At 69.5% G+C, this 53,712-nt stretch carries 60 protein-coding genes and 1 tRNA gene (1 of these 61 only partly in view); 30 read left to right on the top strand and 31 right to left on the bottom strand.

Translation table 11 applies throughout. The features are described 5' to 3' along the window. Window positions 1-28 precede the first annotated feature (28 nt). From ACZ1DY_RS02335 to ACZ1DY_RS02325, 3 genes are all read left to right on the top strand, one after another. Window positions 29-1,237, top strand: a complete 1,209-nt coding sequence (locus tag ACZ1DY_RS02335) for an amidohydrolase family protein (RefSeq protein WP_465483491.1) — start codon at window positions 29-31, stop codon at window positions 1,235-1,237. 169 nt (window positions 1,238-1,406) lie between these two features. After that, window positions 1,407-2,132, top strand: coding sequence for a dienelactone hydrolase family protein (locus tag ACZ1DY_RS02330; RefSeq protein WP_465483490.1), 726 nt, complete (start codon window positions 1,407-1,409; stop codon window positions 2,130-2,132). A gap of 94 nt (window positions 2,133-2,226) precedes the next feature. Beyond that, complete coding sequence (locus tag ACZ1DY_RS02325) at window positions 2,227-3,060, top strand: SCO6745 family protein (protein WP_465483489.1); 834 nt, start codon at window positions 2,227-2,229, stop codon at window positions 3,058-3,060. Here ACZ1DY_RS02325 and ACZ1DY_RS02320 read toward each other — a convergent pair whose 3' ends face one another. Then, complete coding sequence (locus ACZ1DY_RS02320; RefSeq protein WP_465483488.1) at window positions 3,061-3,615, bottom strand: dihydrofolate reductase family protein; 555 nt, start codon at window positions 3,613-3,615, stop codon at window positions 3,061-3,063. Window positions 3,616-3,734: 119 nt separating this feature from the next. Then, window positions 3,735-4,067 carry a MerR family transcriptional regulator gene (locus ACZ1DY_RS02315; protein ID WP_126732331.1) on the bottom strand — a complete coding sequence of 111 codons (333 nt, stop codon included), beginning with the start codon at window positions 4,065-4,067 and terminating at the stop codon, window positions 3,735-3,737. 721 nt (window positions 4,068-4,788) lie between these two features. Between ACZ1DY_RS02315 and ACZ1DY_RS02310 the strand changes: the two genes are divergently transcribed. From ACZ1DY_RS02310 to ACZ1DY_RS02300, 3 genes are all read left to right on the top strand, one after another. Then, window positions 4,789-5,049 carry a hypothetical protein gene (locus ACZ1DY_RS02310; RefSeq protein WP_465483487.1) on the top strand — a complete coding sequence of 87 codons (261 nt, stop codon included), beginning with the start codon at window positions 4,789-4,791 and terminating at the stop codon, window positions 5,047-5,049. 102 nt (window positions 5,050-5,151) lie between these two features. Continuing rightward, window positions 5,152-5,643: a carboxymuconolactone decarboxylase family protein gene (locus ACZ1DY_RS02305; RefSeq protein ID WP_465483486.1), complete on the top strand. Its 492-nt coding sequence runs from the start codon at window positions 5,152-5,154 to the stop codon at window positions 5,641-5,643. A gap of 22 nt (window positions 5,644-5,665) precedes the next feature. Then, the gene (locus tag ACZ1DY_RS02300; RefSeq protein ID WP_465483485.1) at window positions 5,666-6,415 is read left to right on the top strand and encodes an SDR family oxidoreductase; all 750 of its coding nucleotides are present in this window, start codon (window positions 5,666-5,668) and stop codon (window positions 6,413-6,415) included. A gap of 165 nt (window positions 6,416-6,580) precedes the next feature. Here the strand turns inward: ACZ1DY_RS02300 and ACZ1DY_RS02295 are convergent, their stop codons facing one another. Beyond that, window positions 6,581-7,168, bottom strand: a complete 588-nt coding sequence (locus ACZ1DY_RS02295) for a response regulator transcription factor (RefSeq protein WP_465483484.1) — start codon at window positions 7,166-7,168, stop codon at window positions 6,581-6,583. Window positions 7,169-7,596: 428 nt separating this feature from the next. Here ACZ1DY_RS02295 and ACZ1DY_RS02290 point away from each other — a divergent pair, with 428 nt between their 5' ends. Both ACZ1DY_RS02290 and ACZ1DY_RS02285 read left to right on the top strand, forming a co-directional pair. Further along, on the top strand, window positions 7,597-8,589 hold the full coding sequence (locus ACZ1DY_RS02290) for a hypothetical protein (protein ID WP_465483483.1): 993 nt from the start codon (window positions 7,597-7,599) through the stop codon (window positions 8,587-8,589). A gap of 393 nt (window positions 8,590-8,982) precedes the next feature. Beyond that, entirely contained in the window at window positions 8,983-11,607 is a 2,625-nt protein-coding gene (locus ACZ1DY_RS02285) for a COG1361 family protein (protein WP_465483482.1), read from the top strand. Here ACZ1DY_RS02285 and ACZ1DY_RS02280 read toward each other — a convergent pair. Beyond that, complete coding sequence (locus ACZ1DY_RS02280; RefSeq protein WP_257489469.1) at window positions 11,585-12,193, bottom strand: hypothetical protein; 609 nt, start codon at window positions 12,191-12,193, stop codon at window positions 11,585-11,587. The two genes, ACZ1DY_RS02285 and ACZ1DY_RS02280, sit on opposite strands and share 23 nt — an antisense overlap. 22 nt (window positions 12,194-12,215) lie before the next feature. Here ACZ1DY_RS02280 and ACZ1DY_RS02275 point away from each other — a divergent pair, with 22 nt between their 5' ends. Further along, on the top strand, window positions 12,216-12,986 hold the full coding sequence (locus tag ACZ1DY_RS02275; RefSeq protein ID WP_465483481.1) for a hypothetical protein: 771 nt from the start codon (window positions 12,216-12,218) through the stop codon (window positions 12,984-12,986). Window positions 12,987-13,055: 69 nt separating this feature from the next. Beyond that, window positions 13,056-13,952: a class F sortase gene (locus ACZ1DY_RS02270; protein WP_465483480.1), complete on the top strand. Its 897-nt coding sequence runs from the start codon at window positions 13,056-13,058 to the stop codon at window positions 13,950-13,952. 60 nt (window positions 13,953-14,012) lie between these two features. On the opposite strand, the gene ACZ1DY_RS02265 is transcribed toward ACZ1DY_RS02270, so the two are convergent. Next, window positions 14,013-14,085, bottom strand: a tRNA-Lys gene (locus ACZ1DY_RS02265). Window positions 14,086-14,184: 99 nt separating this feature from the next. On the opposite strand from ACZ1DY_RS02265, the gene ACZ1DY_RS02260 reads away from it, so the two are divergent. The 3 genes from ACZ1DY_RS02260 (at window position 14,185) to ACZ1DY_RS02250 (ending at window position 17,189) form a co-directional block, all read left to right on the top strand. Further along, window positions 14,185-14,724, top strand: coding sequence for a DinB family protein (locus ACZ1DY_RS02260; protein ID WP_465483479.1), 540 nt, complete (start codon window positions 14,185-14,187; stop codon window positions 14,722-14,724). A 25-nt stretch (window positions 14,725-14,749) separates the two neighbouring features. After that, window positions 14,750-16,123 (top strand): nitrosuccinate lyase, encoded by a 1,374-nt coding sequence (locus tag ACZ1DY_RS02255; protein WP_465483478.1) that lies wholly within the window; start codon window positions 14,750-14,752, stop codon window positions 16,121-16,123. 82 nt (window positions 16,124-16,205) lie between these two features. Beyond that, window positions 16,206-17,189 (top strand): SCO0930 family lipoprotein, encoded by a 984-nt coding sequence (locus ACZ1DY_RS02250; protein WP_465483477.1) that lies wholly within the window; start codon window positions 16,206-16,208, stop codon window positions 17,187-17,189. A 3-nt stretch (window positions 17,190-17,192) separates the two neighbouring features. Here the strand turns inward: ACZ1DY_RS02250 and ACZ1DY_RS02245 are convergent, their stop codons facing one another. Next, window positions 17,193-17,789 (bottom strand): DUF4383 domain-containing protein, encoded by a 597-nt coding sequence (locus ACZ1DY_RS02245; protein WP_257483784.1) that lies wholly within the window; start codon window positions 17,787-17,789, stop codon window positions 17,193-17,195. 132 nt (window positions 17,790-17,921) lie between these two features. On the opposite strand from ACZ1DY_RS02245, the gene ACZ1DY_RS02240 reads away from it, so the two are divergent. Both ACZ1DY_RS02240 and ACZ1DY_RS02235 read left to right on the top strand, forming a co-directional pair. Continuing rightward, a complete protein-coding gene (locus ACZ1DY_RS02240) occupies window positions 17,922-18,821 on the top strand; it encodes a serine hydrolase (protein WP_465483476.1) in 900 nt (299 codons plus the stop codon). Between the two features lie 45 nt (window positions 18,822-18,866). Then, window positions 18,867-19,706: an oxygenase MpaB family protein gene (locus tag ACZ1DY_RS02235; RefSeq protein ID WP_465483475.1), complete on the top strand. Its 840-nt coding sequence runs from the start codon at window positions 18,867-18,869 to the stop codon at window positions 19,704-19,706. Here ACZ1DY_RS02235 and ACZ1DY_RS02230 read toward each other — a convergent pair whose 3' ends face one another. Together ACZ1DY_RS02230 and ACZ1DY_RS02225 are read right to left on the bottom strand one after the other, a co-directional pair. Next, window positions 19,707-20,924, bottom strand: a complete 1,218-nt coding sequence (locus tag ACZ1DY_RS02230; protein WP_465483474.1) for an alpha/beta hydrolase — start codon at window positions 20,922-20,924, stop codon at window positions 19,707-19,709. It lies immediately after the preceding gene. 119 nt (window positions 20,925-21,043) lie between these two features. Next, complete coding sequence (locus tag ACZ1DY_RS02225; protein ID WP_126732345.1) at window positions 21,044-21,991, bottom strand: alpha/beta hydrolase; 948 nt, start codon at window positions 21,989-21,991, stop codon at window positions 21,044-21,046. A gap of 145 nt (window positions 21,992-22,136) precedes the next feature. Between ACZ1DY_RS02225 and ACZ1DY_RS02220 the strand changes: the two genes are divergently transcribed. The 5 genes from ACZ1DY_RS02220 to ACZ1DY_RS02200 all read left to right on the top strand — a co-directional run bounded on the left by ACZ1DY_RS02220 (window position 22,137) and on the right by ACZ1DY_RS02200 (window position 27,158). After that, the gene (locus ACZ1DY_RS02220) at window positions 22,137-22,604 is read left to right on the top strand and encodes a MarR family winged helix-turn-helix transcriptional regulator (RefSeq protein ID WP_257483780.1); all 468 of its coding nucleotides are present in this window, start codon (window positions 22,137-22,139) and stop codon (window positions 22,602-22,604) included. Between the two features lie 27 nt (window positions 22,605-22,631). Next, entirely contained in the window at window positions 22,632-23,480 is an 849-nt protein-coding gene (locus ACZ1DY_RS02215; RefSeq protein WP_185927055.1) for an SAM-dependent methyltransferase, read from the top strand. Between the two features lie 112 nt (window positions 23,481-23,592). Beyond that, complete coding sequence (locus tag ACZ1DY_RS02210) at window positions 23,593-24,129, top strand: PadR family transcriptional regulator (RefSeq protein WP_257483779.1); 537 nt, start codon at window positions 23,593-23,595, stop codon at window positions 24,127-24,129. A 9-nt stretch (window positions 24,130-24,138) separates the two neighbouring features. Then, the gene (locus ACZ1DY_RS02205) at window positions 24,139-26,157 is read left to right on the top strand and encodes an oxidoreductase (protein ID WP_465483473.1); all 2,019 of its coding nucleotides are present in this window, start codon (window positions 24,139-24,141) and stop codon (window positions 26,155-26,157) included. Between the two features lie 23 nt (window positions 26,158-26,180). Next, a complete protein-coding gene (locus ACZ1DY_RS02200) occupies window positions 26,181-27,158 on the top strand; it encodes a prephenate dehydrogenase (protein WP_465483472.1) in 978 nt (325 codons plus the stop codon). Window positions 27,159-27,227: 69 nt separating this feature from the next. Here the strand turns inward: ACZ1DY_RS02200 and ACZ1DY_RS02195 are convergent, their stop codons facing one another. The 4 genes from ACZ1DY_RS02195 to ACZ1DY_RS02180 all read right to left on the bottom strand — a co-directional run bounded on the left by ACZ1DY_RS02195 (window position 27,228) and on the right by ACZ1DY_RS02180 (window position 31,028). Further along, window positions 27,228-27,452 carry an antitoxin gene (locus tag ACZ1DY_RS02195; protein ID WP_465483471.1) on the bottom strand — a complete coding sequence of 75 codons (225 nt, stop codon included), beginning with the start codon at window positions 27,450-27,452 and terminating at the stop codon, window positions 27,228-27,230. 61 nt (window positions 27,453-27,513) lie between these two features. After that, window positions 27,514-28,446, bottom strand: coding sequence for a TauD/TfdA dioxygenase family protein (locus tag ACZ1DY_RS02190; protein ID WP_465483470.1), 933 nt, complete (start codon window positions 28,444-28,446; stop codon window positions 27,514-27,516). Between the two features lie 202 nt (window positions 28,447-28,648). Then, window positions 28,649-28,987: a hypothetical protein gene (locus ACZ1DY_RS02185; RefSeq protein WP_192747584.1), complete on the bottom strand. Its 339-nt coding sequence runs from the start codon at window positions 28,985-28,987 to the stop codon at window positions 28,649-28,651. Between the two features lie 76 nt (window positions 28,988-29,063). Then, the gene (locus ACZ1DY_RS02180) at window positions 29,064-31,028 is read right to left on the bottom strand and encodes an FUSC family protein (RefSeq protein ID WP_257483775.1); all 1,965 of its coding nucleotides are present in this window, start codon (window positions 31,026-31,028) and stop codon (window positions 29,064-29,066) included. A gap of 218 nt (window positions 31,029-31,246) precedes the next feature. Here ACZ1DY_RS02180 and ACZ1DY_RS02175 point away from each other — a divergent pair, with 218 nt between their 5' ends. Continuing rightward, window positions 31,247-31,687 carry an SRPBCC family protein gene (locus ACZ1DY_RS02175; RefSeq protein WP_126732352.1) on the top strand — a complete coding sequence of 147 codons (441 nt, stop codon included), beginning with the start codon at window positions 31,247-31,249 and terminating at the stop codon, window positions 31,685-31,687. A 316-nt stretch (window positions 31,688-32,003) separates the two neighbouring features. On the opposite strand, the gene ACZ1DY_RS02170 is transcribed toward ACZ1DY_RS02175, so the two are convergent. The 6 genes from ACZ1DY_RS02170 to ACZ1DY_RS02145 form a co-directional block, all read right to left on the bottom strand. Beyond that, window positions 32,004-34,604: a CHAT domain-containing protein gene (locus tag ACZ1DY_RS02170; RefSeq protein WP_465483469.1), complete on the bottom strand. Its 2,601-nt coding sequence runs from the start codon at window positions 34,602-34,604 to the stop codon at window positions 32,004-32,006. Window positions 34,605-34,646: 42 nt separating this feature from the next. Further along, complete coding sequence (locus tag ACZ1DY_RS02165; RefSeq protein WP_007030725.1) at window positions 34,647-35,126, bottom strand: hypothetical protein; 480 nt, start codon at window positions 35,124-35,126, stop codon at window positions 34,647-34,649. Continuing rightward, window positions 35,123-35,728, bottom strand: a complete 606-nt coding sequence (locus ACZ1DY_RS02160) for an RNA polymerase sigma factor (protein WP_007030724.1) — start codon at window positions 35,726-35,728, stop codon at window positions 35,123-35,125. The genes ACZ1DY_RS02165 and ACZ1DY_RS02160 overlap by 4 nt, the downstream gene beginning before the upstream one ends. Before the next feature lie 331 nt (window positions 35,729-36,059). Beyond that, entirely contained in the window at window positions 36,060-36,230 is a 171-nt protein-coding gene (locus ACZ1DY_RS02155; protein WP_185927056.1) for a hypothetical protein, read from the bottom strand. Between the two features lie 116 nt (window positions 36,231-36,346). Next, the gene (locus ACZ1DY_RS02150; protein ID WP_465483468.1) at window positions 36,347-37,072 is read right to left on the bottom strand and encodes an SGNH/GDSL hydrolase family protein; all 726 of its coding nucleotides are present in this window, start codon (window positions 37,070-37,072) and stop codon (window positions 36,347-36,349) included. Between the two features lie 88 nt (window positions 37,073-37,160). Beyond that, window positions 37,161-37,793, bottom strand: a complete 633-nt coding sequence (locus ACZ1DY_RS02145; protein ID WP_192747579.1) for an NAD(P)-dependent oxidoreductase — start codon at window positions 37,791-37,793, stop codon at window positions 37,161-37,163. Window positions 37,794-37,889: 96 nt separating this feature from the next. Here ACZ1DY_RS02145 and ACZ1DY_RS02140 point away from each other — a divergent pair, with 96 nt between their 5' ends. After that, the gene (locus tag ACZ1DY_RS02140) at window positions 37,890-38,528 is read left to right on the top strand and encodes a TetR/AcrR family transcriptional regulator (RefSeq protein ID WP_257483771.1); all 639 of its coding nucleotides are present in this window, start codon (window positions 37,890-37,892) and stop codon (window positions 38,526-38,528) included. A gap of 324 nt (window positions 38,529-38,852) precedes the next feature. On the opposite strand, the gene ACZ1DY_RS02135 is transcribed toward ACZ1DY_RS02140, so the two are convergent. Beyond that, window positions 38,853-39,356, bottom strand: coding sequence for a GbsR/MarR family transcriptional regulator (locus ACZ1DY_RS02135; protein WP_126732357.1), 504 nt, complete (start codon window positions 39,354-39,356; stop codon window positions 38,853-38,855). Between the two features lie 94 nt (window positions 39,357-39,450). On the opposite strand from ACZ1DY_RS02135, the gene ACZ1DY_RS02130 reads away from it, so the two are divergent. Then, entirely contained in the window at window positions 39,451-40,347 is an 897-nt protein-coding gene (locus ACZ1DY_RS02130; protein ID WP_257483770.1) for an ABC transporter ATP-binding protein, read from the top strand. Next, the gene (locus ACZ1DY_RS02125) at window positions 40,344-41,978 is read left to right on the top strand and encodes an ABC transporter permease (RefSeq protein WP_465483467.1); all 1,635 of its coding nucleotides are present in this window, start codon (window positions 40,344-40,346) and stop codon (window positions 41,976-41,978) included. The genes ACZ1DY_RS02130 and ACZ1DY_RS02125 overlap by 4 nt, the downstream gene beginning before the upstream one ends. Before the next feature lie 44 nt (window positions 41,979-42,022). Here the strand turns inward: ACZ1DY_RS02125 and ACZ1DY_RS02120 are convergent, their stop codons facing one another. The 6 genes from ACZ1DY_RS02120 to ACZ1DY_RS02095 all read right to left on the bottom strand — a co-directional run bounded on the left by ACZ1DY_RS02120 (window position 42,023) and on the right by ACZ1DY_RS02095 (window position 45,146). Then, entirely contained in the window at window positions 42,023-42,403 is a 381-nt protein-coding gene (locus ACZ1DY_RS02120) for a hypothetical protein (protein WP_465483466.1), read from the bottom strand. Between the two features lie 37 nt (window positions 42,404-42,440). After that, window positions 42,441-42,755 (bottom strand): superantigen-like protein SSL4, encoded by a 315-nt coding sequence (locus tag ACZ1DY_RS02115; RefSeq protein ID WP_257483767.1) that lies wholly within the window; start codon window positions 42,753-42,755, stop codon window positions 42,441-42,443. 53 nt (window positions 42,756-42,808) lie between these two features. After that, window positions 42,809-43,366 carry a TetR/AcrR family transcriptional regulator gene (locus ACZ1DY_RS02110; RefSeq protein WP_465483465.1) on the bottom strand — a complete coding sequence of 186 codons (558 nt, stop codon included), beginning with the start codon at window positions 43,364-43,366 and terminating at the stop codon, window positions 42,809-42,811. A gap of 63 nt (window positions 43,367-43,429) precedes the next feature. Next, window positions 43,430-44,215: a metal-dependent hydrolase gene (locus ACZ1DY_RS02105; RefSeq protein ID WP_465485810.1), complete on the bottom strand. Its 786-nt coding sequence runs from the start codon at window positions 44,213-44,215 to the stop codon at window positions 43,430-43,432. A 54-nt stretch (window positions 44,216-44,269) separates the two neighbouring features. Further along, entirely contained in the window at window positions 44,270-44,623 is a 354-nt protein-coding gene (locus tag ACZ1DY_RS02100) for an STAS domain-containing protein (RefSeq protein ID WP_126732363.1), read from the bottom strand. A 214-nt stretch (window positions 44,624-44,837) separates the two neighbouring features. Beyond that, the gene (locus tag ACZ1DY_RS02095; protein WP_037315146.1) at window positions 44,838-45,146 is read right to left on the bottom strand and encodes a WhiB family transcriptional regulator; all 309 of its coding nucleotides are present in this window, start codon (window positions 45,144-45,146) and stop codon (window positions 44,838-44,840) included. 136 nt (window positions 45,147-45,282) lie between these two features. Here ACZ1DY_RS02095 and ACZ1DY_RS02090 point away from each other — a divergent pair, with 136 nt between their 5' ends. The 3 genes from ACZ1DY_RS02090 to ACZ1DY_RS02080 all read left to right on the top strand — a co-directional run bounded on the left by ACZ1DY_RS02090 (window position 45,283) and on the right by ACZ1DY_RS02080 (window position 46,972). Continuing rightward, window positions 45,283-45,699: an ATP-binding protein gene (locus ACZ1DY_RS02090; RefSeq protein WP_016330768.1), complete on the top strand. Its 417-nt coding sequence runs from the start codon at window positions 45,283-45,285 to the stop codon at window positions 45,697-45,699. Beyond that, a complete protein-coding gene (locus ACZ1DY_RS02085; RefSeq protein ID WP_306855993.1) occupies window positions 45,696-46,469 on the top strand; it encodes a SigB/SigF/SigG family RNA polymerase sigma factor in 774 nt (257 codons plus the stop codon). Before ACZ1DY_RS02090 ends, ACZ1DY_RS02085 begins: the two co-directional genes overlap by 4 nt. Before the next feature lie 77 nt (window positions 46,470-46,546). Continuing rightward, window positions 46,547-46,972 carry an ATP-binding protein gene (locus tag ACZ1DY_RS02080; protein ID WP_257483765.1) on the top strand — a complete coding sequence of 142 codons (426 nt, stop codon included), beginning with the start codon at window positions 46,547-46,549 and terminating at the stop codon, window positions 46,970-46,972. Here the strand turns inward: ACZ1DY_RS02080 and ACZ1DY_RS02075 are convergent. Beyond that, window positions 46,941-47,417 carry a MarR family transcriptional regulator gene (locus ACZ1DY_RS02075; RefSeq protein WP_257489860.1) on the bottom strand — a complete coding sequence of 159 codons (477 nt, stop codon included), beginning with the start codon at window positions 47,415-47,417 and terminating at the stop codon, window positions 46,941-46,943. The genes ACZ1DY_RS02080 and ACZ1DY_RS02075 overlap by 32 nt on opposite strands. 55 nt (window positions 47,418-47,472) lie before the next feature. On the opposite strand from ACZ1DY_RS02075, the gene ACZ1DY_RS02070 reads away from it, so the two are divergent. Then, window positions 47,473-48,108, top strand: coding sequence for a nitroreductase family protein (locus ACZ1DY_RS02070; RefSeq protein WP_257483764.1), 636 nt, complete (start codon window positions 47,473-47,475; stop codon window positions 48,106-48,108). On the opposite strand, the gene ACZ1DY_RS02065 is transcribed toward ACZ1DY_RS02070, so the two are convergent. Beyond that, on the bottom strand, window positions 48,086-48,742 hold the full coding sequence (locus ACZ1DY_RS02065; protein WP_465483464.1) for an alpha/beta fold hydrolase: 657 nt from the start codon (window positions 48,740-48,742) through the stop codon (window positions 48,086-48,088). The two genes, ACZ1DY_RS02070 and ACZ1DY_RS02065, sit on opposite strands and share 23 nt — an antisense overlap. A 28-nt stretch (window positions 48,743-48,770) precedes the next feature. Next, the gene (locus ACZ1DY_RS02060; protein ID WP_038507695.1) at window positions 48,771-49,439 is read right to left on the bottom strand and encodes an HNH endonuclease family protein; all 669 of its coding nucleotides are present in this window, start codon (window positions 49,437-49,439) and stop codon (window positions 48,771-48,773) included. Window positions 49,440-49,598: 159 nt separating this feature from the next. Between ACZ1DY_RS02060 and ACZ1DY_RS02055 the strand changes: the two genes are divergently transcribed. Next, a complete protein-coding gene (locus ACZ1DY_RS02055; RefSeq protein ID WP_465483463.1) occupies window positions 49,599-50,591 on the top strand; it encodes a tetratricopeptide repeat protein in 993 nt (330 codons plus the stop codon). Here the strand turns inward: ACZ1DY_RS02055 and ACZ1DY_RS02050 are convergent. Together ACZ1DY_RS02050 and ACZ1DY_RS02045 are read right to left on the bottom strand one after the other, a co-directional pair. After that, window positions 50,588-51,481 (bottom strand): SWIM zinc finger family protein, encoded by an 894-nt coding sequence (locus ACZ1DY_RS02050; protein WP_465483462.1) that lies wholly within the window; start codon window positions 51,479-51,481, stop codon window positions 50,588-50,590. The genes ACZ1DY_RS02055 and ACZ1DY_RS02050 overlap by 4 nt on opposite strands. A 4-nt stretch (window positions 51,482-51,485) precedes the next feature. After that, window positions 51,486-52,154 (bottom strand): SDR family oxidoreductase, encoded by a 669-nt coding sequence (locus ACZ1DY_RS02045; protein WP_465483461.1) that lies wholly within the window; start codon window positions 52,152-52,154, stop codon window positions 51,486-51,488. Between the two features lie 47 nt (window positions 52,155-52,201). Here ACZ1DY_RS02045 and ACZ1DY_RS02040 point away from each other — a divergent pair, with 47 nt between their 5' ends. After that, window positions 52,202-52,768, top strand: coding sequence for a TetR/AcrR family transcriptional regulator (locus ACZ1DY_RS02040; protein ID WP_465483460.1), 567 nt, complete (start codon window positions 52,202-52,204; stop codon window positions 52,766-52,768). Here ACZ1DY_RS02040 and ACZ1DY_RS02035 read toward each other — a convergent pair. Beyond that, window positions 52,765-53,712: the 3' portion of a hypothetical protein gene (locus ACZ1DY_RS02035; protein ID WP_465483459.1), read on the bottom strand. Its footprint extends 252 nt past the window's final position; the window shows 948 of its 1,200 coding nt (coding positions 253-1,200); its start codon lies beyond the right edge, outside the window — the gene reads right to left on this strand; its stop codon occupies window positions 52,765-52,767. The genes ACZ1DY_RS02040 and ACZ1DY_RS02035 overlap by 4 nt on opposite strands.

Raw genomic sequence — 53,712 nt, 5'->3', positions numbered from 1 at the left:
AAGGGAGTCCGGCGAGAAAGGTGTCCTCGTGTTGATCCGTGACGTCCGCCCCTGGGGTGGACAGCGCAGCGACGTCGAGGTGGCCGACGGCCGGATCACCGCGGTGCGGCCGCACGATCCCGCCGCCGCGCCGTCGCCGGACACGGTCGAAGGGCGCGGGCGGCTGCTGTTCCCGTCGTTCAGCGACGTGCACGTCCACCTGGACTCGACACGGATCGGGCTGCCGTTCCGGCCGCACACCGGCGCGCCAGGTGTCTGGGCGATGATGCTGAACGACCGCGAGAACTGGCGGAACGCCGAGGTCCCGCTGCCCGAACGCGTCGCCGGGACGCTGGAGCGCATGATCGCGAACGGCACCACCCGCGTGCGCACGTACGCGCAGGTGGACGTCGACTGCCGGCTCGAAAAGCTCGAAGCCGTCCTCGCCGCGAAGGAACGCTTCGCCAAGCACGCGGACGTCGAGATCATGGCGTTCCCGCAGGCCGGGATCCTGCGCGAGCCCGGCACCGTGGACGTGCTGGAGGCTTCGCTGCGCTCGGGCGCCACGGTCGTCGGCGGGATCGACCCGTGCTCGCTGGACAAGGACCCCAAGGGACATCTCGACGTCGTGTTCGGGCTCGCCGAGAAGTACGGCGTCGAGGTGGACATCCACCTGCACGAGCCCGGCCACCTCGGCGTGTTCTCGACCGACCTGGTGATCGAGCGGGTCCGGGCGCTGGACATGCGCGGCAAGGTGACCATGTCGCACGCGTACGAACTGGGCTCGATCTCGGAATCGGTGAGCCGCCGCCTGATCGACACGTTCGCCGAGCTGGACATCGCGATGGCGACCGTCGCGCCGTCCACCGACGGGCAGCTGTCGCTCGCGGACCTCACGACCGCCGGAGTGCGCGTCGGCCTCGGCGAGGACGGCCAGCGGGACTACTGGAGCCCGTACGGCAACTGCGACCTGCTCGACCGCACCTGGCAGCTGGCCTTCACCAACGGCTTCCGCCGCGACGACCTGATCGAGATGGCGCTGGCCGTCGCGACGATGGGCGGCGCGTCGATCATGAGCCACGACGTCCCGCGGCTGGCGGGTATCGGCGACCGGCCGGGCGTGGCCGTCGGCGACCGCGCCGACCTGGTGCTGGTCGACGGTGAGACCCCGACGAGCGCGGTGATGGACCGCGGCAAGGACCGCACGGTGCTGCACGACGGCGTCGTCGTGGCGGACGGGCTTTCGGTGCTGGGGTAAAACCGTTGGCGCGCGATCGCGGCCGCTGTTACCTTGCCGGAGGCCGTGCGAGCGAACGAGGAGGTGGTACCCGTGAACATTGCGACATGGGTGCTCCCCTCAGGGGTCACGGTCGGGCGATAGGTCGTCCGGGAGCGCCGTTTCACGAGCACTCCCGAAAGGCACGACCATGGATTTCACTTCCGAACGACGCCTCGAAGACGCCTTCGAGCGCGAATTCACCCTCGGCGACATCCCCGGAATCCTGTGGACGCCCGAATCGGCGGCACCGGTCCGGCTGATCCTGATGGGGCACCCCGGCGGACTCGGCAGGATGTATCCCCGGCTCGCGGCCAGGGCCCTGGCCTGCACGGCGACGGGCTACGCCGCGGCCACCATCGAACTCCCGGGAGCCGGCGACCGGCCCCGTTTCCCCGCCGTCGACGAAGCCCGCGCCGACCTGCTGAGCGCACTGAAGGCCAGGGAGCCCGTCAGCGACGACATCGTCGACCGGCTCGTTCTCCCGCTGGTCGACGCGGCGGTCCCGGAATGGCGGGCCACCTTGGACGCGCTCCTCGCGCTGCCCGGGATCGGCGGTCCGGTCGGGTTCTCGGGCGGGGTGATCGCCATCGCCACCCGGCTGGCGAGGGTCGAACCCCGGATCGCGGCCGCCGTCCTGTTCGCCGGGAGCTACGTGCCGCGAAGCATCCTCGAAGAGGCCCGGCAGGTCACCATCCCGCTGCTGGTCCTGCTGCAGTGGGACGACGAAGGGAACGACCGGCAGCAGGCGCTGGATCTGTTCGACGCCTTCGGTTCGCGGGAGAAGACGCTGCACGCCAACATGGGCGGGCACACCGGCGTCCCGCACTTCGAGGGAGACTCGGCGGGCCGGTTCATCGCCCGGCACCTGAAATAGGTCGCGGAGCCGATGTCGATTTCCGGGTGCGGCGTTCGTGGCCTGGTCGAGAGGGTCGCCACGAGGGCGCCCCGCCACGACCACAGGAGACGAGATGTCGCACCCGGAACCCGTCGCCCGCCGCATGTACGACCTGGTCGAGCCCATCGGCCTGATCCCCTACTTCGCCGACGAGTCGGACGAGGCGCTGATCGCGCTCGGCCTGCGCAACCAGTGGGACGCCTACTTCGCCGGACGGGCCGCGCCGTTCGGCCGGTCGGTGCCCGCCGAGGTGATCCACGCGATCTTCTACAACTTCGCCCCGGGCGAGGTGGCACGGCATCTCCCGAAGGTCTGGGAGCTGACCACGCCCGAAGCGGCGCTGGCCGCCCGCGAACGGGGCTGCGTCGCGGGGATGCGGCGGATCCTCGGTGACCTCGCCGACGACCCCGGCGTCACCCGCGCCGGCGAACTCCTGCTGAAAGCGGCGACCAGCGCACCCGTCGAGGGACGGGCCCTTTTCGCCGCCGTCCGGACGCTCCCGGTCCCGGAGGAACCCGTGGCGCGGCTGTGGCACGCGGCCACCCTGTTGCGTGAGCACCGCGGCGACGGCCACACCGTCGCGCTGGTGGCCGAGGGTGTCGGCGGGACGGAATGCCACGTGCTCCACGCCCTGTCCGTCGGCATCCCCGCGAACGAGTTCGGCCGGGTCTGGCATCTCCCCGCCGCGCAGCTGGCCGCGGTCGTGGACGGGATGCGCGACCGCGGCCTGATCGGGTCCGACGACCGGCTCACCGACTCGGGCCGGGCCACGAAGGAGCGCGTCGAGGCGATGACCGACCGGCTCGCGGAGGCGCCTTACAACGCCCTGAGCCCCGGCGAACTCGATCGCCTCGTGGCCGACCTCGAACCGATCTCGTCCGTCATCCGGGCCACCATCCCGTGGTAGTCACCGGACGCGATAACGCAGGTGGGTGGCGGCGCCCGCGACAGGTTCACCCAGGGGGACGAGCTCGCCAAGACGCCCGCCGAACACTGAGGTCCCCCGGCCCAGCACCACGGGGGCGAGGTGGAGGTGGACCTCGTCGAGCAGGCCCGCGGCCAGCAGTTGCCCGGCGACGTCGGCCCCGAGCACGAGGACGTCCTTCTCCCCTGCCGCGTCCTTGGCACGCCGGACCGAGGCCTCCAGCCCGTCGAAGGCGAACGTGCCGCCGTTGTCGCCGAGGAGGTCTTCCCTGGTCCGGTGGGTGATCACGAAGCTGGGGACACCGGGCCACGGCGTCCCGCCCCACGGCCGAAGACCGAGGTCGAAGGTGCGCCTGCCGATGACGGCCGCCCCGACCCTCGCGTTCACCTCCTCGAAAACGCGGGCGTCGGGGCCCTCCCCGGCCATCCACTCGTGCAGCCGTTCCCCGCCGTCGCCCATGGGCTCTTCAGCCCGGACATTCGGCCCGGCGGTGAAACCGTCCAGCGACATCGACACGTCCAGCACCACTTTGCTCATCGCGAGACCTCCTTCGCTCCGGTGTTCCGGAAGGGGGTCGGAGCGGGCTCGGCCGTCTCGACATCCACGCACGAACGCCCTTGCCCGATCCGGACAAGGGCGTTCACAGGGCGGGGATTTCAGTCGTCGGCGCGGAGTTCGGCGTTGAGGCGCTGGGCTTCGTGGAGCTGGTCTTCGAGGGTGACGATGCGGCAGGCGGCCTCGACGGCGGTGCCCTGATCGACCAGTTCCCGCACCCGGGCGGCCAGGCGGAGCTGGTGCCGGGAGTAGCGGCGATGGCCGCCGGCGGAACGCTGCGGGGTGATCAGCCCGGCCTCGTCGAGGCTGCGCAGGAAGCCTTGGGTGGCGCCGAGCATGTCGGCGGCCCGGCCCATCGTGTAGGCGGGGTAGTGCTCGTCATCGAATTTGTCGGCCCCGTCGGGCGAGGCCGGTCCGTTCTGGGCAGGGATCATTCCACCTCCACATCACAAAGGACCCCGGGTGCCAGCACGGCACCCGGGGTCCTCAGGGTTGGGTTTCACCATTGTCAACCGACGTGACCGCCGGCCTCTTGCACCCGCGTCCGCTGGGAAGCCGGACCTCGCGGGGATCGCTCATTCGTGACCGCGAACCACCTCCGAACTCGATGGAACTACGGCACCCGCGCGGCGCTACCTTGCCGCTGCGGGCGATCCAATGATGTTGCCGTTCCCTTCTTTCCTGTGTTTTCCACTTACTGGGTACTGCTACTTCACCTGCTACGGACGACACCGGCGGGAACCCTTCCACTGATCGGTCCCAGCACGCTGACGCCGCTGGTCACTGCCCGGAGCCCCGTCACTGATCGGCTCCGGCCACCTGACCGGTCCTGCAACTGCATTGACTGACTACAACTACGCGTTCTTCACGGGCGCACGTGCTCCGCCCGCTTCGTGCACTTCCGCCAGGGCCGGCACTACCTGGTCGAACCTTCTTCACAACCCGGCCCTGAGATCTTGCTCCCGGCCAAGCACCCGCCTGGCCGGCTCATCTCACATCTCGCGGGTAGTTACGTCATCTCCCGCGCCTGCTTGACGTTGTCTTTCTCGGTACAAGGAGAACATTACACACACCCGCCGTTGAATGTCTACCCCAGCCACCATAGATTTTCTGCAGCGCGCCGGTTGGACGACAGCAGAAGGAGCACCCAGGGCCATGAGTGACGACCTCGCGGGAGATTCGCTCGACGAGCGGTACGGCCTGGCAGAGGTGCGTGACCTGGACGAGTACGCCGAAGCTCTCACCCGCCTGGCCGAGCAGGGGCTGCGAGACGAGCGCGCGACGTTGCTCTCGGAAGCCGAGGCCTACGCGGTGGCGGAGCTGCTCGGCCGGTTCGCGCTCAGCGAGCCCTGGAGCCCGTTGAACCAGCTGGCCGCTTCCCTGGCCAGCCGGATCTACAACCGCCTGGGCGCCTGAACGCGGAAACCCAGTGGCCTGCGTCACAAGGCCGTTCTGTCACGGGAATCGGGTCGCCGGGATCTCTTGGGCACGACGCCAAGAGAAAGGAAACCCATCCCCATGTCGACGACGGCGGGCCCGCGTTCGCGCATGCCCAACCCGATCCCTTTCGTCCCCGAGATGGCTGAGGTCGCGGGCGGTCTGCACAAGGTCCTCAAGAACGGCGCGATTCCCCCGACGACCATCGCGCTGCTGCAGTTGCGCGCCGGGCAACTGCTCGGAAGCACGTACTTCACGATCCGCGAAACCGGCGCTCTCCGGCAGGCCGGGGAGCCTGAAGAACGCATCACCGCGGTGGCGACCTGGCAGGACGCCACCTGCTTCACCGACCCCGAACGGATCGCGCTGGAACTCGTCGAGGCGGTCCTCACCCCGAACCCGTCCGGCGAGCGGGTGCCCGATTCGTTGTACGCCAAGGCATCCGCTTGCTACGACGCCAAGGCGCTCTGGACGCTCGTCATGGCGATCGCGCATATCGGCTTCTTCGCCCCCGCCGCGCTCATCGCCAAGCCGATTCCCGGCATGCCGCCCGGCCGGAACTACACCGACTGACTTTCCCAGAAAGGTTCGAAACATGAGCAAGTTCGCAGTGGCCGGAGCGACCGGCAGGCTGGGACGGCACGTCGTCGACGTCCTCACCGAACGAGGCCACCACGTCGTGCCGATGTCCCGGGCCACCGGCGTGGACATCGGCACCGGCGAAGGACTCGACGAAGCACTCGCCGGAGCCGAAGGCATCATCGACGTCGCCTCGTGGCACGGCTCCGAACAGGAGGCGGCGACGGAATTCTTCCGTGTATCGGCCCGCAATCTGCACGAAGCCGGCCGTCAGGCGGGCGTCGCCCGGATCACCGCGGCGTCGATCATCGGCGCAGACAAGGCCACCGCCGGTTTCCTCGCCGCCAAGAAGGTGCACGAGGAACTCCTCCTGGCGGGCCCTCTCCCCGTTCGCCTCCTGCGGGCCGCGCAGTTCCACGAGTTCGTCGGCCAGCTCCTGGACTGGCAGCAGGGTGACGTCGTCCACCTGCCCGCCCTGCCCACTCAGCTCGTGGCCTGCCGCACCGTCGCGGAGGAACTGGTCGACCTCGCCGTCGCCCAGCAGGACCCGGGACCGCCGATCCCCGAAATCGCGGGGCCCCGCAAGGAAATCATGGCGGACGCGGCCCGTCTCCTCGCTGCCCGCCGAGGCATCGAGGTCGTCGGCGTCGATGGCTCCGGCATGCCCGACGCCGAAATCGCGGCGGCCGGCGCTTTCCTGCCGGGTCCGCACGCCAAGCTCGCGGGCCCCACGTTCGCCGAGTGGCTCGACGCCCAGAAAGGCTGAAAATGACCGAAGCAATGCCGCTTCATATGCGAAGGAACGGGCTCGTCCCGGTCGCGGAGGCGGCCGGACGGGCCTCGTGTTCGCCGGATCGACGTCGTCGGCCTAGGCCAGGGTCGGCGACTCCGCGCCGGATAGCCCCGCAAGCTTGATCCACCGCACACGGCGTCAGGAGAGGAAACCGGCACGAAAGCCCGCAGCGACCGCTTCGGCGCGGTCGTGGACACCCAATTTGCGGAAGATCCGCTTGCAATGAGTTTTGACGCTGTCCTCGGAGAGGGCGAGATCGGCGCCGATATCGAGGTTCCGCTTGCCTTGGGCCATACCCCAGAGGATCTGAAGCTCGCGTTCGGACAGATGTGGACGTTCGACGGCGGGCGGTGCGATGTCATGGGGCGCGACAGCGATGGCCAGCTCGGGGTACAGGCCGTCGTGATTCTGGAGGAATCCGCCGACACCAGGCACCAGGACGCTGCTCGCCGCGGCGACCGTGCCGGGCGAGCCGAACATGATCACCGCGGCATCGGGCGCGACCGACAGCAAGGTCGCCGCGGCCGCGGGACCGGACGGCTCGCCCGGCCGGACGGCGACGAACACCACGTCGGCAGGCGACCGGACGTACCTGCTGACGAGTTCGTCGCCGGTCGCCGCGCATTCGACGCGCCCGATTCCCGGCGCGCCCTGCAGCGATCGCGCGACCCCATGACGCGTATTCAGCCGGTCGGCGTAGACCAGGATCTCCACCGCGGCGGCCATTTCCGAAGGTTCTTCGCGAACGCGCTCGTTTCGGGGATTGAACACGGCCTCCATGTCCCGGGAACGTCGGTCCGTCCATTCCCTTACGCGGGATGGGCAAAACGTTATGAAGTCGATCACGGCGCCGGTTCCGCCGCTGCTACCAGTCATAACGATGTGCCGTTATCGAATCGTGACGATCGATCCAATGTGCCACGAAGTCCAGATCGCGACAAGCGGTTGATCAACGATTTTCCGATTCACCCGATCGTGCACTTTGGGTCGGGCGCCCGCATTTCGACACCGACGGAAAGTGGTTCATGCGGGAGCCGCCGACTGTATGGAGTGGCGACGGCGGGTCCCGTAAGTGGCAATTCCCTATCGCCTGACGGGTCCTTACTGTCGTCTGTTGGGGCAACCTTCGAGCAAACCGGAAATGGTGGAGTGCGATGGTGTGGCTGCGAACGACTCGGGGTGAAACGGGCGCGTCGCCCGTTTCGCACGGTCGTCGCGGGCGCGCCTTGCTCCGTTTCGGCACGCTGGGCGGACTGGCGATCGCCGGCTTCGCCGGTGCCGCCGTCCTGGCGGGTTCGGCCACCGCGGAGGAGGTTTCCCCTCTCCCGGTCGCCGCTGATTCACCGGCCGAAGACTCTCCGGAATACCCGCCGCGATCCGTCCCGGTTCCGCCGCCGACGAACGTGGGAGACCTGGTGCGGACGACGGTCCGCGAGGTCACCTCGGACGCCGTCGCGGCGACACACCAGGTGCTCGGCACGGCGAACACCGCGGCCGCCGTCGTCGGCACCGCCGGCGAGGCGGTCACCGCCTTGACCGAGCCGGTGCTGGAGACGACGACGCGGACCGTCCGCTCGGTGACCGACACGGGTTCGGCTCTGGTCGCGCCCGCGGTCCAGACGGTTTCCGAGGTGGCCGCACCGTTGACCGTGACGGAGTCGGCGGCGCAACGGACGGTCGGCTGGGTCACGGTGACGGTCACCTCGGTGATCTCACCGAAGACACCCGACCCCGAGGCCACGTCGTTCGTCCCGGCGATGCCGGACATCGCTCCGGTCGCGGCGCCGGAACCGGCCGCTGACGCGCCGGTGCCCACGGCCGACTTCGCGGCCGCGGCCGTCAGCGTGACCGACGCGGCGCCGCTTTCGCCGGCTCCGGCGGCCGATCACGCACTGCCTCGCTTGACCAACCCCGCCACCCCATCGCCGCTGTCGCCGCTGTCGCCGATCGTCCCGATCTCGCCGGCGGTGCTGCCCGGTAGCGCCCCCTCGTCGGGCACGTCGGCCGCACAGGGTGGTTCATCGACTTCCGCCGCGATCTTCGACGGCGGACCGATCGGCTCGCGGTTCACGATCGGCGAGCCGGTCTCGGATCACCATCTCCCGCTCCGTATGCGTGCGGATGATCCTTCGGTGTCGCCGGACTGACGTGTCGGCTGCCAACGCGATTCACGCGAAAGCGATCGCGAAGCAAATCCATTGATCGGTAGCGACAGCAGGACCGTCGAGGTGCAACTCGGCGGCCGGCTCGCGAACTCAGGGCTGAAATCGCAAGTCGGTGGTTCCCGCTGCCACTACCTCCATCAACGGCTGGTGTCCAAGGGCTGTCGGCAAAGAACAACACCCGTTTCACAGCAGACACGTCAACCGCCGCGCCGATGTTATCGGCAGGCGCTCATCAACTGGAGCGTTGAAATGAAATTCACACGTCGGACTCGGCGCCATCGCGCCGATGTCCCCAGCGGAAGGGCCCCCATCGGCCTTTCCCTCGCGAATCCATGTTCCCGCCGGTCGAGTCGCACGCTGCGCAACGCGGCCGCGATGTCGGTCACCGCGACCTTCGCGCTGATCGGTTTGACCGCCAACGCCGCTGCCGCCTCCTTGCCGGGCCTGGATGGCCTTGGCCTTTCCGGAACGGACACCACCTCACTGTTCGCGAGCTCTCAGCCCAGCTCGCCGGTGAGTGCTTCCGGGACGAGCGGCACCACCAGCGGCCAGCCCTCTACGACGTCGGCCACCGGGGACCTCCCGACCGCGCAGATCCCGACCGTGGGCAAGTTCCTCAGCGGCGACGTGCTCAGCGGTGGCATTTTCACCGGTGGCCTGTTCGGAGGCGAGACCAAGCAGACGTCCGTCGACCCGAACCAGTCCGGCGCCGGCCACTCGACCGGGGACACCTCCCACGAGGGCGGCGGCGACGCGTGCGACTTCTTCCTGCAGCACATGTGGAAGAACGAGGACGGGATTCCGTTGCTCGGCAGCAACTCGCACGCCCTGACCTACCACACGGACCCGGCGTACAAGAACCTGATCCTGTCGATGGCCAGTGGCGCGATCGGGAACTCGCACATGCCGGTCGTCGACGCCTACGGCGGACCGCTGGGCTGGATCCCGATCTTCAACCCCTCGCACGTGCGGGGCCACGGGACCGACTATCTGACGATGGCGACCGGGTGCGGCGGCATGGGCCTGCCCATCGACACCAAGACCATGGCCGTCGACATGTCCCGGCTGCCGACGCCGGACAAGGTGGCCGCCTTCGTCCAGAAGGGGATGCCGAGCATTCCCGACCCGGCGAAGGTCCTGGCACCGGACTACCTCTACAACACCCTCCAGGTCGCCGAGATCATGAACCGGCTCGGTCCGGACACGGTGTTCACCCCGGACGAGTACCTGTCCTTCGCGGGCAACAACTTCGACGCGATGCGCCTGCTGTGGCAGACCGCGTTCGACAAGATGAGCAGCGGCGACCCGGCCGCGATGCTGGATGTCCTGAAGATCACCGACAACATCAAGACGCTCCAGTCGCTCGGCCTTCCTGGCCTGCCCGGCTCGAGCGGCGAGACCCTCACCGGCGGCCTCCCGACCGGCGGCCTGCCGATCGTCGGGGGCGCGCTCGGCGGTTCGCCTGCCGGCTCGACGCCGATGCAACCGGGCGTCCCGGCCATCGGCGGCAAGCCGATCTCGGGCGAGGGTCCGGCCATCCCGGCCGGCTCGCCGGTCTCGGGTTCGGTCACCTTCACCAACAAGGGCACCGAGCCGCTCACCAACCTGAGCGGTTCGTTCCCCGGCGGCACCGTCACCCCGTCCGCGACCTCGGTCGCGCCGGGCGGCACCGTCACCTACACGTTCACGGCCCCGGCGAAGCCGGGCTCGCAGAGCGCGAAGCTGACGATCACCGGTACCAAGCCGAACGGCTCGACCATCAGCTCGGAGACGACGATCCGCTACGTCGGCACGCCTGCTCCCGGCACGCCGGGCGCACCCCTTCCGGGTCTGCCGAGCCTGCCGCTTCCGGGTCTTCCCGGCGCCGGCCAGCCGGGTGAGTCTCCGCTTCCGGGTCTGCCGGGTATCGGCGGGATCCTCTCGCCGGTGACCGGTCTGCTCGGCAACGTGGTGCCGGGGACGACCCCGCAGCCGGTTCCGCAACCGACCCCGGTTCCTGTCCCGCAACCGACCCCGGCCCCGCAGCCGGCTCCGCACCCGGTCCCGGTTCCGCACCCGACGCCGCAGCCGACGCCGGTCCCGGTTCCGGTTCCGCAGCCACAGCCGCAGCCGCAGCCGCAGCCGTCGGCGAGCATCTCCGTCGGCACTCCGCTGGTGAACGGGAAGGCCGCGGGCACCGCTCCCGGCCCGAACGTTCCGTCGGGTAGCACGGTCACCATCACAGTTCCGGTGACCAACAACGGCACCGTCCCGGTGTCCGGGCTGGGTGGCGACACCTCGCTCGGCAAATTGAACTGTGGCTCGGGCCAGCTGGCACCGGGCAGCACCACCCGCTGCACCGTCACCACGACGGCGCGGCCGGGCTCGAACACCGCGCAGTTCAACTTCACCGTGTCGGGTCCGAACGGCACCCAGCAGAGCAAGGCCTGCCGGGTCTTCTACACCGGTACGCCCGCGGGCGCCGGCAAGCTGACCATCACCGGCAACCCCACGGTCAACGGCGCCGTGATCGGCTCGAACTCGACCGCGACCGTGCCCGCCGGCAGCAAGTCCACCATCAAGGTGCAGATGACCAACACCGGCACCGCGCCGATCACCGACCTGCGGGGCACCTCGCAGAACGGCCGGGTCACCTGTGGCAGCACGACGCTCGCCCCGGGTGCCAGCACCCAGTGCACGATCGGGTTCACCGCCGGTACCGGCGCCAAGACGGTGAAGGCCACCTTCACCGGTAAGGACGCCGCCGGCAACACCTCGACCGTCGGGTTCTCGCAGCGCTACACCACCACCGGTGTGTGCACGTGCGACCCGGCCAACTCGACCACCACGGCCGCCTCAGCCGACTCGACCACGTCGACCAAGTCGGCTGTGTCGGCCAAGTCGGTCGCGTCGACCACCTCGACCGGATCGGCCGCGTCGACCACGTCGACCGGCTCGACCACGTCGCCGCTGTCCGCCGCGTCGCCGCTGTCCGCGCTCACCGGCGCGAGCACGCACTGACGGATATCGGCTGACGACGGCCGGACACCGCCGAGATCACTGATCGGCCCCAGCAGAGCTTGGAAAGGTTTCTCATGCGTACCTGGGTAAAACGGTCCATCCAGACCGGGTTACTCGCAGGTGGCTTGATGCTCCTCGGTGTGGGTGTGGCCCACGCCGAGGAGGCCACCGAGCCACCGCGAACAAGTAACCAGACGACCGCGGGCACCAGTCCGCTGAACACCGTGACGTCGCTGGTGTCGGGACTCGTGCAGCCGCAGACGGCGGCATCGACCAGCACGACCTCGGCATCCGCGACGACGACCGGCGCCCATTCGACCAGCTCGACCACGTCGGCGGGCAGCGGATCGGCGACTCGATCGGACACCTCCGTGACACGAGTCCTCGAGCCGGTCAGCTCCGCACGATCGGGCTTGTCCAGCCCGGTGACCGCCGCTACCTCGGCGATCACCGGAGGGCTCGCGCCAAGCGGAGCCACCAGCGTCGCCAAGACAATGCCGGCGACCTCCGCCAGCGGTACCGGCACAGGTGACAGCACCGCCAGTGCGACGACCACCGGCCCGGAGACGTCGGCACCGGCCGACACCGGGTGTTCGTGTCACCTGACCATGGGCACGCCCACGGTCAACGGCACCAACGCCGGAGCACCGGACAACGCCGTACCGGTCGCCGCCGGCCAACCGGCGACGGTGACCGTGCCGGTGACCAACACCGGCACCAGCACCGTCGGCAACGTCTCCGGCGCCACTTCCAATGGTGCGATGACCTGTGCTGACAGCACGCTGGCCGCCAAGGAAAGCACCCTGTGCACCGGAACGGTCACACCGGCCGCGGACACCACCGCGGCACCCGTCACGGTCACCGGCACCACGGCGAACGGAGAGCAGGCCAGCGCCACTGGCACCGCCTACCTCGCCCCCGCCGGCCCGGCACCGGTACCGGCACCGGCACCTGGCACCGGTGACCCGCACGGTGGCTCCGGGAACCTGCCAGGAACCCACCCGGGTTCGCCGTCCGGTGGCAGCACCGGCGGAACCGCCGGTCACCAGACCGGTGGCACCGCGCACGGCACCACCGGTACCGCGACCGGCTACCTGGTGGGTAGCGGTCACGGCGGTCTCACTTCGTCGGCGGTCGGCAGCGCCCACGAAGCCGGAGCGCACAGCGGTTCGGTGGCAGCGGCCACGCACGGGTCCTCGGGCGAGCACGTCGACGCCGGATACCCGGTGCCGGCCGGCGCGGTCGAGGCCGGCGGTGGTGGCACCGCCGGAGATCACCAGGGTGTCGTCGGCGGAATCGTCGGTGGCGGACTGGCGGTTCTGGTGATCGCCCTGCTCATGGTGACGGCGGTATCCGCGCGCCGTCGTCACCTCCGCTAGGGGGAACGGTGTGGTGTGGCCAAGCCCCGGCCACACCACACCATCCCTCCTGTTCGACTGGAGTGGGTCATGACCGTGTCCGAAATCCAGACCCGGCTCACCCTGCTCGTGCTGCTCGGCTTGTCGTGGATGCTGACCGCCGTCACGGTCCTGCCGGAAAATACCGGTTTCGCCGTGGTGAGCGCGTCCCTCGTCATCATCGTCGCGGTCAGCTGGGAGCCGCTCTATCAGGCCGGCCGGCAGCTGCGCCGGGACAAGGAGTGGCCGCGCCCCACGCCACGTCCCGCGTTCGGCGCGATCACCGCGACCCTGGCCGCCGCGGCGGCCTTGGGACTGGTGATCGGCCTGACCACGGACATGACGCCGTCGCCGGCAGCGATAGCCGCCGCGCCCGGCACGACGCACGCCGCTCCGGCCTCACCGCCGTCGCCGCCGGCCGTCGACCCCACGATCCGGGTGGCCCCGATCGCGGTGCACATCCCCAAGATCGACGCCGACTCGTCACTGATCAAGCTCGGCCTCGACGCGAACCGGCGGATGCAGATCCCGTCGGTGGCCACCCCGATGCAGGCCGGTTGGTACGAGCCGGGACCGGCGCCCGGACAGACCGGGCCCGCGGTGATCGTCGGCCACGTCGACGGCGCGGCCCAGCCCGGCATCTTCTTCCGGCTGCATGAACTCGCGGCGGGCGACCGCGTCACCGTCGAACGCGCGGACGGCTCCGTCGTCACCTTCGTGGTGCACCGAACCATCCGCGTCGCCAAAGATCGCTTCCCCACCAAGGAGGTCTACGGGCGCACCGGCGGCCCGGAACTGCGGCTGATCACCTGCGGCGGCTCCTTCGACCGAACCGTGCGCTCCTACCGCGACAACGTGATCGTTTTCGCCCAGCTTGAAGGAGGCAGCAGCCGCGTCGCTGGACACGACACGCACGGTCCGCTCAGGGCTTCAGTGCCGTCGAGTTAGCCGATGAGGCGACCTGGCCGTCGAATCGGCGATTTCCGCCAGCCAGCGGAAATCTGTAAGTGGGCCGCCTGGGGCTCGAACCCAGAACCTACGGATTAAAAGTCCGCAGCTCTACCAATTGAGCTAACGGCCCGTGCGGCCGAGTCTAGTAGACCGCCGTCGACCACCAGGATGGCGGGGCGGCCGCCGGAGCGCGACCGAATTGTCGGGGGTCTCTGCCAAGGTCGGGGGCATGGACACGATCCCTGACGAGAACTACGCGCCGAACTGGGAAGGCGACCGTCCGGAGCCTCCGCGTGTGGCGAGTGAGCGCGAGATCCTGACGTCGACCCTCGACTGGCATCGCCGCACCTTCGAGCTCAAGTGCCAGGGGCTGACACCGCAGCAGATGGCCCTGCGGTCGGTGGAGCCGTCGAGCATGTCGCTGCACGGGCTGCTCAGGCACCTCACGGGCGTCGAGCGCTGGTGGTTCCGCCTGCAGTTCGCGGGTGAGGACGTGCCGCTGCTCTACTACTCCGACGAGTGGCCCGAGCAGGACTTCGAGGACACCGGCGGTGACGTCGAGGCCGCGTGGGCGGCGTGGCACGAGGAGTGCGCGCGGTCGCGCGAGATCGTGGCGGCCGCGTCGCTCGACGACACGGGCAAGAGCCGCCGCGACGGGGAGCCGTTCTCGCTGCGGTGGCTGCTGACCCATCACATCGCGGAGTACGCGCGCCACGCCGGGCACGCCGACCTGCTGCGCGAGCGCATCGACGGGAGGACAGGCCACTGAAACCTTGAAGTGCGATGCTGGGCCGATGAACGCCGATCCCGATTCCGGCCTCCTGTCCCCGGTCCGCGCCGGCACGCCCGCCGAGGCGGCGACGGGTGATCTCGCCTGGGTGCGGGCCCTGTTGGACACGGAGGCGGCGCTCGCCAGGGCGCAGGCCGCCACCGGGCTGATCCCGCGGGCAGCCGCGGAGGCGATCACCGAGGCCGCCGCGTCGGCCGAGATCGACGTGGTCGCGTTGGCGAGGGCGGCTCGTGAGACGGCGAACCCGGTCGTGGGGCTGATCAAGGAGCTGACCGAGGCCGCCGGAACGGAGTACGTCCATCGCGGCTCCACCAGCCAGGACATCTTCGACACCGCGATGATGCTGGTCGCCGCGCGGACGCGGGCGCTCCTGGTCGCGGATCTCGAGGCGACGGCGGACGCGCTGGCGAACCTCGCCCGCGCGCATCGCGACACGCTCATGGCCGGGCGCACCCTCACCGCCCACGCGGTCCCGACCACGTTCGGGCTCAAGGCGGCGGGCTGGCGTCAATTGACGCTCGACGCGCTCGACAGGCTGAACCGTGTCGTCCTCCCGGTCTCGCTCGGTGGCGCGGCGGGCACGAGGGCCGCGTACGCCGAGTACGCGCGCCTCGCCGACTTGCCCGATGGCTATCCGCAGCGGCTCCAGACGGCCTTCGCCGAGGAGACCGGTCTCGCCGAGACCACGCTCCCCTGGCACACCCTCCGCACCCCGACGGCGGACCTCGCGGCCGCACTCGCGTTCACGGCCGCCGCGCTCGGGAAGATCGCGGTCGACGTCCAGTTCCTGACGCGCACCGAGGTCGGGGAGGTCGCCGAGCCGGCGGGTGAGGGCCGTGGCGGTTCTTCGGCGATGCCGCACAAGCGCAACCCGGTGCTCGCGACGCTGATCCGGTCGGCCGCGCTCCAGGTCCCGGTGCTGGCCACGGGCGTCACCCAGGCCGTGCTCTCCGAGGACGAACGGTCCGCGGGCGCGTGGCACTCCGAGTGGCAGCTGCTGCGCGAATGCCTGCGCCTGACCGGCGGCGCCGCGCATACGGCGGCCGAGCTCGCCCGCGGCCTGGTGGTGCACGACGAGCGCATGCGCGAGAACCTCGGCCTCACGCACGGCCAGATCGTCTCCGAGCGCCTGTCGGCCGTGCTCGCCCCGCTGCTCGGCAAGACACGGGCCAAGGAGGCGCTGGGACGCGCGGCCAAGCTCGCGCTGGAGCAGGACAAGCCGCTCGGCGAGGTTCTTTCCGATCTGCCGGAGATAACCGGAGTCCTCCCCGCGGATTCCCTCGCCGAGCTGCTGGATCCGGCGAACTACACCGGGTCGGCCGGGGTGCTCGTCGACGCCGCGCTGGACGCCCGCGAAGAAAATCCGAAAACTCCTTGAACCGGTCCCGCACCGGCTCCGTGTAGGGGGTACAAGCTCACCGCGCCAAGCCGCGGAACCCCTACGAACAAGGAGAAATCCCATGCTTCGCAAGCGTTTCGTCGTCGCAGCGGCGTCCGCGGCCGTGGGCCTGGTTGCGTTGTCGGCCTGCTCGGGCGGCACCGAGACGGCGGCGCCCGCCGTCGCTCCCGCCGCCGCGGTGGCGGGGGCGGGAGGGAACGCCCCCGCGGCCAAGGGCGAGACCAAGGTGGCCGTCGCCGACGCCGGCGACCTCGGCCAGGTGCTCGTCGACAAGGACGGGTTCACGTTGTACCGCTTCGACAAGGACAGCGCGAAGCCGCCGAAGTCCAATTGCGACGGTGACTGCGCGAAGACCTGGCCGCCCGTGCTGGCCGAGGGCGACGTCCAGATCGAAGGCGTGGATCAGGCGCTGGTCGGCGAAGTGACCCGCGCCGACGGTCGCAAGCAGGTCACCGTCGGCGGCTGGGCGCTTTACCGCTACGCCAAGGACGCCAAGGCGGGCGAGACCAAGGGGCAGGGCGTCGGCGGCACTTGGTACGCCGCGAACGCCAAGGGCGGCAAGGCCGGCCAGGCCGCGAAGGAGGAGGCTCCGGCCGAACAGAAGGACGGCGCCACGAAGCTGGTCGCGAGCAACGTCGACGGCATCGGACCGGCCATTGTGGACCAGGAGGGCTTCACCCTCTACATGTTCACCAAGGACAAGAAGAACAAGCAGCCGACCTGCAACGGTGATTGCGCGAAGACCTGGCCGCCGGTGCTCGCCGAGGGCGACGTCCAACTCGAAGGCATCGACCAGAAGCTGCTCGGCACGGTGAAGCGCGCGGACGGCACCACGCAGGTCACCGTCGGCGGCTGGGCGGTCTACCGCTACGCCAAGGACGCGAACGCCGGTGAGGCGAACGGGCACGGCGTGGGCGGCACCTGGTTCGTCATCGAGCCCGCGGGTTGCAAGAGCACCGCGCCGGTGAAGAACAAGGCCGCCCAGAGCGGGAACGCCGCCCCCAAGAAGGAGGAAGGCGCTCCCGCCCAGGAATACGGCTACTGAGACCTAGTGGGCCAGGCCCGGCGGTCGCTCGTCACGAGCGACGGTCGGGCCTTTCTCATGCTTCGGCCGTCGCGAGGCGTCCGGAAGGGGCTCGACGACGGTGGCGCTGTCGGCCCGGTCCGTCACCACGGTCTCGTCTTCGTCCTCCGGCAGCAGCACCTTGTGCCGCGCGGGCAGGAACGCGATCAGCAGCCCGAGGGCGGCGAGGCCGAGGTGCAGCCAGTTGTCGGTGGAGTTGAGGTTGAACGGGTTCCCCGCCTCTGACACCGGATTCGTCGAAACGGTGCCGGCGATCATCAGACCCCAGACGAACAGCGCCCCGAAGGCGACGAACGTCAGGAGACCGAAGACCCGGGACCGCCCCGAGCCGAAGGTCAGCAGCAGACCGATCGCGCCCAGCAGGACGAACCCGAGGTTGTAAAGGGGATTAACCGAGAATCCGAGCACCGTCGCGTCGCTGCGGCCGGCGAAATCGGCGAACCCGGTCCTGGTGAAGCCCACTATCCCGAACACCAGGAAGGCCAGGCTCGACAGCCCGGCGAGAACCTGCGCGGGCTGGACGCCCGCGGTCCGGATTCGAGCGCGTTGTGCACGTGCCATTGCTCCGCCTCCCAGAGTTGGCGACCTGAATTCAGGCTTGGCAGCCGGATACCCAGGGGCCCTCGCGGGCAAACCGAGGCGGCCGAACGGCCTAGCCGTGAACACGATCGGGTGATCCGGTCAACAGGTCGTGTGGGCAAGGTGAGCGGAGTCTTTCTCCTGGTGGGGTTGTGCCTGGGAGCCATCCTCGCGATGGCGCTGATTCCGCGGTCGCGTCCCGGCCCGGCGGCGGTCGCGGCCGCGGCCTCGGACGACGCGGTGATCTCCCTCGAAGCCGAACCGGAACCGGTGGAATCCCCGCCCCCGTCCTCCTCCTCGGCGGCGCCGGGCCCGCCGCCGAAGTCCGTGGACACCGAGGCGCTCGCGAGCCTCGTCCCAGGTGGACAGGTGAGCGTGGTCGTCTACGACCGCGTCGCCAAGAAGACCACGGTCTCCCTCAAGTCGGAGCGCGCTTACACCTCGGCTTCGCTGGTGAAGCTCCTCATCGCGCTGGAAGCGCTTCAAGCCGGCACACCGGCGAGCACCGTGCAGCGGATGCTCTCGGCCAGCGACGACGACATCGCCAGCAGGCTGTGGACGGCCCTCGGCGGGCCGGCCATCGTCACCCGATGGGCCGCCAAGATCGGCCTCGGCGGCACGCGCCCGCCTGAGGACCCCGGCCGCTGGGGCGACACCCGGATCACCGCCGCGGACGTCGTGAAGATCTACCGCTATCTGCTGGACAGGGCGGGCGCGGGGACACGGACGACGATCATGCGGGCGTTGAGCGGCGCGACGGAGAGCGGTTCCGACGGTGTCCGGCAGTACTTCGGCATCCCCGACGCCGTCGGTTCCCTTCGCTGGTCGATCAAGCAGGGCTGGGCGTGCTGCCGCGGCTCCCGGATCCTGCACAGCTCCGGCACCGTCGGCGAAAACGATCGCCACATCGTCGTCGTCCTGACCTCCCAACCGGTGTCGACCACCTACACCGGCGCCGGCGAACACGTGTCCGAGGTGGTGAGAGGGCTCCTCCCAGCTATTGACGGCCTGTAAACAAGGTGGGACAGTGGCCGCACGCCGCTCTTCCGGGAGGTCGTCATGAGCACCGAAGCCCGCCTGCCCGCCGTGACCCCGCTCGGCCCGGATTCCGTCGCCTGGCGAGTGGTCGGCGACCGGAGACTCCTGCTCGGCGCGGGGACGGCGTTGCTGCTGCAGGTCGCGCACCCGGTGGTCGGCGCCGGTGTCCACGACCATTCGAACTACACCGAAGACCCGTGGGGCCGGCTCGACCGGACCATCGATTCCTTGCTGTGCCAGGTTTTCGGCGGCCGCGAGGCGGTCGCCGAGGCCGAGCGGCTCCGTGAGCTGCACAAGGCGATCAAGGGCGTCGACCATCACGGCGAGCGCTATCACGCGCTGAACCCCGAGGCCTACCGGTGGGTGCACGGATCGACGTTCTGGACGACGGTCCGCATGCGGGAAGTGTTCATACATCCCTTGTCCCACGCCGAAAAGCGCCGCTTCTATGCGGAATGGCGGCGCCTCGGCCTGCTACTCGGCCTTCGCGAGCACCACATGCCCGAGGACCTCGAAGGATTCGAGGCCTATTTCGACGACGTCGTCGCGAACCGGCTCGAGGACAACCACACCGTCCGGGAACTGCTCCACTCGATCACCATGCGGGACACACCACCACCGCCGTGGTGGTTCCTGCCGGAGGCCTTGTGGAGTCCCGTCCGGCCGGCGGGCGGGAACGTGCTGACCCTGTGCGCGATCGGCTTGCTCCCCGCGGCGCTGCGCGGCCGCTTGAGTCTCAAGTGGACAGACGCGGACGAGCGTCGGCTCCGGCGCCTCGGCGCGGTCACGAGAGCGGCCGGGAAACGTGTTCCCGACCGGCTTCGGTTGTACCCCAAGGCTTATCGCGCCAAGCGCGGGTAGCTATTCGACGACGTCGACCAGCGCGCCCTTGGCACCAGTGTTCGGCAGCGGCCACGGTTTGACCCCGCCATTGGTGACGATCTTCTTGTCCTGCGGCGGGGACGGCGGCAAGGTCCGCGCGCCGATCCACGCCAGCACGTCGGGGATCTGCGTCTTGAAGGTGTTCATGTTGTGGCCGGCGTCCGGGATCCGCCACGACGAGAGCGTCGCCGGCGCGCGGACGGCCGCCTGGAGCTGATCGAGCGAGGAACTCTCGAAACCTTCCTTGTCCCCCGCGATCGCCAGGATGTCCACCGGCGACGGATGCTTCTGCAGGTTCAGCGTGACCTTGTTGGCGTCGATGATGTCCTGCCTGCCCTTGAACAGGTTCTCCGTCTCCGCGTCCACCGAAGCTTCCGCGTAGCCGCTGACACTCGCGGCCTGGCCGTACCACTGCGGGTGCCGGGTCACCAGGTTCATCGCGCAGTACCCGCCCGAGGACCAGCCCGCCATCGTCCACGCCTTCCGCTGCGGGTTGGCGCCGAGTTTCTCGATCGCCCAGTCGCGGATGTCGGCGGTCAGGTAGGTGTCGTTGGCCGACCCGCCGACCTCGTCGACACACTGGGTGTCGTGGCCGATCTTCGGTTTCCCGGTCGGATCCGGGATGATCACCACCGACGGCGGGAGCACGTTCTTCGCGATGGCCGCGTCGAGTTGCGCGGGCAGGCCGTACGGGCCGGTGACCACTTCGGGCCCGGACGGATAGTTCGGGATCCATTCGATGACAGGGAACTTGAAGCCCTGGTACGCGGAACCGTAGTACTGGGGCGGGAAATACACCGAGACGTCACGCGTCAGGCCGGTGCGCTTGCCGGTCACCGTCATGTACACGACGGAACCCTTGCCCTCCTTGGCGCGCATCGCCCCGCCGGCGCCCAGTTTGTCCAGGTCCGCGCCGTTCTGCCCGCCGACGGCGTCGACTCCCTGCCCCGAGTACACGCCGGTGCCGAACAGGGCACCGACCGTCGGGAAGAACCCGCCGATCATGTTCCCGCCCATCCCGGTGCTGACCATGATCAGCACCACCGCGAGGAGGATCGTGGCGCTGCGGCCGAAAAGCTTACGGCGCCAGCGTTCCCAGAAGAACGGCACGGCGATGATCGCGAGCAGCGCCAGCACCACCACGATGACGAGGTTCAGGGTCGAATCCAGCCGGATGGCGCTCAGGCCCAGTCCCATGGCGATCGTCCCTCCCGGCGGCGGCACGCCCCCGCGCCGCACTTCCCACATCCGGATCAAGAGACGTGCGGCCACCGGAAAGTGTTGTCCGGGGTGACACGGGTCACCCCGGACGGACCTCAGCCTTCGAGTGCCGTGCGCAGCACGCCGATCGCCTGCGAGATCGCGGCTTCCGCGGCGTGCGTTCCGCGCAACGTGTTGAGCATGACGAAGTCGTGCACGATGCCCTGGTACCGCACGGCGGTCACCGGAACCCCGGCCTGACGCAGTTTGGCGGCGTACGCCTCGCCCTCGTCGCGCAGGACGTCGGCCTCGGCGGTGATCACCAGCGCGGGCGGCAGGCCCGCGAGCTCGTCGAGGCTCGCGCGCAGCGGCGACGCGGTGATTTCCGCGCGCTGCGCCGGATCGGTCGTGTACTGGTCCCAGAACCACTTCATGCCGTCGAGGGCGAGGAAGTAGCCCTCGGCGAACCTCCGGTAGGACTCGGTGTCGAAGTTCGCGTCGGTGACCGGGTAGAAGAGCACCTGCTGACGGAAGGTGACGTCGCCGCGCTGCTTCGCGAGCAGGGTGAGCGCGGCGGTCATGTTCCCGCCGACGGAGTCTCCGGCGATCGCGATCTTCGTGCCGTCGAGACCGTTTTCGGCGCCGTGCTCGGCGACCCACTTCGCCACGGCGTAGTTCTGCTCGATGGCGACCGGGTAGCGCGCCTCGGGCGAGCGGTCGTATTCGGGGAAGACGACGGCCGCGCCCGCGCCGACCGCGAGCTCGCGAACCAGGCGCTCGTGGGTGTGGAAGTTCCCGAAGACCCAGCCGGCGCCGTGGATGTAGACGATCACGGGCAGCGGCCCGGTCACGCCCTGGGGCCGGACGATGCGGACCTCGACGCCGTCCACGTGCGTGGTCTCGACGTCCGCGGCGGGCAGTTCGACGTCGCCGCCCTGGACCTCGTCGACGGCCTTGCGTCCTTCCTCCGGCGGCAACTGGAAGAGGAACGGCGGGTTGGCGGTGGCCTCGACGAAGGCCTGTGCGGCCGGTTCGAGGGCCAGGTCGTGCGGGTTGGCGGTCATTTCTGCCTCCTGGGTTCCGAAGTCGATGCAACAAAGGTAGCTCACAACTCAGTTGTGCACAACTAAAATGCACCCAAGGAGATTTGGCTCACTCGACTGGCGATCTGCGGCATGATCGACGCACCATGGGGGACGAGGAGGACCGATGCCGACGGACAACACCGGATCGCTGTGCCTGGACGATCAGCTGTGCTTCGGGCTCTACGCGGCATCGCGGGCCGTGACCGCGCTCTATCGCGTGGTGCTCGACGATCTGGGCCTGACCTATCCGCAGTACCTGGTGATGCTCGCGCTCTGGGAAGAGGACGAGCGGCTGGTCAAGGAGCTCGGCACCGTGCTGAACCTCGACTCCGGCACGCTGTCGCCGCTGCTCAAGCGGCTGGAGAAGTCCGGGTTGATCGAGCGTGTCCGGCAGGCCGACGACGAGCGGTCCGTCCGGATCAGCCTGACCGGGGACGGCGCCCGGCTCCGGGAACGCGCGAGCGGGATCCCGAAGATCATCGGCGACGCGATGGGCCTCGACGCGGCCGGGCTCGCCCGCACCCGCGCGGAGCTCGATCGCTTGACCGAATCCGTGAACGCCTACCGCGAGGCCTACGTCCCGGCCGGTTAGCATGGGATTTCCGGCGCGGACAAAGGGATGACGATGATCGATCACGACGCGGCGCTCAAGGCCGTCGAGAACAGCTTGGACCGGCCGTCCGCGGCCCGCGTCTACGACTACTTCATCGGCGGCGACACCCACTACGCCATCGACCGCGAATTCGCCGAGAAGGTGCGCGAGCGCCTGCCGCTCATGGGCGACTACTGCAAGACCAGCAGGCAGTTCCTGGGCCGGGCCGTGCGGCACTGCGCGGAGCTGGGCATCAAGCAGTTCGTCGACATCGGTTCCGGCCTGCCGACCGCCGGCAACGTGCACGAGGTCGCCGACGAGGCGCGGCCGCAGGAGGACACGCACGTCCTCTACATCGACAACGAGCCGATCGCGCTCGCGCATTCGACGCTGCTGCTCGCCGACACCGCCGACCCGGATCGCCACCACGCGATCGCCGCGGACCTGTTCGACCCCCAGGACCTGTGGGACCGTGTGATGGACTCCGGCATCATCGACGTCCGGGAGCCGGTCGCGCTGGTGGTCAACGCGGTCATGCACTTCATCAAGGACGAGCAGGACCCCGACGGGCTGCTGGACTTCTACCGCGACCGGCTCGCCCCGGGTTCGCTGCTGGTGCTTTCGCAGATGACCAACGAGAACCCGGCAAACGACGAGGAACGGCAGGCACTGCTCGACATCCTCGAGTACTACGAGACCACGACCAACCCCGGTTTCCTGCGGACGATGGACGAGTTCCGGCGGTTCTTCGGCGGCTGGCCGCTGCTGGAGCCGGGCCTGGTCTACGCGCCGGCGTGGCACCCGGACGAGAAGACGATCTTCGCCGCGGCCCCTTCGGAGTCCCGCGTCATCGGGGGTATCGCCCGCAAGCCGTAGCTTTTACCGTGAAGGCCCCCTTCCCTCGGCTCAGCCGAGGGAAGGGGGCCTTCACGCGCTTTGTGACGCGCGTCGCCTTGCCGTGCAACTAGGTGCATATGAAACTAGGTGCATGGCATTGGAGCACGCGATCCTGGTCTCGCTGTCCGAGCGGTCCGGCTCGGGCTACGAGCTGACGCGGCGCTTCGAGAAATCCATCGGGCTGTGGTGGAACGCCACCCATCAGCAGATCTACCGTGTCCTCAAGCGGATGGAGGACGCGGGCTGGGTCGCCGTCGACCACGTCGCGCAGTCCGGAAAACCCGACAAGAAGGTCTACACCGTCGGTGACGCGGGGCGGGCCGAACTGACCCGTTGGCTCGCCGAACCCGACCCGTCGGCCACCGCCAGGGAACTCGCCGTGAAGATCCGCGGCGCCACCCTCGGCGATCCGGCCGCCGTCGCCGCCGAGGTCACCCGGCATCGCGACGCGCACGCGGCACGCCTCGACGCCTACCTGCGGATCGAGAAGCACGACTTCCCCGATCCCAGCGTCCTCAGTGGACAGTCGTTGCATCAGTTCCTCGTGCTGCGCGGAGGAATCCGAACCGAACAGGGCCACGTCGAGTGGCTCGAGGAAGTCCTCCAGGCATTCCACCACGATGCGTAAGGACCAGCGATGAGCCCGTACCCGAACCTGCTGTCCCCGCTCGATCTCGGCTTCACCACCCTGCGCAACAGGGTGATCATGGGTTCGATGCACACCGGCCTCGAAGACAAGGAAGCGCATTTCCCGCAACTGGCCGAGTACTACGCCGAACGCGCCCGCGGTGGCGTCGGGCTGATCGTCACCGGCGGCTTCGCGCCGAACCGGACCGGCTGGCTCCTGCCGCTGGCGTCGAAACTCTCGACGCGCGCGGAAGCCAAGGCGCACCGGCGACTCACCGATCCCGTGCACGAGGCGGGCGGCAAGATCGCGCTGCAGATCCTGCACGCGGGCCGGTACTCCTATCACCCGCTGAGCGTCTCCGCGTCAAGCATCAAGGCGCCGATCAACCCCTTCAAACCGCGGGCCCTCTCGGGGTACGGCGTGCTGCGCCAGATCCGCGCGTTCGCCGATTGTGCCTTCCTGGCCAAGGAAGCGGGTTACGACGGCGTCGAGATCATGGGGTCGGAGGGCTACTTCATCAACCAGTTCCTCGCCGAGCGGACGAACAAGCGGACCGACGAATGGGGCGGCAGCGCGGAGAACCGGCGGCGGATCGCCGTCGAGATCGTGCGCCGCACGCGGGAAGCGGTCGGCGAGGACTTCATCATCGTCTATCGACTGTCCATGTTGGACCTCGTCGAAGGCGGGCAGCGCTGGGAAGACGTCGTCGCGCTGGCCAAGGAGGTCGAAGAGGCGGGCGCGACGATCATCAACACCGGCATCGGCTGGCACGAGGCGAGGGTGCCGACGATCGTGACGTCCGTGCCGCGCGCGGCGTTCACCTGGGTGACCGGGAAACTCAAACCGCACGTCGGGATCCCGGTGGTCACGTCGAACCGGATCAACATGCCCGAGGTCGCCGAGGAGGCGCTGGCGAGCGGTGACGCGGACCTGGTGTCGATGGCGCGGCCGTTCCTCGCCGACCCGGAATGGATCCGCAAGGCCGAAAGCGGGCGCGAGGACGAGATCAACACCTGCATCGCCTGCAACCAGGCCTGTCTCGACCACGCGTTCAAGCGCAAACTGGTCTCCTGCATGGTGAATCCGCGCGCGGGCCACGAGACGACGCTGACGCTTTCGCCCACCCGCAAGACCAAACGCGTCGCCGTCGTCGGCGCGGGCCCCGCCGGGCTCGCGGCCGCGACCGGCCTCGCCGAACGTGGGCACGCGGTCGAACTGTTCGAAGCCGACGACGAGATCGGCGGCCAGTTCGGGATCGCGCGGAAGATCCCCGGCAAGGAGGAGTTCGCGGAGACCATCCGCTACTACACGCGGCGACTGGAGGTCACCGGCGTCAAGGTGCGCCTCGGCACCCGTGTGGCTGCCACCGACCTGGTCGACGCCGGGTTCGACGAGGTCGTGCTGGCCACCGGTGTGACGCCGCGGGTGCCGTCGCTCCCCGGGATCGACCACCCCAAGGTTCTGTCCTATGTGGACGTCGTCCGGCACGGGAAACCGGTGGGCGGCAAGGTCGCGGTGATCGGCGCGGGCGGGATCGGCGTGGACGTCAGCGAGTTCCTGACGCACACCACCTCCCCCGCGCTCGATCTGGACGCGTGGATGGCCGAATGGGGCGTCACCGATCCCGAGCACGCGGCGGGCGGGCTGACCGAGCGGAAGGTCGAGCCGTCACCGCGGCAGGTGTTCCTGCTGCAGCGCAAGAAGTCCGGGATCGGCGCGGGGCTGGGCAAGACCAGCGGCTGGGTGCACCGCGCCGCGCTGAAGGCCAAGCGCGTCGAGCAGCTCACCGGGGTCACCTACGACCGGATCGACGACGACGGCCTGCACATCACCGTCGGTGACAAGCCGCGCGTGCTCGATGTGGACAACGTCGTCGTCTGCGCGGGACAGGAGCCGGTGCGCGACCTCGTGGACGACCTGCGCGCGGCCGGGCTGCCGGTGCACCTGATCGGCGGCGCCGACGTCGCGGCCGAACTGGACGCCAAGCGGGCCATCGATCAGGGAACCCGCCTGGCCGCCGTTCTCTGACGTGTGGCCCCGTAGATGGCAGGATGAGCCTTGTGCGGGACGTATGCGTGATCGGGCTCGGGTTGATCGGTGGTTCGCTGCTGCGCGCGGCGCATTCGATCGGCCGCACCACGTTCGGGGCGACGACCTCCGAAGCTGACGCGGACGCCGCCAGCAGAGCCGGTTTCGACGTGACGACGCAGGTCGAAGCCGCGCTGGGCAAGGCGGCGGAGCGGGACGCGATGATCGTGCTCGCGGTGCCGCTGCCCGCGGTCGAGGAGGTGCTCCGCACCGTTTCGCGGGTCGCCGGGCACTGCGTGCTCACCGACGTGACCAGCGTGAAGGGCCCGGTGCTCGACTCGGTCCGCCGTCGCGCGCCGTACGCGAAGTTCGTCGGCGGGCATCCGATGGCCGGGACGGCGAACTCCGGCTGGAAGGCGAGCGACCCGGCGCTGTTCGACGGCGCCGCGTGGGTGCTGGGTGTCGAGCACGACACCGATCTGACCGCGTGGGCGGAGGTCGCCCGGCTGGTGCTGGACGTCGGCGCGCATGTCGTACCGCTGCCGGCGGACTCGCACGACGAGACGGTCGCGCGGATCTCGCATCTGCCGCATATCTTCGCGGCCGTCCTGGCCACGATCGGCGCGCAGGGCGGGCCGCTGGCGATGGCGCTGGCCGCCGGGTCCTACACGGACGGCACGCGGGTGGCCGGGTCGAGCCCGGCGCTGGTGCGGGCGATGACCGAGGGCAACCGGGACGCGCTGCTGCCGATCGTCGACGAGGCACTCGGACGGCTGGGCGCGGCGCGGGGCTCGCTGGCGTCGACGGGTGGCCTCGCGGTCACGGTCAACTCCGGTCACGAAGGGGCGCAAGCGTTCGCGGCCGCCAAGGACGCGGAACGCGCGGGGGTCCGGGTCAGCCTCAGCGCGCCGGACGCGCGCGACGGCCTGATCGCGCTCGGCGAGCGCGGCGGCCGGATCACGGCGATCGACGGCGACACCGCGATCGGCGAGGTCTCCTGACGCGTTTCGTCCTCTGAATGCGGTCCTTGCACACGCAAGTACCGCATCCAGAGGACGAAATGCGGGCGGTTACTGGCCCTGGGGCGGGTTCTGGGGCGGGTTGTCGGGGGTGTCGTCGAACTTGTTGATGAAGCCCTTCGCCTTCTCGACCCCGGAGTCGATCTGCGAGTCGTGACCGGAGAACTTCGACTTCGCGAAGTCCGCCGCCTTGTCCAGGCCGCCCTCGATCTTGTCGTTGTGCTCGCGGAGAGCGTCGGTGGCCTTGTTCTTCAATTCGTCGAAGTTGATGCCCATGGCCACATCGTCACACAGGAACCGGCCGGCACGCCCCGGCGATCACCCGTCGTGGGGACGCTCAGAACGGCCGGTCGCCCACGATGGCGACACGTTCGGCCACGCGTGCGTGCGGGTGGTAGTCGTTGACGGCGTAGTGCTGGGTGGCGCGGTTGTCCCAGAACGCCACCGAACCCGGCCGCCAGCCGAAGCGCACCTGGAACTCCGGGATATGCGCCCGGCTGAACAGGTACCGCAGGAGCCGGTCGCTTTCGTCGCGGTCCATGCCGACGACATGCGTCGTGAACGCCTGGTTCACGAAGAGGGTGCGGCGCCCGGTCTCCGGATGCGTGCGGACGACCGGATGCTCGACCGGCGGGAACGCTTCCTGGTGGCGCAGCAGCAGTTCCGGATCGGAGAAGCGGTCGAAACCGGGGATGAAGTCGTGCACCGCGGTCAACCCGTCGATCCGCTCGCGGACGTCTTCCGGCAGGTTGTCGTAGGCGGCGGCCATGTCGGCCCACATCGTGTCGCCGCCGACCGGCGGGACCTCGATCAGCCGCAGCACCGAACCGAGCGCGGGCTCTGGCCGGAACGTGACGTCCACGTGCCAGATGTTCTCGAACGCGGGCATGCTCGCCGAGCGGGTGAACCGGGTGGTGTCCTCGGTCTCCCCCTTCGGGATGAACGGGTTCGTCTCCAGTTCACCCCAGTTGGCGGCGAACGCGCGCTGGTGCGCCGAAGTGATGTCCTGGTCGCGGAAGAACAGCACCTTCCACTCCAGCAGCGCGCGGTTCAGCTCGGCGTGGAGTGCGGGCGTCAGCGGGCGGGCGAGGTCGACGCCGCCGATCTCGGCACCGATCAGCCGTCCCAGCGGGCGCAACGCGAAAAGCTCGTACGGACGTTCTTCGGCACCCTCCGGCAGGCGCCGCAGCAGCCGCGGCCCTTCGAGGATCCCGCCGTCGGGGACGGTCGCGGGGCGGAGGCGGACACGGTCGGGCAGTGCGATGGACATGTGTGCTCCCAGGATTCACCGTCGGATGACTTGGCGAGATGAGGAGCTACGCGGGCGGGGAACCCAGCCGTCCACGGCGCAGGAGCAATGCGGCGACGCCTTCGCCGGCCGAACGCGTCGGCGCGGACTCCCAGTGGACGGACACGTGGCCATGGTGGGCGTGATTTGGCGTGCGGTCAACAGCGTCCATGAGGCGGGACGATCATCGCCGCCGCTCGGAGGGGAAGCTTCCCGACCACGTGTTCCGCTCCTCGCGCGGGCGCAGCGCCTCGGCCAGCACCCACTGCGAATGCGTCGTGCCGCCCCGGCCGACCGGACCGAGCTGGAAGGTGACCCAGCCGACCCAGTGTCCCGTCGTCGTCGCCCGCCACATCCCCAGCAGCCCGGGGACGACGCCGGTCAGATCCAGGCCGTCGGGCAGGCGGGTCTTCACCGCGCCGACGGGGTACACCAGCTTGAGATCGACCCAAACGGGCTGGTTGGGCCGCACCATGTGCAGGTGACGCGGCCCCGGCGGCAGCGTGTCACCAGTGTCGAGCATGCGTCGATTATGCGTGAAAACTCGAACATTAGTTCGAGACGATGCTCACCATCCCCCATCCGGGTGGGAGGAGGTCTCAGGCGCGGCGGTGGTATGGCAGGAACCGCCGGACCAGCCGCAGCGGCGCGCGTTCGACGAGGTCGGGGCCGCGCACGGCGTCGAAGGCGGCGCCGATCTGGTCGACGACGCCGGACAGCTGGTCGTTGTCGGGCATCGGCATCTCCGCCGGGTCCCGTTCCTCGCGGACGGCGGCCGCGAGTTCGGTGAGGGCGGCCGTCAGGAGGGCGATGTCGGCGTCGGGCGGGGCGGGGGCACCGCGGCCGAGGGTGACGCCGACCTCGGTGACGGCGTCGGCGACGCGTTCAAGCCCGGCGATCACCGGCCACCAGGCGACGGCCTGCCGTCCGGCGGCGGAGGGTTCGACGACGACCTGCTGGAACGCGGTCCGCAGGTCGGCCAGTGCGCGGTAGGCGCGGCGACGGGCGCGAGAACGTTCCAAGCGCGCTTCACCCGATGGCGCGAGCACGAGCCCCTTGTCGACGTATTTCACCAGGCTGTCGAGGCTGTCGGCGAGCCGTCCGCCGACCTGCGGCCGACGGCTGCCCGGCCAGAGCAGGTAGCCGAAGAGCAGGACGATCGCGCAGCCGAGCACGGTGTCGACGAGCCGCGCGAGCACGATGTCCCAGCTTCCGGTGCTGGCGAGGTCCATCTGCAGGATGATCAGCGGGGTCACGAAGGCGCTGAGGATGCCGTAGTTGCGCACCTTGCCGACCGCGACGCCGCCCGCGAACACGGCGATCAGGAGGACCAGCAGCCAGCCTTCGCCGCCCGCGGCGAGGACGGCCGCGCCGATGCCCACCCCGATCACCGTGCCGATGCCGCGCAGCACGGCGCGGCCGAACACCGAGCCGAAGTCGGGTTTGAGGACGATGCCGACGGTGAGCGTGATCCAGTAGGACCGTTCGAACGGGACGAGCAGCGCGACGACTTCGGCGATCGCGACGCACAGCGTGAGGCGGAGCGCGGCGAACCAGGTGAGCGGACCGGAGACGAGCGACCCCGCCCAGCCGCGAAGGCGTTTGTGCCACGGCTGCACCTCACGCCGTTTCCGGTTGTCGCCCTTGCCGATCCGGGCGAGCCCGGCGTAGAGCGCGGCGAGGACCGGGTCGGCGTCTTCGGGCGCTTCGGGCGGCTCGGGCAGGTCCTGGTTCGCGAGTACGGCCGCCGACGTCGCGACGAAGTGGTCGATCACGTCGTCCGGGGCGTGGCGGCCGGCGTTGACCATCGCGACCGACGCCTCGACGGCGGGGGTGCTGGCCGACAGCAGGTTGAGCAGCTGGCGGTACGTGGCGTCGCGGCCCGACAGCCAGGAGCGCGCGGTGAGGAGCCGGTCGTACGCGGTGTTCATCGCGGTCGTGAGCTGGTGGCGCGCGACGCGGGAGGTGGCCTCGTCGGTCGCGGAGAGCATCGCGGCCAGTTCGACGTAGACGTGCGCGACGGCGCCGCGTTCGGGGCTGGTGGCGCGGAAGGTCCAGGTGGCGAGCGCGACGAGCAGGCTCCAGGCGGCGCCGGCGCAGAAGTAGCCGAGGAGGACTTCGACGCGGAGGCCGGTGACGTGCTGGCCGGTGCCGAGGACGCAGAAGACGAACATCTGGAGCCCGGCGACCGACGCGTTGCTGCCCGCCGCGCTGATCAGTGCCGAGATCGCCGCGACCCCGACGACGACCGGGATGGACGCGGCCGGGATGCCACCGGTGACCAGCCCGGCGAAGTAGCCGAGACCCGCGGCCGCGGTGGCACCGCCGAGCCGTCGGGCGCGATAGCGGTACGGGCCGGCGGATTCGGAAAGGACGGTGGGCAGGGCGCCGGTGGAGATCAGCGCGCCGACTCCGATGTCGCCGAGCGCGTAGCCGACGGCCAGCGGGACGGCGAGGGCGAGGACGGCGCGGGCGACCATGTTCCAGGGAATGGGAACCGGTGTGCTGCGGAGCAGCTGCACCAGCCAATGTGGTGCGGCGATCTCGCGGCGCGTCGTGCTCACGCCCCTATCTTCACTCATCGGCGGGCGAGTCAAAGGGCAGAGCCTCCTCTGGGCCCCTCTGCGGAGGTCGTCCCCGGGCCGACGTGTCGCGAAAGCCACTTTCGGGACATCAGAGGTCGCGAAAGTGGCTTTCGCGACACGCCCGACTGCACCCGGCGCCGCGCGTCCGGCTAGCCGCCACCCTCGGCAGGAGCGGCCGGAGCGGTTATCGTCGCCGCATGGGCAAGACGTACTCCTTCGAGGTCAACCGGACGAGCAGCGCCTCGCCCGCTTCCCTGTTCGCACTGGAGGCCGACGGTTCCCGGTGGTCGGAATGGGCGAAGCCGGTGGTGTTCCACTCGCGCTGGGCGCGGAAACCGGACGCGGGCGAGGTGGGCGCTGTCCGGGCCGTCGGGCTGTGGCCGGTGTATCTCCACGAAGAGACGCTGGAGTACGAACAGGACCGAAAGCACGTCTACGGCTTCGCTGGTCTGGCGCCGCTCAAGGACTATCGCGCCGAAGTCTCGTTCACGCCGAACGCTTCCGGCGGCACGGACCTGCGCTGGACCGGCCGGTTCACCGAACCGCTGCCCGGCACCGGCGCCGCCGTCCGCACGGCGCTGCGCGCCGTGATCTCGATCCTGGCCACCCGCCTGGTGAAACACGCGGAACGCACCTGACCCCACCCCCCCGCCCTTCCCAAGGGGGGCGACCCCGAGTCCAGTCTACCGGCGATGGGCGCGCGGAAGGGCTGCTCGGCGGAGTTGTCCACAGGGGGCGATGGTTGTGGACAACTCCTGTGGGGAACTGAAGGACGCCATAGCCGTATGGGCGCGGCGAAAGGAGCTTTAGCCGCGTAGGGCGCGGCGAAAGGAACCCTAGCCACATAGGACGCGGCGAAGGGAGCTTTCGCCACAGCACGGCGGTCGGCGAAGAGAGCCTTAACCACATCGCACGCGGCGAAGGAAGCCTTAGCCGCAGCGCAAGCGGCGGAAGTCAGCCCGCGCCCAGACACAGGAACGGGCGCCGCAGCGGATCGGCGGCGGTCGCTTCCGCGAGTGCCAGCGCGGGCGCGGTCCCCGAAGCCAGCCGCCGGTGCAGATCGGACATCGCGGCGGCGGCGGCCTTGTCGCCGACCCGCGCGATCGCGCCGATGACCGTCCGCGAACCACTGGCGAGCAGCGTCCCGGCGAAACCGAGCGCCTCCTCGCCGGGCCGGATATGACTCATCGCGAGTTCGCACGCGGCCAGCACCACCCGTTCCGGCGGCTTCGCGAGCCGGGCGGTTTCGTGCGCGTACAACGGGCCGTCGACGAGCTCCAGCCGCGAGAACAGCGCGTTCGCCGGTTCGTGCGCGCCGTGCGCGACCAGATGCGCCATCCCGGAACCGTCCAAAGCGGACAGTACGGCGTCGCTGGTCGCGTCCTTCCCGTCGACGAGACGGGCTTGCGGGTACACGGTCCGCAGGTTCCGCACCTCACCGACCGAACCCGGCACCCCTGGCCCGCCGGCGAGCAGGACCGGCCCGGAGCTCCGCCGCCCGGACGCGCTCACCCAGGCGGTCGCCGACGGCGCGATCGACACCGGATGTCCGTGCAGTGACGGCAAAGCGCCCCACGGCAACGCGTACAGCGAGCCGATCGGCACGATGATCAGCTCGCGGTTCTCCAGCGTCTTCGCCAGCGACGCCGAGATCAGCTTGTCCAGTTTGTCCGCCCGGCGCCGCGCGGAACCGGTGACGACCTCGACCAGCGGCGCGGGCAGGTTGTCCGGGGCCAACGCGTCGAGATCCGCGTGCAACTGCCGCGCGGTCTCGACGATCTCCGCGAGCGGCCCCAGCTTCAGCAGCCGGAACCGGCCGCGGTCGACGACCACCGCGTACAAGGTGTCGCGATACCCCATCAGGCTGACCAGCACGCGATCGCCGAGCCGCTCCACCACCTCTTCGGGTGTCGAGACGGGACGCGGACGACCCCATTGGCTGGTGTACCAGCCGAGCCGCGTCGCCTCCCGCTGCAGCCGGTCGTAACGCTCCTCGAGCTTCCCGACCGGTTCGCCGGACAACCGCCGCGCCTGGATCGTCCCCTGCACGTGCCGCATCTCGTTGATGTGCCGGGCGAGCGCGGGGTCCTCGATCAGCGGGAGCGGTTCGTAGCGGTACACCTGCGCGCGCGTGCGTTCCAGCCACGCGAACAGGCTCTTCGCGCCGGCGCCGCTGCGCCTCGCCTTCTTGAGCACCAGCGTGAGCGCGAGTTTGCCCAGTTCCTCGCCGTGCGCCGCGGTCCCGCAGACGAGGTCGAGCCCGCCCATGCGGTCGCGGATCTGCCCGAGTTCCGCCAGTCCCGCCCGTGCCTGCGCGAGCGCCGAACGCGGCCGATGCGACGCCACCGCGAGTTCGGCCCGGCACAACCGCAGCTGCATCCGGTGGTCGATCGGCGTGGTCTGCCGCGGTTTCGGTACCTGCGCGAGGAGTTCCTGCGCGGCGACCGTCTCTTCGCGACGGATCAGCAGCCGCACCGCGAACATCCGGGCCGCGCCCGCTTCGTCGCGCAGACCGAGCCCGGCCAGCCGGATGGCGAGATCGGCCAGCCGCTCCGGCAGTTTCGCGGACGGCTTCTTCTCCCGGTCCGCAAGGACTTTCACCGCGTCCGCGCGAAGCCGGGTCAACTCGGCGATCTCCGCCCACCGGCCGTTGCCACGCCGCAGGAAGCTCCGCCGTGCGGACGTCGCGAGCTTCTTCGCGAGGACGTGGTCACCCTCCAGGATGGCTGCCCCGGCTCGCGCGACCTCCGCTTCCGCGACGAGATGGTGCGCGCCGTTGCCCCGGAGTTCGGGGATCGCCTCGTCGAGATGTCGCGCCGCCTCTTCGGCGAGTCCGGCGGTGAGCAGGGCCTTCGCCTGGTCGAGCCGGACGAGCGGCAGCGAGCCGGGCCCGTCGGTGACGAAGATCGAGGCCGCCTGTTCGTAATGCCGGAGCGCTTCGGGGATGTCGCCGAGCAACTGGGCATGATCACCCAGGTTGTGCCGGATCTTCCCTTCGAGCATCCGGTGCCCGTGTTCGACCGCGATGTCGAGCGCGGCGACGAGATCGGCGTGCGCCGCCTCCGGATTGCTCATCTGGAGATGCAGCCAAGCCCGGTTCACCAGGTTCCGGGTGAGCAGAAGGCTGTGCTTCGCCGCTTCCGCGACGAGGTTCGGCATCGCGGCGTTGTACAGCGCGAGCGATTCGTCCAGGTGCCCGGACCTCATCAGCACCACGGCTCGCTGGAGCACGACGGTGAAGCTCAGCTCGCGTCGGATGTCGCCTTCCGGCAACTGGAGCCGGACCTGTTCCGCCTCGGAGAGCCGGGCGAATCCGTCCTGCTGGGACGCGACCTCCGCCTCCGCGGCCGCCAGGCTGATGAGGATCCGGACGCGGATGGCCAGCCGTTCGACGCTGCCGGATTCGGCCGGCCCGAGGCGCGCCAAGCCACGCTGCAGCAACCGGATGGCGGCGCCCGGACCGTGATCGGAGGCCGCGGCCCTCGCCTGACGGTGCAGATCGGCCGCCGCCTCGGCTACGGGATCGACGACAGGAAGCTGCACGGGCACACGCACTATGGGAGCACACCCGCGCCGCATAACGGAACAGCCGTCCGGTTACAGCACCACTGTCGGTGTCACGACCGTCCGGCGACAGGTCACGTCGCCGAGGTGGATCACGATCTGGGTGGTGCCCTGGGGGACGTTGTCCAGCACGAACCGGCCTCCCTCGTCGGCGGTGGTGGAACTCGTGCCGTGCTCGGCGACGCGAACCTCCACTCCGTATTCGCCGGCGGGCACGAGCCAGCCGTCGATCCGGTGCTTCTTGCCGATCTTGGTGAGGTTGATCATCACGGTCAGGTCGCTGACGGTGAAGGTGATCGTGCCGGTGTCGCTGCCACGGACGCCCGCGGTGGCGTCCATCCGTTCCCATCGGGCGACCTCGACGTCGAGGTTTTCGAGCGCGAGCGCGAATTGAACCCGCTGCACCAGGTCTCCCGGTGGCGGGTCCAGTTCGTCCATGAAGCGCCCGATATCGGCGAGCAAGGCCTCATCGCCCGGGGAGGTCATCTCCCCCGGCGTCCCGAGGTCGTTCATCGGCTTCCCCCTTCGTGGGCCAGCAGGTCGCGCATCGATTCGAGGCAACGGCCCCTGGTCGGGCCGACACTTCCGCGTGGCATACGGAGTGCTTCGGCGACCAGTTGGTATTCGGCCCGCCCGGCGAGCACGGTCAGCCGAAGGAGCTGCTGACAGCGGTGCGGCAGGCGGAGGAAGGCGCGCCAGACCCGGCGATCCCGGTCGGCGCGGACGGCTTCCTCTTCGGGGGCCGGGTGGGTGCTCTCCATGCTTTCGGCCAGCTCGTCGGTCAGCGGGACAGGCTGGGCTCGGCGGCCGAAAGGATGCTGCGCTTCGCGTCTGGTGGTGGTGATCAACCAGGCGGCGAGCGCTTTGGGGTCCCGAAGTTTTTCGAGCTGACTGAAGAGGGCGAGCCACACCGTCTGGACCACGTCCTCGGCGGTCAGGCGGTCGAGCCCGTTCGCGCGCGCGACGTGCCACACGAGCGGGGTCAGCTCGTGCACAAGTCTGTCCATCGCCTGGCGGTCACCGGCCCGCGCCGCGCGCATGCAGGCGGCATGCAGGTCGGCACCGGTCAGTCCTTCCCATGGCGGGTCTACCTCGGTCGTTTGCACGTCGGTCACCGTATCTGCCCCACTTCGGACGTGTCTTCGTGTCGGCGCTGGCAGTATCGCGGGCCCTTCGGGGAGAAGGAGCGTGCAAGAGGCTCTGGGATACATCAAGTCACTAACTTTTTTGTCGAATTTCGGTCGTCCCCCTCGGTCTGGGGTGAAGGACAAAGGCACCGGCCGGCGCGAGTAGGTGTGGACTGCGCACCGGCCGGTCCTTTTTTCCCTCCCCCCGGGCCCGCTCCCCAACGGGCCCGCGTCCGGGCGTCCCCCTCCCCCGAAGGAGCACCCGGAGGCAATGCCCGGAGGCCCCCTCGGCCTCCGGACATCACCTGTCTGTGTTGGTTCAGTTCACCGGCGGTTTGGTGCCGTTCGGGTCCCAGTTGCCGTCGGGGCTGGTGCCGGGACGGGGCGGGACCGGCGCCGTGATCGGCTTCGGCTTCGGGGTCGTCTCTTCGAGGTCTTCGGTGGCCGTGGCCTCGTCGTCGACGGGCGCGGTGTTGGTCTCGGTCGTCATCGGGTGTCCCTCATTTCCTCGACTGCTCCATAGGACGCAATGAGGCTGCCACCAGATACACGCAGAGCCAGCTTTTTCGCGGAAATTTCTCGATCTGTGGCAGGAGGGTGACCTGATCAGCGCTTTTGCCGCGAAAAGGTGCCGCTGAGTAGCCGCCGGCTCACGTCCGCGAGCTGTTCGGCCCAGCGCCGATAGCCCTCGGGGCCGGGGTGGAAGCGGTCCTCGGCGAAGGTCGCCGGGTCCAGCATCGCGGCGGGCATCGGGACGTGGACGACGCCGGGCACCAGCGCCAGCCGCGCGGCCGCGGCGTCGAGAACGGCCGACCGCGCGCCAAGGACGTCCCGCAGCGGACGCGGCAGCGACGGGAACCGGCCCATCGGCGGCACGCCCGCGAGCACCACCGGGACCGGGCCGACCCGGCGCCGCACCGCGACGACGAGGTCGAGCAGGTCACGCCGGTAGCGGGCGGCCGAATGCAGTTCGATCGTGTCGTTGACGCCGAGCGCGATCACCACGAGGTCGGCGGGTTCGAGCAGCGGCAGCAGTTCCTCGCGCGCCACGCGGGCGTTGGCGCCGGTCTTGCCGATGGCCTGCCAGGCGACCGCGCCACCGTCCCGCGCGAGTTCGTCCGCGAGCCGCCCGGTCAGCGCCTCGGCGTGGGTGGCCGCGCCGACACCGTCCACAGTGGACTCGCCGAGCACCGCGAGCCGCACCGGCCCGCCTTCGCCCGCCACCAGGCCCGTGACCGGCCCCGCGGCACCGGGCAACCTGGGCGTCGTGCGGCGCACCCGGACGGCTTGCGCGAGCAGGATCGGGGCGAGCACCACCGCACGGCTGATCACCCCGCGACTCTACTTCCGCGTTTCGTCCTTTTGAACGCGATCGTTGCGCACGCGACAACCGCGTTCAGCGGACGAAACGCGCGCGAGGTCAGCCCTTGGCGATCGAGACCGTCTGGCGGACGAGCGAGTCGTCGGCGGCCGCGCGGAGCAGGTAGTCGGCGACGTCGGCGCGGTTGATGCTGTAGCTCCCGCGGACGTTGCCGTCGGTGCGGGCGGCGATCACGCCGGTGTGCGGCCCGTTCAGCAGGCGCGGCGGGCGCACGATCGTCCAGTCGAGGTCGCTCGCGCGCACGATCCGCTCGGCGGCGACCATGTCCGCGAAGGCGTGCCGGAGGACCCTGCCCAGGATCGGCTTGACGATGTTCCTGGTGAAGAAGCCGTCACCGTCGACGAACGGCCCACTGGCGCTCACCAGCAGCAGCCTCCGCGTGCCCGCCGATCCGAGCGCGGCGACCGCGGCGTGCGCCCCGTCGGTGACGACGGTCGTCGGGTTGCGGTCGCGGGAGCCGAGGGCGGAGATCACCGCGTCACGCCCGGACACCGCCTCGGTCAGGGCGCCGTGCTCGGACAGCTCGGCGACGACGACCTCCAGCAGTTCACCTTCGGCGTGCAGTCGGGACGGGTCGCGCACGACGGCCGTGACGTGGTGCCCCGCGGCCAGTGCCTGCTTGACGACTTCGGAGCCGACCCCGCCCGTGGCACCGAGAACAGTGAGCTTCATGGTCACGCCTTCCTGGGTTAGTGAACACTCACCCACTATGGTGAGTGTTCACCCACCACTTGTCGAGCGAACGCTGAGAAGCCCTCAGGAGCGAACATGGGAAGCCGCGAGGAGATCGTCGCCGCGGCGGCGAAGGTGATGCGCGAGCAGGGCTACGCGCACGCCACGACGAAGGCCATCGCGCGGGCGGCCGGCTACTCCGAGGCGTTGCTGTACAAGCACTTCAAGGACAAGACCGAGATCTTCATGAGCGTGCTCACCGAGCGGCTCCCCGCGCTCGGGACGACCCTGGACGAGCTGATGAGGTCCGCGGCGGATAACCCGCTCGTGGAGAATCTCGCCCGGCTGGCGCGGATCACGCTGGCGTTCTACCTGGAGAGCTTCCCCATCTCGGTGTCGCTGTTCTCCTCACGGGAGCTGCTCGCGACCCATCGGGAACGGGTCACGAACAGGGCGGGCGGGCCGGACGTGCCGCTGGTGCGCCTCTCCGCGTACTTGGGCGAGGAGGTCCGGCTCGGCAGGATCCGCGAGGACGCGGATCTCGACGCGGCGGCGTCCCTGCTGCTCGGGGCCTGTTTCCAGTACGCGTTCCTGGCGTCCTTCGAGGATCGCGAGCCGTCCGCGGAGGAGCTGGACCGGTGGGCGGAAAGACTGGCGGGCACGCTGGTGGCCGCGCTGGTCGTGAGTGGCAATGACGGTTCCAACCGTCCTGAACACTCACGAGGTCGCCGCTAGGCTGCTCGGCCGGGGTCGTGCCCATCTCGCCGTGGGCACATACCCCTGGCCGACGCGCGATCCCGCTCTGGTCTCGCGAGTGGCAATGACGGCTCTCACCGAGGGCCTCTTAGCTACATACCGGCTTCCCGACCTGTGAGGGCCTGGGGTCTGGAGCCGGTGTCGCGAAAGCCAGGACGGTGCCAGGCACGACGTTGCGAAAGCCACTTTCGCAACGTTGAAGGTTGCGGAAGTGGCTTTCGCAACCCGGCCAAGCCCGGCACCCGGCAGAAACCACGCTACCGAGGGTTCCAACCGTCCTGAACACTCACGAGACCCGATGACCTACTTGCCCTTTTCGGCCCGCATCTCGTGCCACTTCGCGTACATGTCGTTGAGCTCCTTGATCATGAAGCTCAGGAAGTCCCGCATCTCGGCGACCCGTTCACCCGCCGGCGTGTCCGCGCCCAGCGCCGAAACGCCCTCGTCGGCCGCGTCCCGCCACATGGAGATCATGCGGTCGCGCTTCATGAAGGTGGCGTACCAGAGGTCGTCGAAGAGCCGGTAGTGGTCGCGGCGTGAGCCGGGTTCGCGTTCCTTCGCGACCAGCCCGATCTGCTCCAGGTACCGCACGGCCCCCGAGATCGCGGCGGGGCTCACCGAGAGCTGGTCGGCCAGCTCGGCCGCGGTGAGACGGCCGGCGTCGGTGGTCATCAGCGCGGCGAACACCCTGGCGGGCATCCGCTGCATCCCGATCTGGGAGAGCGTGAGGCCCAGGTGCTCCACGTAACGGCGGACGGCGTCCTCGTCTCTCTGGGTGCTCGAAGCACTCTCAGGCGTCGTCGTCATGGGCACATCCTCTCGTACATCCCCCAGAGTGATCACACCATCCATATGTTTTCTTAACTTCACAACTTCGTGAAATCACTGTACCTTCAGACGCATGGAAAACGCCATCTCCATCTCCGGCCTCCACAAATCCTTCGGCCGGACCAAGGCTTTGGACGGCCTCGACCTGCAGGTACCCGCCGGGGAGGTGCACGGTTTCCTCGGCCCGAACGGCGCGGGGAAGTCGACCACCGTCCGGGTCCTGCTCGGCCTGCTCCACGCGGACTCGGGGGACGTCCGCCTGCTTGGCGGCGACCCCTGGAAGGACGCGGCGCGCCTGCACCGGCGCCTCGCCTATGTCCCCGGGGACGTGAACCTCTGGCCCAACCTGTCCGGCGGCGAGGTGATCGATCTGCTGGGGCGGCTGCGGGGCGGGCTCGATCAGCGCCGCCGCAAGGACCTGATCGAGCGGTTCGACCTCGACCCCAGGAAGAAGGGGCGCACCTACTCCAAGGGCAACCGGCAGAAGGTCGCGATCGTGGCCGCGCTGGCCTCGCACGTCGACCTGCTGATCCTGGACGAGCCGACCTCGGGCCTCGACCCGCTGATGGAGGCCACCTTCCAGTACGCGATCCAGGAGGAACGCGAGCAGGGCCGCACGGTGCTGCTGTCGAGCCACATCCTCGCCGAGGTCGAGGCGCTCTGCGACAAGGTCAGCATCATCCGGAACGGCCACACCGTCGAGACCGGCACGCTGGCCGAGCTCCGGCACCTGACCAGGACGTCGATCTCCGCCGAGCTCGCCGGCCCGCCGAACGGGCTGACCAGGCTGGAGAACATCCACGACCTCAAGGTCGAGGGCAACCGGGTCCGCTTCGACGTCGAAACCCGTTCCCTCGACGAGGCGCTGCGCCAGCTCACCCAGGTCGGCGTCCGCAGCCTGACCAGCCAGCCGCCGACGCTCGAAGAGCTCTTCCTCCGTCACTACACCACCGAAGCGAGCGCGAAATGACCGCGACGCTGGACCGTCCCCTGGTCGCCGGACCGGCGCACGGACTGGTCGGCACCTGGCATCTGACCAGGTTGGCGCTGCGGCGGGACCGGATCGTCCTGCCGATCTGGATCGTCCTGCTCGGGATCATGCCTTCGACGTCGTCGGGGACGTTCGAAACGCTGTACCCGACGGCGGCCGAACGGGCAGGGCTCACCGCGAGCATGGGCGCGAACCCGTCGCTTTCGCTGATCTACGGCCCCGCCTTCGATCTTTCGACCGCGGGCGGGTTCACCGCGTGGCGGCTCGGTGGGTTCCTCGCGCTGATCGCCGGGCTGATGGCGGTCTTCACCGTCACCCGGCACACCCGCGCCGAGGAGGACACCGGCCGCGCGGAACTGCTGGCCTCCGCGGTGGTCGGCCGGTACGCCCTGCTGACCGCGGGCGTGCTGGTGTCCGCCGGCGCGAGTGTCCTCATCGGACTCGTCGAGACCGGGCTGATGATCGGCGCGAAGCTGCCGGCCGCCGGCTCGCTCGCGCTCGGCGCCGCCACCGCCGCGACCGGGCTCGTCTTCACGGCGATCGCGGCGGTCGCCGTCCAGGTCGCCGAGTATTCGAGGACGGCCAACGGGATCGGCGCCACCGCGGTCGGGGTCGCGTTCCTGCTGCGCGCCGTCGGTGACTCGACCTCGGACGCGACCTGGGTTTCGTGGCTTTCCCCGATCGGGTGGGCGCAGCAGGTCCGGCCGTTCGCCGACGAGCGCTGGTGGGTCTTCCTGCTGCCGCTGGCCGCGACCGTGGTGGTCGGCGCCGCCGGATACGCGCTGCTCCCGCGGCGCGACGTCGGCACCGGCATCATTCCGCCTCGTCCCGGCCCCGCCCAAGCGGCGGCGTCGCTGCGCAGCCCGTTCGCGCTGGCGTGGCGGCTGCACCGGGGTCCGTTGATCGGCTGGCTGATCGGCACGGCGGTCTGCGCCGCGGTGTTCGGCTCGGTGGCGAGCGGTATCGGCGACGTCGTCGGGGAAAGCCGGCAAGCGAAGGAGATCTTCACCCGGCTGGGCGGCACGGATGCGCTGGTCGACGCCTTCATGGCCGCGATGGCGGGCCTGTTCGCCATGGTCATCGCGCTCTACGGCGTGCAGTCCGCGTTGCGGCTCCGCGCCGAGGAGACCACGGTGCGGGTCGAGCCGCTGCTCGCGACGAGCGTGGGCAGGCTGCGCCTGCTGGGAAGCCACCTCGTGTTCACTTTCGGCGGCACAGCGCTGATGATGGTGCTCAGCGGTGTCCTTTTAGGACTGTCGAACGGCATGCGGGCAGGCAGTGTCTCCGACGCGATCGGGGACATGGTGCTCGCGTCGCTGGCGCAGCTTCCGGCGGTGTGGGTGATCACCGGCCTCGCCGTGACGCTTTTCGGCCTGGCGCCGAAGTTCTCGACGGCCGCTTGGGCCATCGCCGGGCTGGCGTTGCTGCTCAGCCTGTTCGGCCCGGTGCTGAACCTGCCGCAGGCGGTCGTCGACGCCTCACCGTTCTCGCACGTTCCGAAACTGCCCGCCGCGGAGTTCACCGCGACACCGCTGGTCTGGCTGACCGCGGTCGCCGTGGTCGCGCTCGTGGCCGGGCTCATGGGCTGGCGGCGTCGCGACGTCGGCTAGCCACAGGGGAAACCGTGAAGGCCGTCCGACGGGGTGGGCGGCCTTCACGGTACTTGCCGCACTTCGCCGTCGGACGTCGCGACCAGCTTCGCGACCGGCACGCCGCCTCCGCACTCTTTCTTAATCGGATAGGCGATCGCCGGTGTCACGTCGAGGGTGTGGGGCCGGCCGTCGTCGAGGGTCACCGTGGTCCGCACCGGCGTGGTCGGCAGGCCCCGGGTCGGGATGAAGACGCGCTTGCCGCCGGGCGCGGACTCTGTCACGCAGGTACCGGCCCAGCACAACTCCAGCGACACACGGGTGACGCCCGGTGGGACGTCGAGGGATATCCCCTCCGACAAGCCGATGGCCGCACAGGCCGTCTCACCGGGATGGCAAGCGGCCAAGGTCGCGAGCAGGAGCAGGCAAACGGGCGCTCTTCGCATACCTGGACAGACGGCGCGAAGGGCCGCCCGGGTTGCCTCAGTCGCTACGGAACCCGGTGGTCGTCGACGACGGCGGCAGCTCCGTCGAGGTGGGTGAAGGCGTCACGGTCTTGGTCACCGTGCGCGGCGCCGGCGTCCGAGTGCGGGTGACGACGAGCGGTTCCGGCGCGCTGCCCGGCACGGTCACCGTGACCGGCCCGACCGAACGGGACGTCGTGACCGGGGATGGGGTCGTGCCGACTTCGTACACGCGGCGCTGCGGCTCGCGGCCCGCCACCAGGAGGGCGGCGACGAGCAGCCCGGTCGCGAGGCCGGCGATGGCCGCGACCGTGACGGAACCCTGGCTCGACATCCGGCACCCCCTCACCATGCGAAGCGCAGGTACGAGGACCACTCGTGACGATCTTACGTTTCGTTACGTTGCGTACGCAATCCGTCGACAACGATCCGCACGAGATGACGTTCTTCGAGCGAATACCGTTCGGCGGCCAGGCATCCGGCGATCAGGGCGCGCAGGTCGTCGCCGTCGATGTCCTCGCGGACGGCGCCCGCGGCCTGTGCCCTGGTCAGCAGCGCCTGCGAAGCGGCACGAAAGTCGTTGCCCGCGCTCGCTTTGAAACCCAGCCCGGTCGTCTCGGCGAGCGCGTCGCAGAGTGCCCGGTTGCGCGACGCCTTCTGGACGACGCGTTTGAAGAAGTCGAAGAACGCTTCGCCGGGGTCTTCGGCGGTCAGCAGTTCGCGCGCTTCCGCCGCGAACTGTTCGAGCCGGTCCACCACGACGGCCTGGAAGAGCGCTTCCTTGCTGGGGAAATGCCGGTAGACCGTACCCGCGCCGACACCGGCTATACGGGCGATCTCGTCGAGGGGGACGGCGAGGCCGTCGACGGCGAAGGCCTCTTCGGCGGCCGCGAGCACCTTCGCTCGGTTGCGGCGCGCGTCGGCGCGCAGCGCGGGCTTCTCCACTGTTCCCCTCCTCGAACCGGGTCCGGCGTTCCGATTCAACGCCGTCGACGACGAGGGCATTCCTCACTGCACCGCGGTCTGCGTGCCCTCCGGCGGGAAAAAGCCCTGGACGGTGGTGAACAGGTACTCCCAGACACCCGGGATCAGCACCACCGCGGCGACCGCGAACACCGGGAAGATCAGCCGGTTCTCCACGTTCTTGCCGGTGCGGAACCGCAGCGCCTTGGGCGGCCGGATCTCGTACCAGGTCTCACCCGCGATCGGGATCGGGAACAGGAACGGGCAGCCGGACTCGGTCAGCGCGTCGCCGAGGCAGTGCACGAAACACCCGGCCGCGACGGCGACGCCGAGCCAGCCGGAGATCTCCGCGAGTTGCGCCGCCTTGTCCGGCGGGGCGGTCCACACCCACCAGGCGACCGCGGCGCCGCTGACCGGCAGGAGCCAGTCGCCGAGCGCTCCTTCGGCGAGCAGCAGGCCGAGGACGACGACACCGAACACCGCCCACGGGCCGCCCTCGGCGGTGCCCCAGGAGGTCAGGAAGCCGAGACCGACGGCGAACAGCACGGTGTGCGAAAGATGGCGGTGCTTACCGGTGACCTTCTCGTCCCGGGGTCCCTTGGTCAGCGCGTACAGCGCCGCCGAAACCCGGCGGAGCAGCCAGGAGATCGCGCCGGTGAACCAGCCGAGCAGTTTCGACGCGCGGGCGCCCGGGTGGTCGAGGTCGGGAAGGAGGGCGAAGCCTGCCGTGGTCGCGGCGAACACGACCGCTTGATGCACCGTCCCCGCACCGACGACGGGCGCGAGCGCGAGCCCCGCGCACCATCCGGTCAGGGCATGCGTGCGCCCCATCATCGTGCTGCCCCCAGGTGTCGCGGATCACGAGCCCACGACCGTATCGGGGGATCAGGCGGGAGGCTCCTCCGACACGCTGAGGTGCTCGGCGACGCCGGTGAGCTCGATCACCCGGCTCACCTGCGGGCTGGGCACGAGTTCGAGCTCGACCTCCTTCTCGGCGGCCTGACGCTGTGCCTGGAGCACCACGTTCAAGGCCGAGGAGTCGAAAAACGTCACGCCGGTCAGGTCGGCGACCACCCGACCCGACGGTTTGTCCGTGATCAGGGCCCCGAGGGTCTCCTGAAGCTGCGGGCTCGTCAGCAGGTCGAGCTCACCGGTGACCACCACACGCGGTTCAGACGCGTCGGCGTCCAGCGTGATGCTGAAACCGGGCGGCGTGGTGTTCTGGTCCGCTGCGGGCATGCACATTCTCCTCATCAGGTGAGAACCGACGCTCAGCGCCGGAACGCGCCTGTGGTCTCAAGCGACGGCCGCGCCCAGTCCGGACACGGACGCACGCTCTTCTTCGGCGGGTAGGCGTGGCTGTCCCCGCAACGACAGTCCCAACCCTAACCCAGTACGGACGGGGCGCCACGATCGCCGTCGCGCGCGTCGCCGACCGGTGCCCGGGACGCGCTCAATGCGCGGTCAACGCCTTGCGCCCGGCGCGGCGTTCGCGGAGGAACAGCTCGCGGCGCTCGATCTCGCCAAGACCACCCCAGATGCCGTACGGCTCCTGCACGGCGAGCGCGTGCTTGCGGCACTGAGCCAGCACGGGGCAGGTCTGGCAGATGGCCTTGGCCCGCGATTCGCGCCGCTCACGAGCCGAACCGCGCTCGTTGTCCGTGTGGAAGAACAAGCTGCTGTCGGCGCCTCGGCACGACCCACGGAGCTGCCAGTCCCACTCTTCCGCCACCACGTTCGGCAGCCGGCTCACGTCAGCCATGTCGGTCCCCGCCTTCCCAGGAGATCGTTTGTCGCCGGTTACATGCCCGCCCCCTGCGCGGCTCAAACGTGGGTTTGGTTTGCTCACACCCAGGGCATCTGATCGATCGGCAGCGCAGCTGGAGAGAGGAACACACGTGGTGGACAACACCCCGCCCGGCGGCGAGGGCGCTCAACTCATCGAGGTACGCACGGCCGCGGTACCGCACGTGGTACCGACTCTCCGGACGATCGTCGCGGACATCGCGATGCGCCAGGACTTCGACCTGGACGCGGTCGAGGACCTCCGGATGGCGGTGGACGAGGCCTGCTCCATGCTGCTCCCCTCGGCCGCCGACGGGCACCTGACCTGCGTCTTCTCGTGGAAGGACGGGCGGATCGAGGTGACCGTCTCGGTGCTTTCGGATTCTCCGGAACCCGACGACGAGACCGGTCTGTCCTGGCAGCTGCTCACCGCGCTGGCGACGTCCGCGCGACGGAGTGTCACCCCGGCCGACGGCGGCTACCTGTCCAGGGTGGAGCTCATCCGGGAGAGCGAGGCGGCCCGGCCGTGACCGAACCCGTCGAGCAAGACGGCGCGGACGTTCCGGCCCTGTTCGAGCGCATGTGCGCGCTGCCACAGGACTCCCCCGAGCGCGAGACGCTGCGGGACGAACTGGTGCGCGCGCATCTCGAACTCGCGCGCAACCTGGCGCGCAAGTTCCGCAACCGCGACGAGTCGATGGAGGATCTGGTCCAGATCGCCACGATCGGGCTGATCCACGCCGTCGACCGGTTCGACCCCGGCCAGGGCAGCGACTTCCTGGCCTTCGCGGTCCCCACCATCTCCGGCGAACTGCGGCACCACTTCCGGGACAACAGCTGGTCGGTGCGGGTGCCGCGGCGGCTCAAGGAACTGAACGCGAACATCTCCGCCGTGCGCGAGGAGCTGACGGTCCGGCTCTCCCGCGCGCCGAAGCCCAGTGAGATCGCCGCCCATCTCGGCGTCCCGATCGACGAGGTCTACGAGGGTCTCCGTGCCGGCCAGGGCCGGTATGGCGCTTCCCTGGACAACCTCCTGGAGAACTCGGCACACACCCGCTTCGGCGAGGCCGACGCCAATCTGAGTCAGGCGGAGCTGCGCGAGGCGCTGCGGCCGATGCTGGAGCGGCTGCCCGACCGTGAGCGCAAGATCGTCGCGCTGCGGTTCGGGTCCGGGATGAGCCAGTCGGACATCGCGCGCCGTGTCGGTGTTTCCCAGATGCAGGTGTCGAGATTGCTGGCCGCCACGCTCAAGAAACTGCGGGAAGGACTGACCGAGACCGAACTCACCGACGGGACCTGATTCGACCACGGCCCTTGTGGGTATCAGGGAGGCGAACAGCGGATCTGGGAGTCTCTCGTGAGGGGAGGTGCGGAACCATGACGATGTCCAAGACGCGATCGGAGGGCTCGTTGCCGGTGGTCTCCCTCCCCTTGCCGGTCGATGTGACGGCACCCGCCGTCGCGCGGCAGGCGGTGCGAGCGACTCTGGCGGGCTTCGGCCTCGACGGCCCGTCGGTCGACGACGTCCTCCTGGCGACCTCCGAGCTGGTCACGAACGCCTTCGAGCACGGCGAGAAGCCGGACAGGCTCGAGGTCGAGTACTCCGACGGAAGGCTCACCCTGCGGGTCTTCGATTCCGGGACGAACCGGCCGAAGCTGAAGGAGCCGTCGCCGATGGCGGCGCGCAGCCGCGGTCTCCAGCTGGTGCACGCGTTGTCCGACGACTGGGGCCACGAGCTCTGCTCGGGCGGGAAGTACGTCTGGGCCGTGTTCAGTCTCGACCGGGCCGACGCTCCAGCTTGAGCGCGGCGTCCGTTTCGGCGATGCGTTCCCGGAGCGATTTCCGCTCCAAGGCCTCGACGGCGGCGATCAGTACCTCCCTGAGCGGGTACGGCAGTTCGGCTTCCAGCTGCGCGGCCGCGGCACTGGTCGCCGCCCACTCGGCTTCGAGCGTCGGCATCAGGCGCCGCGTCTTCTCGGTCAGCGAAACGATCCGCTGCCGGGCGTCGGTCCCGGGCCGGAGCGAGACGAGGTCCTGTCGCGCCATCTGCGCGATCGTCTGACTGGCCGCGGAATGGGTGACGCCGACTTCGGCGGCGAGGTCGCGGATGGGCAGCGGCCCGTGCGCGACGATCGCGCGGACGAACGGGGTGAACCGCGGGCGGTAGTCCCCCAGGCCGATGTCCTCGAAGAACGCGGCGACGTCCGCCTCGGTCACTTCGAGGACGTGCCTGAGCAAAGTGCCCATCCCTCGTTCGCGCGGCGGCCTCCCCACCAGCGGATCATAACGACATAATCGCCGGATGACGCCCGAAGAGCTGCTGACGACCACCCGGACCGTCCGCAAACGACTGGACCTGACCCGGCCGGTGCCTCTCGAACTGGTCAAACACGCCTTGCAGGTGGCGCTGCAGGCGCCGAGCGGATCGAACACCCAGCGCTGGCACTGGCTCGTGATCACCGATCCCGGGCAGCGGGCCGAGCTCGGGAAGCTGTACCAGCGGGCGTGCCGCGAGTACCTGGATTCGCCGCGGGCGGCCGGGAAACTGTTCGCGGACGACCCCCAACGGTCGAAGGTGCAGAAGCGCGTCGGCTCCAGCGTCGAGTACCTGGCCGACAAGATGGGCGAAGTGCCCGTGCACGTCATCCCGTGCCTGGAGACGAACAGCGCGGAGCTGCCCGCCGGCAATCAGGCCGGTCTGTGGGGGAACCTCCTGCCCGCGGTGTGGAGCTACATGCTCGCGGCGCGCGCCGTCACGCTCGGCACCGCGTGGACGACGCTGCACCTCGCGTACGAGAAGGAGGCCGCCGAGATCCTCGGGCTGCCGGAGAACGTGCACCAGGCCGCGCTGATCCCGACGGCGTTCTACACCGGCGACACCTTCAAGCCCGCCGCGCGTCAGCCGCTCGAAGAGGTCATGCGGCTGGATCGCTGGTGAGGTAGGACTCCAGCCGGTCCGCCAGTTCCTTGGGGTGGCTCAACGGCACGGAGTGCGGGCCGTCGATCTCGTCGGGGGCGAAGCCGAGCCTGTCCTGGACGACCCGGCGCTGGAACTCGGGCGTGAAGAAACGGTCATCGCGCCCGATGAGCACCTTCGTCGGGACGTCCGGCCACTCGTCCAGCGGCCACGGCTGTCCCCATTCGGCGCTGACCTGGTTGCGGCCGTGCGAGCCCGCCTCCGCGACGATGTCCGCGGGGACGCCGTTGTAGAACTTCTCCTCGTCGGTGAGGCCCTCCGCGTCCTCGAAACCCGTGTTGCCCCACCAGTCCCCCGGCGTCTCGCCCGGTTTCGGGATCATCGGGGTCAGCATCACGAGCAGCCGCGCCGAAAGCTTCCCGGCGGCGATCGGCGCGGTGAAGCCGCCGTAGGAATGGCCGAGCACCACCAGGTCTTCGCGGTCGCCGGCCGCGTTCACGACCGCGTCGACGTGCTCCGGGAAACCGGCCTTCTCGTTGTCGATCGGCAGGTTCACCGCGACGACGTCGTGCCCGCGGCCGGTCAGCTCCGCCTCGAGGAGGTGGAAGTCCCAGGCGCTGCCGCCACCGCCATGGATCAGTACGAAGGTCGTCATGGCCACAGCCAACCCGAAGGCGGACGGATCAGCAACGACCGAGCATGTCGCTGAGCGCGCTCTTCTCGGCGGTGGTGATCGTGAGGCCGTAGTAGTGCTTCACGGTGATCCAGTCGGTGGCGTAGGTGCACCAGAACGAGACGAGCGGCGGCTTCCACTGGTCCGGCGCCTTGTCGCTCTTCTCCTGGTTGACGTTGTCGGTGACGGCGAATAGCTGCGGGCGGGTCAGGTCGTTCGCGAACTGGCGCCGCTTCTCGTCGGTCCACGATTTCGCGCCGCTGACCCAGCTCTGCGCGAGCGGGACCATGTGGTCGATGTCGACGTCGGTCGGCTTCGTCCAGGTCTCGCCGTCGTAGATGCTCGTCCAGCTGCCGGAGGTCGGGGCGCAGTCGGAACCGGCCTTCACGTCCTTGCCGTCACGCTTGAGCACGAACTCGCGGGTGTTGCAGTTGTTCCCCTGGTTGTCCCAGTGCGGGTACTTCTTGCGGTCGTAGCCGTCCATCGAACCGCGCGGCGCGACGGTGAGCTCGTCCAGCTGCTTGCGCGCGTCGGCGGCGCTCGCGGGGTTGGCGGGCTTCGGCTGCAGCGCGTCGCCTTTGCCGCTCACGAACCAGAAGACCGCGAGCACGACGGCGGCGAGGGTGATCAGCAGGAGCAGCCGCTGAGCCGTGGTCATCTGGCTGGTACGCGTTGCCACCGCGCGGTTCCTCTCGACAGGGGGTTGGGGGGAGCGCCAAGTATCGCCGCGCGGCGCGGGGAAACCGGGTGCGACACGGCGATGACACCCGGTAGTTGTTGTCACATCGGGGCCCTGAGCAGCGACTACCCCAGCGACGCTGCCGGAAGGAGCGGGCTTGTGGGCGAGGGAAAACGTAAGTGGAACACCCGGGTCGACGACTATCTGAACCGGAAGGCCGCGGAGCGCGGTCATGTGATCGCCATGGCGCGTATGGGATCCACCGCGTTGGAGCGCGGGGATCTCGACGAGGCGGAGGCGTGGTTCCGGAAGGCCGCCGAGGGCGGGGACAGGGTCGCGATGGGCAACCTGGCGCATCTCCTGACCGAGCGCGGCGTGCCCGAACAGGCCGAACGCTGGTACCGCGAAGCCGCGACCGCCGGTGATTCGCATGCCATGTCGCTCCTGGGAAATCTCTGCGCGAAACGAGGCGATTCCGCCGCCGCCCAGGACTGGTGGCGACGGGCGGCCGCCGAAGGCCGGGCCGAGGCGATGGCGGAACTGGCGCGGGCGCTGCACCGGCGCGGCGAGCTCGAAGAGGCCGAGTACTGGGCGGGCGAGGCCGCGGAGGCCGACAACGTCGAAGGGATGATCACGCTCGGCGCCGTGCTCTGCGACACCGGCCGGACGTCCGAAGCGGATCCCTGGTGGCGCAAGGCGAGCGAAGAGGCCGACGCGACGTCGCTGATCAAACTCGGACACCAGGCCCAGCAACGGGGCGACCTCACGCGCGCCGAAAGCTGCTATCACGCGGCCGCGGCCGCCGGCGCCCCCGACGCCGCCGTCCGCCTCGGCCTGGTGCTGCACCGCCGCGGTGAACTCGACGCCGCCGAACGCTGGTATCTCAAGGCCGCCAAGCGGGGTGACGCGGCCGCGATGACGAACCTGGGCGTGCTGGCCAACGACCGGAACGATCCTGGCGAGGCCACCGCCTGGTACCGGAAGGCCGCGGAGCTCGGCAGTGTTCCCGCGTACACCAACCTCGGCAGGCTCGCCGCCGACCACGGGAACTTCCAAGAGGCCGAGCACTGGTTCCGCGCGGCCGCGGACACCGGCGACCAAGCGGGGCTGAAGGATCTGGAGGAGCTGTACCGCAACCGTCAGCGGTACTAGGCCTTCCAGTTCCGCATCGCCGCGAACCCCTCGCGCAGCCGCTGGAGTTTGCGGCTGCGGTACGGGTCTTCGCCGTCGTCGAACCGCCACCGCTCCTCGACGCCGGCGCGGAACACCGCGAGCCCCTCGAAACCGAGACCCGCGGTGAAGTCCGCGATGTTCACGTCGACCCGGCCCGAACCGTCGAGGTCCAGCCGCAGCAACCACTCCGCGAGCTCCTTGGGCTCCGGCGGCGAGTCCGCGCAGGCCTCGGCGTACAGCGCGAGCGCGCCCCGCGCCTCGTCGCCGAGCGCGCCGAACGAATCCTCGACGAAGTCCAGCGCCTCCACCACCAGCTCGACTATGCGGCAAAGCAGCGGCCCGTCCATGAGTTCCCTGGCGGTGGCGAGCACCTCGCGCACCTTCTCGGTGTACGCGACCGTGCCCTGGAAGCCGACGAAACCGCGCAACCGCAACGTTCCCTCGACGTGCCGCCGCAACGCGTCGAGGTCGCCGCGGCCCGCCTTGAGCGAGAGTTTGCGGAACAGGGCCGGGTCCTCGTTCGCGTGGGCGACGAGCAGCTCGACCAGCTCGGCGCGGTCCAGGGTCTCGACGTACCCGCGGATGTCGGCCGCGCCGCCGTCCGCCACGCCCTCCAGGACCAAGAGCCCGACGGCCACGCAGTGCTTGCAGAAGAAGCCGTCCGCCGCGTGCGGGCAGGAGCACTCGCCGACCAGCTCGCCGTCGACGTTGCGCAACCGGACCGTGTACCGGTCGGTGCCGCTGACCACCGCCGTGACCCCGCCCGCGACGTCGTCCAGCGTCTCGACCGACTCCAGGTACTTGGCGCCACGCGCGAACGAGACGTCACCGGCCTGCCTGCGGAGTTCGTCCTCGCTGAACCACGTCACCGGCCTATTCTGCGCCTTGGCCCGGCGGCCCGAGGAACAACCCGCCGCTCGCCTCGATGACCTGCCCGGTCACCCACCGGGCGTCGTCGGAGGCGAGGAACGCGACGACGTCCGCCACGTCCTCCGCGGTGCCGAGCCTTCGGTGCGCCGTAAGGGTTTTGATGGCTGCCTCCAGCTCCGACGTGAAGATCGCGCCGTTGTCCGCGGTCCTGGTGGCGCCCGGCGCGACGACGTTGACCGTGATGCCGCGCGGTCCGAGCTGGTGGGCGAGGGTGCGGCTCATCGTCTCGAGCGCGCCCTTGGTCATCGCGAAGGAGGTCTGCGCCGGGTTGGCCATCCTGGTCGCGACCGACGAGACGTTGACGATGCGGCCGCCGTCGTTCAGCGGTGCCCGCTGGATGAGGAAGTACGGCGCCTTCACGTTCACCGCCATCAGCCGATCGAAGCTTTCGGGCGTGTCCGACTCGATCGGGCCCGCCGGCTGGGCGGCCGCGTTGTTGACCAGGATGTCCAGGCTGTCGATGCCCTCCAGGGCTTTGTCGACACCTTCCATGGTCGACAAGTCGGCCTGTTCACTTGATCGCCTGATCGTCCGGATGCCGTCTTTCTCGAGCCTCCGCGCGATCGCCGCCCCGATCCCCCGTGACGCCCCGGTCACCAATGCCGTCTTCATCGCTCACCCCAGATGTTAGTGACTAACACTTTGATAGTGTCTACCACGTGAGCCTCCGAGACCGCCAGCGCGCCGAAACCCGGCTTCAGGTGCAGACGCACGCCATCCGCCTCTTCACCGACGTCGGCTACGACGCGACCACCGTCGCCGACGTCGCCGCGGCCGCCGGCGTCTCGGCGATGACGGTCTACCGGCACTTCCCGACGAAGGAGGACCTGGTCCTCTACGACGAATACGACCCCGTGACCGCTTCTGCCGTGCTTGATCAGCCTCCTGGCCCGCTGCCTGCGCGGATCGGGCGCGCGCTGGAGTCGACCGCCGCCTTGGGGTCTTCGCAGGAGAAGGCGTTCCTGCTGGCGCGGCTACGGCTGATGATCTCGGTGCCGGCGCTGCGGGCGCGGCATCTGGACAGCCAGTACGCGACGGCCGATGCGATCGTGGCCGCCCTCTGCGGTCCCTCGTCTTCGCCGGATGAGGAGTTTCAGGTGCGGGCTACGGCTATGGCGTGCCTTGGCGCCGCCCACGTCGCGCTCGTGCGGTGGGCGGAGACGGACGGGGAGGCGGATCTGGCGGGGTTGATCCGGGAGGCGTTGACCAGCGTCTTTGGGGACTAGCTAGTTAGCCACTTGGTGAAAACCCGCGTCAACTCGGCCTTGAGGTGTTCGGGCGCGCAGTACGTGAGCGGACCTGCCATCGTGTGCCCTACCCCTACCTTCGGGACAGCCTCGATCGGTGCTACGACAAACGCCTCACCCTCGTTTATAAGCGACGTCCTGGCCTCGACCAAGTAGGCGAGAGCCTGGTCGTAGCCGCTCCGCAAGTACACACCTTTGTCGGTGTACTTGCATTCAATGACCACCCCGCGCTTGTTTGCAGGGTCCATCAGGAACAAGTCCGCACCCCGAACATAGCCACGGCGCACCAACCCGCGGGTCGCCTCGACGTAAGGTTCGGTGTTCTTGGTGAAGTCCCAGATTTCCGACGCTTCGAACCACAAATCCCACGGCGCTGCACCAGGAACTTCTACTCGAAACGCGGGACCGCGCGAGCGTCCAGCTAGCGGACGGCGGCTAACCGGCCGACATTTCTGTTCTCTCAGCACACCGAGCATCGTTCCTAATACGCAAAGGTGAAAAAGCCGCCACCTGATCTCGTCGTCTGGAGTCAGCAACTCGGCAGCAAGCCGAGCCAGATCACTGGTTTCTTCCTGGCGGAGCAGATCGGACAGATCTCCGACAACCCGCCACAACGGTCCGGCACGCCGGATTCCTTCGACCATAAGCCGATCCGGCGGCTCAGCTTCCACAGCTTGCAGCTCCGACGTCGCCACCAGATCGTCCAAAGTGGACAGCTGTACCTGTACCTTCTTTCCGATCGAAGGACGCATCTCCTTGGCATGCAGGTGTACTGCAATGAGACGCTCGACCGTCCAGCGCAAGGTGCTCAGCAGTTCGTCGTCCACCCCACGCCGACGGGCGCGCCCAAAAAATTCGGTCGGCGACCACCCCTGTCGTCGAGTAGCCGGCCAGTCGATAGCTCCCCGCGGAGACCGGCTGCG

The organism is Amycolatopsis sp. PSD-21 (assembly GCF_055561455.1).
Note: the sequence above shows the minus strand (reverse complement) of the source record. Positions and strands in the feature narration are given on the sequence as shown.

Excerpts from the sequence above, each read along its gene's own strand:
- ACZ1DY_RS02330 (WP_465483490.1), top strand. The coding sequence starts at position 1,407 with ATGGATTTCACTTCCGAACGACGCCTCGAAGACGCCTTCGAGCGCGAA.
- ACZ1DY_RS02325 (WP_465483489.1), top strand. The coding sequence starts at position 2,227 with ATGTCGCACCCGGAACCCGTCGCCCGCCGCATGTACGACCTGGTCGAG.
- ACZ1DY_RS02320 (WP_465483488.1), bottom strand. The coding sequence starts at position 3,615 with ATGAGCAAAGTGGTGCTGGACGTGTCGATGTCGCTGGACGGTTTCACC.
- ACZ1DY_RS02315 (WP_126732331.1), bottom strand. The coding sequence starts at position 4,067 with ATGATCCCTGCCCAGAACGGACCGGCCTCGCCCGACGGGGCCGACAAA.
- ACZ1DY_RS02310 (WP_465483487.1), top strand. The coding sequence starts at position 4,789 with ATGAGTGACGACCTCGCGGGAGATTCGCTCGACGAGCGGTACGGCCTG.
- ACZ1DY_RS02305 (WP_465483486.1), top strand. The coding sequence starts at position 5,152 with ATGTCGACGACGGCGGGCCCGCGTTCGCGCATGCCCAACCCGATCCCT.
- ACZ1DY_RS02300 (WP_465483485.1), top strand. The coding sequence starts at position 5,666 with ATGAGCAAGTTCGCAGTGGCCGGAGCGACCGGCAGGCTGGGACGGCAC.
- ACZ1DY_RS02295 (WP_465483484.1), bottom strand. The coding sequence starts at position 7,168 with ATGGCCGCCGCGGTGGAGATCCTGGTCTACGCCGACCGGCTGAATACG.
- ACZ1DY_RS02290 (WP_465483483.1), top strand. The coding sequence starts at position 7,597 with ATGGTGTGGCTGCGAACGACTCGGGGTGAAACGGGCGCGTCGCCCGTT.
- ACZ1DY_RS02285 (WP_465483482.1), top strand. The coding sequence starts at position 8,983 with ATGTCGGTCACCGCGACCTTCGCGCTGATCGGTTTGACCGCCAACGCC.
- ACZ1DY_RS02275 (WP_465483481.1), top strand. The coding sequence starts at position 12,216 with ATGGGCACGCCCACGGTCAACGGCACCAACGCCGGAGCACCGGACAAC.
- ACZ1DY_RS02270 (WP_465483480.1), top strand. The coding sequence starts at position 13,056 with ATGACCGTGTCCGAAATCCAGACCCGGCTCACCCTGCTCGTGCTGCTC.
- ACZ1DY_RS02260 (WP_465483479.1), top strand. The coding sequence starts at position 14,185 with ATGGACACGATCCCTGACGAGAACTACGCGCCGAACTGGGAAGGCGAC.
- ACZ1DY_RS02255 (WP_465483478.1), top strand. The coding sequence starts at position 14,750 with ATGAACGCCGATCCCGATTCCGGCCTCCTGTCCCCGGTCCGCGCCGGC.
- ACZ1DY_RS02250 (WP_465483477.1), top strand. The coding sequence starts at position 16,206 with ATGCTTCGCAAGCGTTTCGTCGTCGCAGCGGCGTCCGCGGCCGTGGGC.
- ACZ1DY_RS02245 (WP_257483784.1), bottom strand. The coding sequence starts at position 17,789 with ATGGCACGTGCACAACGCGCTCGAATCCGGACCGCGGGCGTCCAGCCC.
- ACZ1DY_RS02235 (WP_465483475.1), top strand. The coding sequence starts at position 18,867 with ATGAGCACCGAAGCCCGCCTGCCCGCCGTGACCCCGCTCGGCCCGGAT.
- ACZ1DY_RS02230 (WP_465483474.1), bottom strand. The coding sequence starts at position 20,924 with ATGGGACTGGGCCTGAGCGCCATCCGGCTGGATTCGACCCTGAACCTC.
- ACZ1DY_RS02225 (WP_126732345.1), bottom strand. The coding sequence starts at position 21,991 with ATGACCGCCAACCCGCACGACCTGGCCCTCGAACCGGCCGCACAGGCC.
- ACZ1DY_RS02220 (WP_257483780.1), top strand. The coding sequence starts at position 22,137 with ATGCCGACGGACAACACCGGATCGCTGTGCCTGGACGATCAGCTGTGC.
- ACZ1DY_RS02215 (WP_185927055.1), top strand. The coding sequence starts at position 22,632 with ATGACGATGATCGATCACGACGCGGCGCTCAAGGCCGTCGAGAACAGC.
- ACZ1DY_RS02210 (WP_257483779.1), top strand. The coding sequence starts at position 23,593 with ATGGCATTGGAGCACGCGATCCTGGTCTCGCTGTCCGAGCGGTCCGGC.
- ACZ1DY_RS02205 (WP_465483473.1), top strand. The coding sequence starts at position 24,139 with ATGAGCCCGTACCCGAACCTGCTGTCCCCGCTCGATCTCGGCTTCACC.
- ACZ1DY_RS02200 (WP_465483472.1), top strand. The coding sequence starts at position 26,181 with ATGAGCCTTGTGCGGGACGTATGCGTGATCGGGCTCGGGTTGATCGGT.
- ACZ1DY_RS02195 (WP_465483471.1), bottom strand. The coding sequence starts at position 27,452 with ATGGGCATCAACTTCGACGAATTGAAGAACAAGGCCACCGACGCTCTC.
- ACZ1DY_RS02190 (WP_465483470.1), bottom strand. The coding sequence starts at position 28,446 with ATGTCCATCGCACTGCCCGACCGTGTCCGCCTCCGCCCCGCGACCGTC.
- ACZ1DY_RS02185 (WP_192747584.1), bottom strand. The coding sequence starts at position 28,987 with ATGCTCGACACTGGTGACACGCTGCCGCCGGGGCCGCGTCACCTGCAC.
- ACZ1DY_RS02175 (WP_126732352.1), top strand. The coding sequence starts at position 31,247 with ATGGGCAAGACGTACTCCTTCGAGGTCAACCGGACGAGCAGCGCCTCG.
- ACZ1DY_RS02165 (WP_007030725.1), bottom strand. The coding sequence starts at position 35,126 with ATGAACGACCTCGGGACGCCGGGGGAGATGACCTCCCCGGGCGATGAG.
- ACZ1DY_RS02155 (WP_185927056.1), bottom strand. The coding sequence starts at position 36,230 with ATGACGACCGAGACCAACACCGCGCCCGTCGACGACGAGGCCACGGCC.
- ACZ1DY_RS02145 (WP_192747579.1), bottom strand. The coding sequence starts at position 37,793 with ATGAAGCTCACTGTTCTCGGTGCCACGGGCGGGGTCGGCTCCGAAGTC.
- ACZ1DY_RS02140 (WP_257483771.1), top strand. The coding sequence starts at position 37,890 with ATGGGAAGCCGCGAGGAGATCGTCGCCGCGGCGGCGAAGGTGATGCGC.
- ACZ1DY_RS02135 (WP_126732357.1), bottom strand. The coding sequence starts at position 39,356 with ATGACGACGACGCCTGAGAGTGCTTCGAGCACCCAGAGAGACGAGGAC.
- ACZ1DY_RS02130 (WP_257483770.1), top strand. The coding sequence starts at position 39,451 with ATGGAAAACGCCATCTCCATCTCCGGCCTCCACAAATCCTTCGGCCGG.
- ACZ1DY_RS02125 (WP_465483467.1), top strand. The coding sequence starts at position 40,344 with ATGACCGCGACGCTGGACCGTCCCCTGGTCGCCGGACCGGCGCACGGA.
- ACZ1DY_RS02120 (WP_465483466.1), bottom strand. The coding sequence starts at position 42,403 with ATGCGAAGAGCGCCCGTTTGCCTGCTCCTGCTCGCGACCTTGGCCGCT.
- ACZ1DY_RS02115 (WP_257483767.1), bottom strand. The coding sequence starts at position 42,755 with ATGTCGAGCCAGGGTTCCGTCACGGTCGCGGCCATCGCCGGCCTCGCG.
- ACZ1DY_RS02105 (WP_465485810.1), bottom strand. The coding sequence starts at position 44,215 with ATGGGGCGCACGCATGCCCTGACCGGATGGTGCGCGGGGCTCGCGCTC.
- ACZ1DY_RS02100 (WP_126732363.1), bottom strand. The coding sequence starts at position 44,623 with ATGCCCGCAGCGGACCAGAACACCACGCCGCCCGGTTTCAGCATCACG.
- ACZ1DY_RS02095 (WP_037315146.1), bottom strand. The coding sequence starts at position 45,146 with ATGGCTGACGTGAGCCGGCTGCCGAACGTGGTGGCGGAAGAGTGGGAC.
- ACZ1DY_RS02080 (WP_257483765.1), top strand. The coding sequence starts at position 46,547 with ATGACGATGTCCAAGACGCGATCGGAGGGCTCGTTGCCGGTGGTCTCC.
- ACZ1DY_RS02075 (WP_257489860.1), bottom strand. The coding sequence starts at position 47,417 with ATGGGCACTTTGCTCAGGCACGTCCTCGAAGTGACCGAGGCGGACGTC.
- ACZ1DY_RS02070 (WP_257483764.1), top strand. The coding sequence starts at position 47,473 with ATGACGCCCGAAGAGCTGCTGACGACCACCCGGACCGTCCGCAAACGA.
- ACZ1DY_RS02065 (WP_465483464.1), bottom strand. The coding sequence starts at position 48,742 with ATGACGACCTTCGTACTGATCCATGGCGGTGGCGGCAGCGCCTGGGAC.
- ACZ1DY_RS02045 (WP_465483461.1), bottom strand. The coding sequence starts at position 52,154 with ATGAAGACGGCATTGGTGACCGGGGCGTCACGGGGGATCGGGGCGGCG.